The sequence below is a fragment of the Polaromonas sp. LjRoot131 genome (genome assembly GCF_964252805.1).
Taxonomy (GTDB): Bacteria; Pseudomonadota; Gammaproteobacteria; order Burkholderiales; family Burkholderiaceae_C; genus Polaromonas.
Genome location: NZ_CAXUPF020000008.1, coordinates 55,772 through 104,338, shown reverse-complemented (window position 1 = coordinate 104,338; position 48,567 = coordinate 55,772). Strand labels below are relative to the sequence as shown.

The following is a 48,567-nucleotide window of genomic DNA, read 5'->3' as shown; positions in this document are numbered from 1 at the left end:
CTCCGGCACCAATTAAAGCCCCTGTTTCGCAAGGAACTAGGGCTTTTTTCATTCCTTTCTGACCCATTCGTTCCCCGCAAAACTGCGGTGTCGTGACAACAGAAAGTAAGTTCACTTTGTAAATTAGGCGGCTGAAGGCACGTTCTGAGTTACGTCCTGTTACGATGAACGGACACCCTGAACAGGGCCTTACGAGATCTCATTTCCAAGTCATTTGTTCAGCCCAACGGTCCCCGTGGATGAGAACAAATGCGTCGACACCGCTTTATCAAATACCTGGCCCATTGCGGCTTAACCAGCGTGCTTGCCATGGCGGCCGCAACCGCCCTGGCGGCCGACGAGCGTTTCGACATCACACGTTTCCAGGTTGACGGCAATACCCTGCTGCCGGCGGCGGAAGTGGATCGCCTGGTCGGCCCGCTGGCCGGGCCGCAGCGCGGTTTTGCCGATATCCAGCTGGCGATTGAAGCCTTGCAGCAGGCTTATCGCAAGGCCGGTTACAGCACGGTGCTGGTGTCGGTGCCTGAGCAGGAACTGGCGGGCGGCGCGGTGAAGCTGCTGGTGCGGGAAAGCGTGATCTCCTCGATCACCATCAGCGGCAACGAACATTTCGACGAGGCCAATATCCGCGCCAGCCTGGTGCGGCTGCAGGTGGGCGGCGCGCCTCGCCTGGGCGCGATTTCCGAATCCATCCAGCTGGCCAACGAAAGCCCGGCCAAACAGGTCGGCGTGACGCTGGCCGAGGGCGAGAAGCCCGGCACCATAGACGCCAAGGTCCTGGTCACCGACCACAAGCCGCTGCGCTTCATCGCCACGCTGGACAACACGGGCTCGCCGTCCAGCGGACGCTGGCGGACCGGCATTGCCGTGCAGCATGCCAACCTCTTCAACCGCGACCACGTGGGCACGCTGGCCTACACGACCTCGCCCGACAGCCCTTCAGGCGTGAACCTGAATGTCTTTTCCGTGGGCTACCGCGTGCCGCTGTATGCCTTTGGCGACAGCGTCGACTTCATCTACGGCAAGTCGAGCGTCAATTCGCCGGCCAGCTCCCCGGTGCTGGGCGGGCTGCTGGGCTTCACGGGCAAGGGCGACGTGTATGGCCTGCGCTGGAACCATTTCCTGGGCCGCAGCGGCGAAAGCACGGCCAAGCTGGTGCTGGGCCTGGACCACAAATTCGTCGACTCGCGCTGCGAGGTCGGCGGCGTGACGGTGAGCATTGCGCCGCCCACACCGCCGATTGCCTCCTGCGTGCCTTACAAGACCACGCCGCTGAGCATCACCTACAGCAGCCAGACCGAGGCTGTCGACCAGATATCCGGCTACAGCGTGGGCCTGTCGCGCAACATTGCCAGCGGCGAGCGCTACACCAATATTGACGGCCGCACCGACCGCTACTCTTACCTGACGCCGGGCAACCGCGCCACGCGCGACGACTTCATGGCCGCGCGCGGCACGGCTTCCTGGTTCAAGGCCTTGGCCGGCGGCTGGCAGGCGCGGCTGGCCGGCAGCGCGCAATACACCGACACGCCGCTGCTTGCGGGCGAGCAGTTCGGCCTGACCGGGTCGACGACGGTGCGCGGCTTCCAGGAGCGGGCCGTGGCGGCCGACAGCGGCATCGTGGCCAACGCAGAGCTGTATACGCCGGAGCTCGCCGGCAGCGTCGGCCTGCCGGGCCAGCTGCGCGGCGTGTTTTTTGTGGACGCGGGCCACGGCAGCAACAACAAGGTGGGCAGCAGCGGTGTGCCGGGCAGCGTCACGGTGTCCAGCCTGGGCGCCGGCCTGCGTTATGTCTTCAGCCGCGACTTCAGCCTGAGCGTGGACCTGGCGCGCGTGAACAACGCCGGAACCTCCCTCACGGAAAAACGGGGCGACTGGAATGCCCACCTGAGCGCCTCGCTGGCGTTCTGAAAAAGAAGAACACAAGGTCCATCACCATGCCCATGCATTCACATTCCAGCCCCCTTCGCCTCTCGCTGCTGGCCAGCGCCCTGTGGGTGGCCTGCGCCACGCAGGCCTTTGCCCAGGGCTTGCCGGCCGGCACCCTGCCCACGGGCTGGAACGTCACCTCGGGCAACGCGGCCATCACCAAAAACGGTAACACGCTGACCATCAACCAGACCAGCCAGCAGGCGATCGCGAATTTTGCGACCTTCAGCGTAGGCTCCGGTGCGTTGGTCGACATCCACCAGATCAACAGCTCGGCCGCGCTGCTGGCGCGCGTCAACGGCGGCGACCCTTCGCTGATCCAGGGACAGATCAGGGCCGACGGCGCCCTGTGGCTGATCAACCAGGCGGGCATCATGGTGGGGCCGGGCGCGCGCATCGACGTGGCCCGTTTTATCGCGAGTTCGCTGAACGTCAGCGACAGTGATTTCCTGGCCGGCCGCATGAACTTCAAGAGCACGGGCACACCGGGCGAGGTGCGCAACGAGGGCACCATCAACGCGGCCAGCGGCGGCAGCATCTACCTGGTGGGTGCCAACGTCGCCAATACCGGCAGCCTGAACGCACCCCAGGGCGAGGTGCTGCTGGCGGCGGGGCAAACCGTGCAGTTGGTGGACACGGCAACGCCGGGCGTTTCCGTCGCCATCACGGGCACGCCGGGCGAGGTCCGGAACATGGGCCAGATCACGGCCGAAGCCGGCCGCATAGGCCTGGCCGCCGGCCTGGTGAGCAACAGCGGCACGATCAGCGCGTCCAGCGCGGTGCGCGAAGGCGGCAGGATTTTCCTGCGCGCTTCGGGCGACGTCAGGACCTCGGCCACGTCGAGCATCAGCGCCAACGGCACGACGGGCGGCAACGTGGTGCTGATTGCCGAGAACGCGGCTTCCATTGACGGCCAGGTGTCGGCCACGGGCAACGCGGAAAGCGGCGGAAGAGGCGGCTACGTCGATACCTCGGGCAAAATTTCGCTGGACGTGGTGAACGTCCCGACGGTGGGCCCAGGCGGCGAATGGCACATCGACCCCTTCAACATCGAGATCGTGGCGGCCGGGCCGGATGCCGGCGTCATGGGCACCAATGCCATTGTGTCCAACGAGACTGGCGCCCGTATCAACGCGGCGACCATCGTTGCCCAGCTCGATGCCGGCACGAATGTGAGCATCACCACGGGCACGGGCAACCCTGCCCTGGACATGGTGCACGGCGACATCACGGTATCGGCTGCCATCAACAAGACCGCCGGGGGCGATGCGGCACTGACGCTGAACGCCAACAACAACATCATCATCAACGCGCCCATCACCAGCAGTTCGAACAAGCTGGCCCTGAACCTGAACAGCAACTACCTGAACAACTACCCGGCGGACAACCACGCGGTGCAGCTCAATGCCAACCTGGCCCTGAACGGCGGCGCGCTCACGGTGTCGCAAAGCGGGGGCAGTGCCAACGGCACGCTCAATATCGCGGGCGGCACGACGACGCTGGCGGGCGGCTCGGCCGTCAACGCCGCCGCCGTCAATGTGCTCTTGGGCGCCATGCTGGCCGGCAACGGCACCCTGGCGCTGGGCGGTACCGGAACGCTGTCGAACAACGGCACCGTGTCACCAGGCACGGCAGGATCCGTCGGCACGCTGGCCGTCCAGGGCAAGTACACGCAGGGCAGCACCGGGGTGCTCAACATCAAGCTGGCGGGCACCGACAGCTTTGACAGGCTCGCCATCAGCAACACTGCCAGCCTGAACGGCCGGCTCAATGTCCGCGGGCTCAACGGCTTTGTGCCGTTTGCCGGGTCGATTTACAACGTTGTGACGGCAACGGGTTCGGGCAGCGGCAGTTTCAGTACGGTCGATGCACCCAACATCACCGCCGCCGCCGGCACGGCGAACCTGGCCGTCAGCTACCCCGGCACAGGCACCGCTGCCCGCATCACGACAACCGCTTCCTCAGCGAACATCTGCTCGATCTCGCCGAATTCAATGCTCTGCCAGGTGCTGTCGGCCGACATCCCTGTCGCGGTCGCGATCCAGCCCGCCACCACGGCGGCCACCACGGCGTCGAACATCATCCTCAGACCGTCCTCTACCGGCGGAGCGCTGTTTTTTACCGAGAGTGAATCCACCCCCGAGCAGGTCGCCGCCATGCCGGTTTCCATCCCGGCGGCCGGCAGTTCGGGAACCTCATCGGCGTCCGGCAATGACGAGAAAAAGAGCGACAAAAAAGAGGACCAGATGATCATTAAAACCGCTACCAAAAAAGCAGAACCGCCACCGCCAAAAACCTTCTGCAACTGAGGTGCATGACATGAAACTGCCAACATTTTTCACTCCCCTGCTTCCCGCATGTGCGATGGCAATCGCGCTGCTGCTGCTGGCCCCGCTTGCGCAGGCCCAGGTCGTGGGCACCGTCACCAAAGCATCCGGCCTGGTGGTGGCCAAAAGCGCCGAGGGCCGCAGCCGGGTGCTGGCCGAAAACTCGCCGCTGCGCCAGGGCGATAGCGTCACCACCGGGCGCAATGCCTTCGCCCGCCTGGAATTTGTGGACGGCGCGGCCATCGTGCTGCAGCCCGAGTCCGTGCTGGTGCTGACGCGCTACAGCTACGACGCCGGCAAGCCCGGACTCGACAAGGTGGAGCTGGAGTTGACGCAGGGCGGTTTCAGCAGCACGGCCGGCGCCCTGGGCAAACGCAGCCCCGACGCCGCCGTGATCACCACCCCCGCGGGCAATCTGCAGGGCAGCGCCAGCATGGAGGTTTCCCTCAGGCAGCCTTGAGCCGACTGAGCCGCCTCCACAACCCCAACACAGCAGGAAATCCCATGAAAACATTCATTTCAAGTTGCCTGGCCTTGCTGGCCGCACTGGTCTCCACCGCAGCCCTGGCGCAGCCCGCGCCACTGGGCATCCCCCGGTCCTCCCCCTCTCCCGCGCTCGCACCGGGGTTGTATGTGCACGTGATAGACGGCCTGGTCAACCTGAGCAACCAAGGCGGCACCACCAGTTTCGCGCCCGGCCAGTTTGGTTTCACGCCCACGTTCACGACGCCGCCATCCCCTCTACCCAAAGTTCCAGGTATTCTGTTGGTACCCCCGCCGGCGTTCCTCCCCTCAACGGGCAGCAGTGGCGCGAGCGGCGGCAACAAGGCCGCCGCCATCGACTGCGTGGTGCGCTGAACCACGGACGTTGCCCCGCCCCGCCAAAGCCCCTGTTTCGCAAGGAACAGGGGCTTTTTCATGCCAGCGGGAAGCCGCGGCCGCCCACAATGAGTACCTTGGTCGTACCGGGGAAGCCCTGCCCTGGCGGCGTTGCGTATTGAGGGCTTTTCACTAAGAATCAGCTGGACAGGTCCGAACAATGGGGGGTTCTCATGAAGACAGTATTTCTGCTTCGCTCCAGCGCCAGATCAATCCAGCCCCGCTTGCTGCCGGTCGCCGTGGCCCTGCTGGCCGTCGTGATGCCGCAATGGGCCCAGGCCCAGGCCACGCTGGAAAAAATCAAAAGCCGCGGCCAGATCAATGTGGGCTACCGCGCGCTGGCGGCGCCCTTCTCGTATCACCAGACGCCGGAAAAACCGATGGGCTACAGCATCGAGTTCTGCAAACCCATGATCGAGCGCCTGCGCCAGGCCGCCGGCAACAAAAACCTGCCGGTGCGCTACATCGCCACCGAAGTGGACGCCCGCGTTCGCCTGCTGTCCGAAGGCAGCGTGGACCTGCTCTGCGAGAACGTGACCGACACGCCGGAGCGCCGCGCGCGCATGGAATTTTCCACGCCGATTTTTGTGGACGCCATCCAGGTGGCGGTGCGCAACAAGGACATGATCAGCACGCTGGAACAGCTGAAGGGCAAAAGCATCGTCGGCATCGACGGCAGCACGGCGGCCCCGGCGCTGGAGCGCTATGCGCAGTCACACTCGCTGAAGTGGCAACACGCCAAGGCCGTCAACCCCGATGCCGCGCTGGGCCAGTTGCAGCTGGGCTGGGCCGCCGGTTATGCGCGCGACGGCGTGATGCTGGCGGCGCAGCTCGCCAGCCTGCCCGACGCCGGCAACTACACCATCCTGCCGGAGCGCCTGTCGGTGGAAACCATCGCCATCGGCTACCGCAAGGGCGATGCCGCCATGGGCGAGCTGGTGAATGCCGCCATCAAGGAGTCCATGCGCAGCGGCGCCGCCCAGGGCTGGTACGAGCAGTGGTTTTTAAAACCGGCCAAACCCGGCGGCAAGCCGCTGTTCGCGGCCATGCCCCCGGAAATGAAAACGCTTTTTGACACCGCCAAGGCCAACTGAGCGAAACCGGGCAGACGCCGCGCCGGTTGGAAACGCTACGGGTTTTCAGCTTGCCGGTTTCGCCGAAACAATGATGTAATGCGCTCAAAATACGCCGGCCTCCCTTCAGCAAGGTGCCGGCAGCTATCCATAAAAACAGGCCAGGAATGCCGATGCACACGTCCCTCCGGATTCACCCCAGCGCCGCGTGTTAGGCCCGCGAATCCATGCCGCTTTCCGCCACCCCTGATTCCGACGCCCTGGCCTTGCTGCGCCAGGACCCGCTGTTTGCCGACCTGTCGGGCAGCCAGCTGGCGCGCCTTCTGGCCAGCCTGCACTGGGTGGAGTTCGCCGCCGGCGAGACGCTGTATGAACACGGCACGCCGGCCCGCTGCCTGTATCTGCTCCAGGCCGGCGCGCTGCAGCTGACTACGCCGGGCGGCCGCACGCTGGCCCTGGCCGGCATGCGCTGCGGCGAGGAAGCCGCCGGCGACACGGCGAACTACCTGTGCAGCGTGAGCGCCACCGCGCCGGTCAAGGCCTTGCAGCTCACGCGCGAAGCGCTGGCGGAACTCGCCGAAAAATCGCCGTCGCTGCGCAGCCGCGCCCTGTTGGCGCTGATGGGCTATGTGGGCGGCGAGAACTTCCTCAAGCCGGCCAAGCCCGCCGCAAAAAAGCCGGCCAAGCCGATCTCGACGCGCGAACTGGTCGGCTGGCTGGCCGTCATCGGCGTTCCGCCCGCGATCTATTTCCTCTCCGGCATGGCCGGGCTGGTGGTGGAGGCCTCGCTGTTCCTGGCCATCCTGTCGGCCACGGTGCTGATGTGGCTGTTCAACCTGGCCGACGAGTTCGTGCCGCCGCTGGTGGCCATCAGCGCGGTGCTGATCGTGGGCCTGGTGCCTTCCGAGGTCGCGCTGGCCGGCTTCTCGTCGCGCACGCTGACGACGCTGGTCGGGGTGTATGCGCTGGCGGCGGTGATCTCGGCCTCGGGCCTGAGCTACCGCTTCATGCTGTGGCTGCTGATCAAGCTGCCCGACACGCCCTTCTGGCACCAGGCGGCGCTGCTGCTGTCGGGCTACCTGCTCTCGCCCATCATGCCTTCGGGCAACGCCCGGCTGTCGCTGGTGCTGCCTTTTTACCGCGACATGGTCGACGGCCTGAATTTGCCGGCGCAGGGCAAATCGGCGACGGCGCTGATGGCCGCGACCTTCTCGGGCGCCATGCTGTTTTCGCCGATGCTGCTGACCAGCAAGTCCTCCAACCTGACGGCCTTCGGCATGCTGCCTTTGCAGCTGCAGGACCAGTTCCAGGGCCTGTTCTGGCTGGTGGCGGCCGGCGTGGCCGCGCTGACCGTCACCGCCGCGCACCTGCTGGTGATGCGCCTGTGTTTCGGCCGCACGCCGCAGGCCGCGCTTCCCAAGGCAAGGCTACAGCGCCAGCTGGATTTACTGGGCCCCATCAGCCGGCCCGAAAAAGCGGCTTTGACCGGCTTCCTGTTTTTCCTGATCGGGGCCGGCAGCGCCGGCTGGCACCAGATCTCGCCGGCCTGGCTGGCCGCATTTTTGCTGGCCGGGCTGCTGCTGATGGGCTTGCTGAGCAAGAAGGACTTCCAGCAAAAGATCGACTGGCCCATGATTTTTTTCCTGCTCAGCCTGGACGGCCTGAGCCGCGCCATCAGCTACCTGGGCCTGGACACGGCGCTGGCCCACTCAGCCGGCGGCCTGTTCGATTTCGTCGGCGGCAGGATGGCCTGGTTCATCCCCGTGGCGCTGGCGGTCACGCTGCTGCTGCGCCTGGTGCTGCCGATCACGGCGGGCATGATCGTGGCCGCGGTCATCCTGATTCCCATCGGGCAGGCACAGTTCATCAACCCCTGGGTGGTGGTCTTCCTGACCGCCATGTTCAGCGACATCTGGTTCCTGCCTTACCAAAGCTCGCAGTACCTCCAGGTGCAGGGCAGCGGGCTGGACCGCTATTACAAGCACTCGGATTTCCTGCGCTATAACCACTGGATGAACCTCGCGCGCCTGCTGGCGGCCTATCTTTCGATTCCCTATTGGGAATGGCTGGGGCTGGTATGAAGAGCGGGAAGCTGGCCGTCCTCACCGCCGCGGCGCTGCTGGCCGCGCTGCTGCTGCTGGGCCTGTTCAACCTCTCCAAGCCGCGCATCCTGGTGCTGCACAGCTCGGAGCGCAACTCCACCACCGTCGGCAAGATGGACGAAGGCATACGCCAGGTCCTGGACAGGAACCGGCAGCCGATGACGGTGCGCTGGCACTACCTGGGCATAGACGCCCTGCCCGACGAAGACCATCGCCAGGATGCCGCCAAGGAAGGCCTGCGCACCATCGCGCAGTTCGACCCCGACGTCGTGATTGCGGTGGACGACGAAGCCCAGGAATACGTGATGCGCCGCTTCGCCGGCAAGGACCGCCCCAAGCTGGTGTTTGCCGCCATAGACCATGAGCCCGCGGAATACGGCTACGTGGGCGCGGCCAACGTCACCGGCGTGGCCGAAAGCCTGCCGCTGGCGGCCATCCGCGACCTGCTGCACTACGTCAAAAAAGGCCAGCCCGTGCGGCTGGCGGTGCTGAGCGACACCAGCCCCACCGGCAAGGGGCGGGTCAAACAGCTTGAAGCCTTCGACTGGGCGCCGCACAGTGTGGCGAGCGTGCACACGCCGGGCGACTTCGCCGCCTTGCAGGCGGCCGTCAAGGGCATGGAGGGCAAGGCCGACGTGGTGCTGATGCTGTCCCACGGCAACTTGCCGGCCGGGCCCGGCGCGGCCGGCGCCGTGCCGGAGGCCGAACTCATACGCTGGATGGAAGCCCACGCGGCACCGCTGCCGCTGGGCACCGACATCGGCTACGTGCAGCAAGGCGGGGGGCTCAGCGTGGCGCCGTCGGCCAAATCCATGGGAGAAACCGCCGCGGCCGACGCGCTGGGCTGGCTGAAAGCCAAACCCGCCGCCCAGACGCCGCCGGCCAGCCAGGACACACGCTACAGCGTCGCCGTGCGCGCCGCCGCGCTGCGCGCCCGCGACATCAGCCTGCCGTCGATCTACCTGGAAGCGGCGCGGCTGGAGCAGCTTTATTACCCCTGACCCGCAGCCCGCGCATCAAGGTTGCGTGATGGGCTCCAGGCCGGTTTTGCGGATCACGGGCGCGGCCGCCGCGGTGGTGAAAAAGCGGATCAGCGCGCGCGCCGCCTCGGGCTCCGTGGCATCGGCCGCGATGCCGGCTGAAAACACCGTGACGCGCTGCACCTCGGCGGGCAAGGGCCCGACGTAGTCAATGCCCGCAATCGGCAGCAGCTCGCTGACCTGCTGAAAGCCCAGTTCGGCCTCGCCGCGGGCCACCACCGTGCCGACCCGCTCGCTGAGGATGCGGCGGCTTTTGCCGGCGACCTGGTCGGCAATGCCCAGGCGCTGGAACAATTCGGTGGAGATATAGACGCCGCTGGCGCTGGCCGAGTAGGCGATGGACTTTGCCTCCAGCAGGGTGCGCCTGAGCGCATCGACGCTGCCGATGTCGGGCTTGGGCGCGCCGGCGCGCACGGCCATGCCGATCAATGAGCGCACCAGGTCCACCCGGCTGCCGGCCACCACCTTGCCCTCGCCGGCCAGCGCATCCAACGCCGGCGCCGCCAGGATCACGACGTCGGCGCGCTCCTTGCGCGCCAGCCGGCTGGGAATGGCATCGGGCGCGTTGCCCATCGATGCGCCGTAGGACGTGATGACCTTGTGCCCGGTGGCGCGTTCGAAGTCGGGGACCAGTTCGTTATAGGCGGCGGTGAAGCCGCCGGACGTCATGACGTGGATGTCGGCAGCCCACAAGCCGGTGCCCGGCAAAACCAGGGCCGGCAGCAGCACCAGGAGCCTGGCAAGCGCCAGCAGCCGCCGCTTGCCCTGTCGTGACTGTTGTGCGATCGAAGCCATCCGGCCACTATACGCGGGCCAGGCGGCGCAACAAGGCCGGCGGGGTTGTGTGGGCGGCTCAGGGCTTGGCGCCGTCCTGCGGGATGTCGTCGGGCGTGATAAAGGAATCTTCCCAGGGGGCCGCGAACTGGTGGTCGGCCTCGTCGTGCACGATGCCGGAGCCGGTGCTGAGCGGGTCAAAGTTGGTGAAGCGGATCTTGCGGTTGCGCTCCAGCTTGGCCCGCAGGCTGCTGCGGGCGGCGGCCATGGCGGCCATGTCGACGTGCGCCGCCTGTTCCACCTGCTGCGCATCGGCGACCAGGGCGCCGCCGTCGGCCGCGCGCATGGTGTCGGGCACGGTGGCCAGGGCGTCGGCTTCCGCGTCCACCGGCAAGGCCATGGGTGGCTCGCCGAGCACGGCCGGGAAGGACGGTTCGTCGTCCGACAGGTCGATTTCACCGAGGAAGGCGGCGCGCACGTCCTCCAGCGTCGGCAGGTTGCTGGCACGCACCACGGCGTAGGCGACGCCGCATTCAGCGAACAGTTTGCGCTTGAGGTCGCGGTTGCTGGCCTTCAGGCCCTGTGGGCCGGGCACGTCGAGGCAGCCGATGACGGTGCCGTCGGCGGCGCAGACCGTGAAGCTGCAGTACACGTTCTTGAGCAGTTCGTAGGAGCGCTGGCCTTCGGCCTCATTGCGCGGCGAGACAAAACGGATGACGGGGACCTTGACCACCACGTGGTGGTCGAAAAACGCGCGCTGCAGCCAGTGCCAGACTTCCTGCTCGGCATCGAGCAGCAGGGGCCGGGCCTGCAGATGCCATTGCGCGGGAATGCGGCGTTTCTTGCGCGCGGCGCGCGCCAGCCAGCCATGGTGGCAGGCCGCTCCCGTGGCCATACCCGACAAGGTCGTGGCCGTCAGCGCCAACACAAAAACATCAAACATGGGTGCCTTAAACTTTTTTTCAGTTTAAAACAGAGCCCACTCAAGTTACAACCGTTTACGTGTACCGGTGTTGTTGCAGCGTCTCATTGATGAACACCACGGCTTAAAACACGACTTAAGTCACATAACGGCCCCTAAAAGTCTCGGAACCGCCACGAAACGAAGAACAAACAATTACAACTCGGCAGCTTCAGGCGCCGGGCTGGCCAGCACCTTGTCGATGCGCTTGCCGTCCAGGTCCAGCACCTCAAAACGCCAGCCCGCGCATTCGACGGCCTCCGCCGTTTTGAGCAGCCGGCCCGAGACGCTTTGCAGCAGGCCCGCGACCGTGTTGTAGCGGCCCTTGCCTTCTTCGGGCAGTTCCTTGATGTCCAGCCTGGCCTTGAGTTCGGCCACGGGCATGACGCCGTCGATCAGCCAGCTGCCGTCCTCGCGCTCGGTGGCCCAGGCGTCCACCTGGGCGCCGGGCTGCAGTTCGCCGGTGATGGCCTCCAGCATGTCCATGGGCGTCATCAGGCCCTGCACCACGCCGTATTCGTCGACCACAAACACGATGCGGGTGGAACGCGCCCGGAACTGCTCCAGCAGCTCCATGCCGGTCAGCGTTTCCGGCACGAACACCGCCGGCACCGCGTACGCGCCAATGCGGTCGGTCACCGAGGGCACGGCGCCCGGGCTCTGGCCCTTGCCTGGCGCGACGGGCTGGATCTGGCCGCGCAACGCGAGCAGCTTGGCCACGTTGACCACGCCGACCACGTCGTCCAGGCTGCCGCGGCACACCGGGTACCAGGAATGGCCGGTGGCGCCGGCCTTGTCGATGGCCTGGGCCACGGTGTCGGAGGCGTCCAGCCATTCGATGTCGGAGCGCGGCAGCATCAGCGAGGTGAGCAGCCGGTCGTCGAGCAGGAACACGTTCTGCACCATCTGGTGCTCATGCTCTTCAATCAGGCCGGCGTCCACGCCCTCCTCCAGGCTGGCGGCGATTTCCTCCTCGGTCACGGCCCGGCCGGCCGTGTTGTCGATGCGCAGCAGCTTGAGCACCGCCTGCGTGCTGATGGACAGCAGCCGCACAAAGGGCTTGAAGCCGGTGGCCACCCACATCATGGGCCGCGACACCAGGCGCGCGACGGTTTCGGGGTAGAGCTGGCCTATGCGCTTGGGTACCAGCTCGCCGAAGACGATGGTGATGAAGGTGATGATGGTCACCACCAGGGCGGTGGCGGTGATCTCGGAGACACGCGGCCGCACGCCGAAGGTCTGGATCCAGGTCGCCAGGCCGCTGCTGAAGGCCGCCTCGCCAATAATGCCGTTGAGCATGCCGATGGAGGTGATGCCGACCTGCACCGAGGAAAGGAACTGCGTGGGGTTGTCGAGCAGGCCCAGGGCCGCCTGCGCGCCCTTGTCGCCGGATTCCCCCATGGCCGTGAGCCTGGCCTTGCGGCTGGAGGCGAGGGCCATCTCCGACATGGCAAAAACGCCGTTGAGCAGCGTCAAAAAAGCAATCAGCAAAAAGTCCATAGATTAGGAAAGGCCTGGCGCAAAATAAACACATGTCAATGTACTGTATCGGCGACCTGCAGGGTTGCGACGCACCCCTGGGGCGGCTGCTGGACAAGATCGATTTCTCGCCCAGCCGCGACACGCTCTACGTCCTGGGCGACCTCGTCAACCGCGGCCCCGACTCGCTCAAGGTGCTGCGCCGCCTGGCGGCCCTGGGCGACGCGGCGCAGTGCCTGCTGGGCAACCACGACCTGCACCTGCTCGCCCTGTGGCAGGGCGCACGCCCCCCGGGCCGCAAGGACACGGTGCAGGACATCCTGCAGGCCAAAGACAGCGAGACGCTGCTCGACTGGCTGCGCCACCGCGCCATGGCCTTGCACCGCCACGGCTGGCTGATGGTGCACGCGGGCGTGCTGCCGCAGTGGACGGTGGCGCAGACCATGGCACTGGCGGCTGAAGTCGAACAGGTGCTGCGAAGCGGCGACCTCAAGGGCTTCTTCAGCGCCATGTACGGCAACACCCCGGACCACTGGGACGACAGCCTGCAGGGCGCCGACCGGCTGCGCGTGGTGGTGAACGCGCTCACGCGCCTGCGCTTTTGCACGCCCGAAGGGGTGATGGAATTCGGCAGCACCGAAGGCGCCGACGATGCGCCTGCCGGCTACCTGCCGTGGTTTGACGTGCCGGGGCGCCAAACCGCCGGCACACCGCTGGCCTTTGGCCACTGGTCCACGCTGGCCAAGGACGGCGGCGCGCCGCGCTTGCATAAGAACACCCTGCCGCTGGACACCGGTTGTGTCTGGGGCGGCTGCCTTACGGCGGCCAAACTGGGGGTGCGGGCCGGCAGCTTTGAACTGGTCGCCGTGCCCTGCGAACAGGCGCAAAAACCCGGCAAATCAGGCTGAAACCGGCGGCGGCTCACGCGCTTCGTCTGCCCAGGCGCGCGCCACGCTGGCGGACAGCAGCAGCACGGCCGACGAGAAGTAGATCCACATCAGGATCACCACCAGCGAGCCGGCCGCGCCATAAGCCGACACCACGGCGGCGGTCGAGAGGTAAAAAGCCATCAGGTGCTTGCCGACCGCAAACAGGATGGCCCCCGCGGCGGCACCCATCACCAGATAGCGTAAAGAAGGCTTGGGGCCCACGCTGATTCTCATGAGCGCCACAAACAGCAGCACACAAAAACCGAAAGACACGACCTCGTTGAGGACCCAGGCGACTTTTTCGATCGGCAGGTAGCTGCCGGCCCAGCCCGAGAGCAGGCCCAGGAAGGTCGAGATCACCAGCGAGACCAGCAACAGGAAACCAAAGGCCAGGATGTAGGCCACCCCGCGCAGGCGCACCGAAGCACCGTGCCACCACTTCTGCTGCGGCACCTCGCCGCTGCCTTGGCGCCACAGTCGCTCAAACGCGTCCTGCAGTTCCACGAAGACGCCGGTGGCGCCGAACAGCAGCAGCGCAAACGCCAGCAGCGAGGCCGTGATGCCCTCCGAAGGCGCCTGCGCGCTGGACAGCGCCTGCTGCACCACCTGGGCGCCCTGCGCGCCGATGACGCTGCGGATCTGGTCGACGAGGCTGGTCTCAAGGTAGGCGCGGTCCAGCCACCAGCCCAGCACGGCAACCAGCAGGACCAGCAGCGGCGCCAGGCTCAGGATGCCGTAGAAAGACATGGCCGCGCTCATGCGCATGCCGCCGGCGTCAACCCAGTGGTCGACGGCGCGCCTCAAGGGGCGAAAGATTCTCAGGAAGGGGGCGAAAAGCGCGGGAAGCCCCAAGACCGGTAAAGGCGAAGGCTGGGGTGAAGGCTTCAGCTGCGGATCGGGTTTCGCCATCATGCGGACAGCGTAAAAGCCGGGGTGCGCACCCCGCACCGGACAGCCCCGCTATCAGCCGTAGGCGTGAACCGACGGCGCCCGGGGCGGTAGGTATTTAACCGGCGGTTTAGACCGTGGACTGGTTCTTGAACAGCGCCGCGACTTTTTTCTTGGGCTTGATGTTGGCCGACACGCCGCTGCGCGCGGGCGCGGCCTTGGCGGCGGCTTCCCAGGCGGGCTGGGCTTCGGGTGCGGCCGTGGCTTCGTAGGGCTGGTCGAAGAAGGGGTCGCGCTGCGCGGCCGGCTGGCGGTGCGGCGTGTATTCGCGGCGCTCGCGCGGGGGGCGGGCCTCGCGCGGGCTGCCGCCGTCCTCGTTTTCGCGGTACATGCGGCGGCCGTCGTTGATGCGGCCGTCACTGGCACGTGGGCTGTTCTCTTCAAACTCGATGGGCTCGAGTTCTATCTTGGTTTTGATCAGTTTCTCAATGTCGGCCACCAGACGCTGGTCGCTGGGCGCCACAAAGCTCACGGCCAGGCCGGAGGCGCCGGCGCGGCCGGTGCGGCCGATGCGGTGCACATAGTCTTCGGCATTGAAGGGCACGTCGAAGTTGAACACCGCCGGCACGTCCTTGATGTCGAGGCCGCGCGCGGCCACATCGGTGCAGACCAGCAGGTCGACTTCGCCTTTCTTGAAGGCGTCCAGCGCCTTGAGACGCTCGTCCTGGCTTTTGTCGCCGTGCAGCGCGGTGGTCTTGAGGCCCTCGCGCTCCAGCGAGCGGGCCAGGCGTGCGCAGCCCAGTTTGCTGTTGACGAACACGAAGGCCTGCTTCATGCCGCGTTCTTTCAGGATCTGGTGCAGCGCGCGGCGCTTGTCGTCGGCGCCCACGCTGTAGAAGTGCTGCTCGACGGTGGAAGCCGTGGCATTGGAACGCGCCACTTCGATGGTGACCGGGTCCTGCAGGTAGCTGGAGGCCAGGCGCTTGATTTCAGGCGAGAAGGTGGCCGAGAACAGCAAGGTGATGCGCTGCTTGGGCAGGTAGCTCAGGATGCGCTGCAGGTCGGGCAGGAAGCCGATGTCCAGCATGCGGTCGGCCTCGTCGAGCACCACGTATTCGACCTGGTTGAGCACCGCGTTCTTGGCTTCGATGTGGTCCAGCAGGCGGCCGGGCGTGGCCACCAGCACTTCCACGCCTTTTTTGAGCTCGGCCGTCTGCGGCTTCATGTCCATGCCGCCGAACACCACGGTGCTGCGCAGGTTGGTGTATTTGGCGTAGAGCTCGACCTGCTGGGCCACCTGCACCGCGAGTTCGCGCGTGGGCAGCAGCACCAGCGCGCGCACCGGGTGGCGGGCGGGCGAGGTGGAGGGGTTCTCGTGCTTCATCATGCGCTGCAGCAGCGGCAAGGCGAAGGCTGCCGTCTTGCCGGTGCCGGTCTGCGCGGCGCCCATGACGTCTTTACCCTGCAGGACGACCGGGATGGCCTGTTCCTGGATGGGGGTCATGGTTTCGTAGCCCATCTCGGCGACGGCGCGGGCCAGCGGTTCGGCCAGCGAAAGATTGGAAAAAGAGGATGTCATAAGAAAGCTCTGCCTAACACTAGCGGGTAACTGTTGCGGTAGTAGCGCGCGGTCGGGGATGGGATTGCCAAGGCGCGTATTGCAAGCCAACAGCACAGCCATTGGCGGGAAAGGTAACGCCGCAGACCGCCCGGGTCCCGCGCGGTCTGGACCGCGGGGCAAGGCTTTGTGCAGAGCTTCCTCAGCCCGCTATTGTCGCACTTTGGGCGAATTGGCCGGTTTTGCCGGCCCTTGAGGGCGCCATGGCTATTCCGCGCCGGCCGCCGAGGCCGGTTTTGGCCGCCAATCGCTATGAAGTTTATAGCACCACAAGACCACCAGCAAAGGAAAGCACCGTTCAGGCTATAAATTCCGGGCGCTGAAGGTGTCGCAGGCCTTGACGCTGCCGGTCTTAAAGCCGGTGTCGAACCAGCGCTGGCGCTGGGCACTGGTGCCGTGGGTGAAGCTTTCGGGCACCACCGCGCCGCCGCCGGCCCGCTGCAGGGCGTCGTCGCCGATTTTGGCGGCCGCGTTCATGGCTTCCTCGACGTCGCCCTGCTCCAGGATCTGGCGGGCGTTCTGCGCGTTGTGCGCCCAGACGCCGGCAAAGCAGTCGGCCTGCAACTCCAGCCGCACGCTCAGGGCGTTGTACTCGGCCCTGCTGACGCGGCCGCGCATCTGGTCCATCTTGGCGCTGATGCCCAGCAGGTTCTGCACGTGATGGCCCACCTCGTGCGCGATCACGTAGGCCTGGGCGAAGTCGCCGGGCGCGCCCAGGCGGCTGCGCAGGGTTTCGTAAAAACCGAGGTCGATGTAAACCTTCTGGTCACCTGGGCAGTAAAACGGCCCCATGGCGGCCTGGCCCTGGCCGCAGGCGGTCTGCGTGGCGCCGCGGAACAGCACCAGCCGGGGTTTCTGGTAAGTGCCGCCGCCCTTGGCGAAGACCTCGGTCCAGACGTCCTCGGTGTCGGCCAGCACGGTGGAGACAAATTTCGCCATGCGGTCGTCAGCCGGCGGCTTGTGGGCCGGGCCCTGCTGCTGCACCTGGGCCGGCGGCCCGCCGCCGCTGAGCAGCCCCAGGATGGTCAGCGGGTTGATGCCGAAAATCCAGCCGCCGACCAGCGCCACCACGATGGTGCCTATGCCTATGCTGCGGCCGCCGAAGCCAAAACCGCCGCCTCCGCCGCCGCCGTCATCGCGCCGGTCTTCCACGTTGTCGGATTCGCGATTGCCTTCCCATTTCATGCTGTCCCCCTTGTGCCGTGCAATACTTGCCTGACCCTGCCGGCCGAGACCCCATCCCGGGCCCCGGGCGCGTGTCAGCGCATGCGCCGACTTTACTTGAGCGGCGCTGCGCGGCGGAACAAAATTGAACCCTGGTGTATCCACTCCTCATGAACATTTTGACCCACCCCTCGCCCGCAAGCCACGGCCCGCGGCGCAGCGCCGGCGCCGTGTTGTCCGTGTTGTTCCGTTCGCCGCGCCTGGCCCTGGCGCTGCTGCTGGCCATGCTGCTCACGGCCTGCGCCAGCCCCATCACGACGCGCGTCACCAGCTTCAACCAGTGGCCCGCCGACGCGGTGGGCAGCACCTTCAGCTACATCACGCCGGTGGACACCACGCGGCAGCTGGAACAAGCCACCTACGAAGGGTATGTGCAGGCCGAGCTCGAAAAACGCGGCCTCAAGCGCGCGGCTGAAGGCCAGGCCGGGCGGCTGCAGGTCGACGTGGCGGCCAGCAGCCGCAGCGAGGAAAAAACCTGGATGCAGCCGATTTACCAGGACAACATGGTGTTCCTGCCGCCCTACCGCGACGCCGCGGGCCGCCTCTACGGCGGCGGCTGGGTGCCCGACCCCTTCGGGCCGCGCTACGTGGGCGACCGGCCGGTCAGCATGACGGTGTACACCAACAGCCTGCGCCTGCGGCTGCTCGACACCCAGGGCACGCCGCCCGGCAAGCCGCCGCGCACGGTGTTTGAATCACGCGCCGTCTACGAAGGCGGCAGCGGCGACCTGCCGCTGGTGGTGCCCTACCTGGTGCGCGCAGTGTTCGACGACTTCCCCGGCCAGAACGGCCAGGTGCGCGTCGTGAAGTTCGACAGCGAAACCGGCGCCGTGATCAAAAAATAAGGTCCCGGCTATTCGAACCGGACCGCCAGCCCCTTGAGCGCGCCGGCGACCGGCCCGGACGCTTCGATTTCGGTATGCCAGGTCTGCCCTGCCTGCACCGGCCAGGCATCGGTCAGCGTGCCGGTGGTGATGACGTCGCCGGCCCGCAAAGCCGGCGCGTCCGGCGTGGCGCGCAGCTCCCGCACAAAATGCAGCAGCGCCTGCACCGGGCCGTCCAGCACATTGGCACCCACACCCTCGTCCTTGAGCACGCCGTCGCCGTAAAGCCTGAGCTTCAGGCGGGCAAGCGATGCGATCAGCGCCTCGGGCGCCGTGCCGGCCGGCAGCTTCACGGCATGGCCCACCAGCAGCCGGCCGTGCAACCCGCCGTCGGCCACAGCTTGCGCGGCGCTGAACTTCCAGCCCGGGAAATGCGTGTGCACGATTTCATAGCCGTGCGCGACCCAGTCAACGGCCGCCACCAGCTGCTCCGCCGAACAATCGGGCGGCGGCGCTTCGCGCAGGCCGAACACCACCTCGGGTTCTATGCGCGGCTCGCACAGGCCCTTGAGCGACAGCACGCCTTCGTTGGGACCAGCGGCATCGACATGCGCCAGGCTGCTGCGCCATACCGTGCCCCAGATAGGGCCATAGACCTCGTAGCGCGGCCAGATGGTGCGGTTGGTAAAGCCGACCTTGTAGCCGACCGGGCTGTCGCCCTGGGCACTTCGCGCGGCGCGCACGGCCAGCGCGGCGGCATAGGCCAGCGGCACGTCGGCCGGCACGGCGGCGGGCCAGGGCAGCGGCTGGGCTTCAAGGCGCGCGCGCGTCAGGTCGGCGACCAGCGCGGAAAGGTCGGGATCGGATGCGGGGGTATTCATGGGGGCCATGGTAGCCAAAACGCCGCCGCCTTCACAATGGCGCATGCCCGCATCCTCCGCCTCTTCACTTCCCCGGGTCCTGCTGACCGGCTTCGATCCCTTTGGCGATACCGGGCACAGCAGCCAGCCCCTCAACCCCAGCTGGATGGCGGTGAAGGCGCTGGGCGGCAAGCGCATAGGCGGCCACCTCGTGGTGGCGGCGCAACTGCCCACCGTATTTCAGGACTCCATCGCAGAACTCGTGCGGCTGCTTCAGCTGCACAAGCCGGCGCTGGTGATCTGCGTCGGCCAGGCCGGCGGGCGCGGCGCGATCTCGCTGGAGCGCGTCGCCATCAACGTCAACGACGCCCGCATTCCCGACAACGCCGGCGGCCAGCCTGTCGACACGCCGGTGGCGCCGGACGGGCCGGCGGCCTATTTCAGCAGCCTGCCGATCAAGGCCATGCTGCAGGCGCTGCAGGCGGCGGGTGTGGCGGCCGAGGTGTCGCAGACCGCGGGCACCTTTGTCTGCAACCACGTGTTTTATGGGCTCATGCATGCGCTGGCCACGAAGCGCGGTTTCAAGCGCACACGCGGCGGATTCATCCATGTGCCTTATGTGCCCGAACAGGGCGCGCCCAGCCTGCCGCTCGAGGAGACGGTACGCGGGCTGCGGCTCGCCCTGGCAACGGCGCTGTCAACGACGCATGACATCGCCAAAGGCGCGGGAACCGTCAGCTAGCGTCCGGGCCGGTTTTACCGTCGCGCGCGGGCACGGCAGGGTCGTCGCGCAGCAGCCGCCACAGCAAAAAAGTACCAAGGATGGCATTGCCCACGGCGAAGCCGGTGAGCAGCAGCGTGGCCCAGGCGTTCAGCGGACGGTTATGCACCACCCAGGCCAGCAGCGGCGACAGGCTGTTGAGCGTAAGCATCAGCCAGAACAGCGGGTTGCGCGGCTGGTACAGGCGTGAAAGAGGACGTGACGGTTGCATCGTGAGTGAATGCTAACCGCCGAGGCCCTACGCGGGCCTGACAACAGCCAACGCTAGCGGACGGCGAAGGATGCGGCCATAAAGCCCTGCGGCGTACGCACCGGGCGGGCCGGCATCGCGCTGCCCGCGGAGGCGGACGCATCGGCATAGGCCGGCGCCTTGGGCGCGCTGTCGACCGCCGGCTGTGGTGAGGCAGGAACGACGGTGCGGGCCTGCTGGATGCAGTTTTGGCGCGCGACGCCGGCGCTGGTTTCCATGCAATGCGCGATCGCCACGAGTTCCGCCCGCCGCTGCTCGTCGCGCAGCTTGGCTTTGGCGACCTGCGAATCGGCCACAAAGGCCATGGCGGCCAGCTGGCAAAGAATGACAAGACCCGCCGCTATCCCCAGCATCGTCTTGTAAGGCATCTCGTCGATTTTTCGCAAGTGGTCAGAAAACATGGCAACCCTCCCGGTGGTTACACCATCCTAGGGCGGCATTGCAATAGTCCATTCGGCGCCTTGCCCGTCGCGCTGTAGGATAAAAACCTTTCGTGACATTCGGCCGAGGCGCCAGTCCATCCACCACTTTGCGGGCCATCCCGCTTACCATCGCAGGCATGACGCTCCACCCGTATCCCACCTCGCTGGACGCCGGACAGACCGCCGCGCGGCTACCCTACCCGCTGCTGGTCACCGAACTCATACGCCTGCTCAAGGACGAGTCGGTACAGGTGCCGCAGCGGGTGGTGCAGGCCCTGCCCGGCGGCGGAAGCCTCTTCGTGATGCCGGCGCTGGACGCCCGCACCGCGATCGCCAAGCTCATCACCCTGACCCCCGCCAATACCGGCACCGGCCTGCCGGTCATCCAGGGCGACGTGGTGGTGTTCGACGTGGCCAGCGGCCGTCGCCGGCTGATGCTGGACGGCCCCACCGTCACCGCCAGGCGTACCGCCGCCGTCTCGCTGCTGGCCGCCCAGCGGCTGGCGCCCAACACGCGCGGGCCCATGCTGATCGTGGGCGCCGGCGTGCAGGGCGTGGCCCACCTCGAAGCTTTTGCCCAAGGTCTGGGCGTACGCGAATTCCGCATCACCTCGCGCAGCCACGCCAGCGCCCAGGCCCTGGCGCAGCATGCGCAATCGCTGGGCCTGAACGGCCGCGTCGTGCCCGACGCCGACGCGGCGCTGGCCGACTGCCCGCTGGCCGCCACCTGTACGCCCGCCGGCGGCGTGGTGCTCAGCGCCCTGCCGCGCGACGACGGTTTCATCAGCGCCGTCGGCGCCTACACGCCGGCCATGGTGGAACTGAGCGCGGCGCTGTGCCAGTACGTCGCGGCGCAGGGCAGCGTGCTGGTCGACACCCCCGACGCCGTGCATGAGGCCGGCGACCTGCTGCAGGCCGGCCTGGACGTGGCCCGCTTCGCCAGCCTGGGCGAGGTGATACGCCAGGACATGAAAAAACCCGATGGGCCGGTGCTGTTCAAAAGCTGCGGCTGGGCCGGCTGGGACCTGGCCGCCGCGCGCACGGCGCTGGCCTGAGCGGGCCGGGCAAGCAGGCGCTCACCTACACCGCAATGGCGGCGTCGGTGTTACGCTGTCCCGTTCAAACCGGAGATAAAAGCATGAAGATTCTGTTCGCTGCCGATGGCAGCAAGTACACCAAAAAAGCCCTGGCCTTCCTGGTCAACCATGAAGACCTCGCCGGCGCCGAAGGTGAGGTTGTGGTGGTCAACGTGCAGGCGCCGGTCCCCGGCCGAGTCAAAAGCATGCTGGGTGCCGCCAACGTCGCCGCCTACCACGCCGAAGAATCGCAAAAGGTGCTGGCACCCATAGAGCGCTTCCTCAAGCGCCACAAGATGGCGTTCAAGACCGTCGCCGTGGTCGGCTCACCCACCGCCGAAATCCTGCGCGCCGCCAAACGCGAGAAAGCGCACCTGATCGTCATGGGCACGCACGGCCAGGGTTTGCTGAGCCGCGCGCTGATCGGCAGCGTGGCGCAGCGGGTGGTCGCTGAGAGCGATACGCCGGTGTTGCTGGTCAAGTAAGGTGGACTGCGGGGCCGGGGCGAAGGCCGAGTCCGGCCCTCAATTTTTTGAGGCGTCCAGTAGTGCGGCCACCTGCGCGCGCAATTCCGGCAAATCAGCACAAATGGTCTTCCACACCAACTCGTAGTCAACCTTGAAATAGCCATGCGCCACCCGGTTGCGCATGGTGTACATCACGGCCCAGGGTACGTCGGCGTGTTCTTTGGCATAAGCCGGGTGCAGCTTTTCAATATTGTTGGCAGCCTCACCCAAAACTTCGAAGTTGCGCACTACGGCATCTTGCGTCTTTTCATCCGAGAGAAAGGACGACTCCGTCACACCGTCCACATAGCGGTCAATGCGGTCTATGGCTTCCACAATGTGAGCCAGATAGTCCATAGCCCGCAGAGCGTCTGTTTTGCTCACAGTGGCTGAGCCTCGGCAATCACTTGAGAACGGAACTTTGCAGGCAAACCCCTGGGCGTGAGCACATCCACCGCAACGCTGAGTAACTGCCCCAGTTCAAACTGAATTTTGGCAATGTCCATCATGGTGGTCTCTGCCGTCGGCTCTACCAGAATGTCAAGATCACTACCCTCAATGTCATCACCATGCACGACCGAGCCAAACACGCGCACGTTGGTCACCCGATGGCGCAAAGCGATAGCGCGAATGGCTTCACGGTGAGTGTGCAGTGCTGTCGATGGGCGCATAGATTAAATCCTCGCGGCAAGTTGAATCTTTGTATCACATCTCGTCACGCGAAAAACAGGCTTTTTTTCGACCAGAACCCACTCAGGCTCAGGCCTTGGGCAGCGTCACGCCCACCTGTCCCTGGTACTTGCCGCCGCGGTCCTTGTAGCTGACTTCGCAGACGTCGTCCTTGTCGCTCTCGAAGAACAGCACCTGGGCGCAGCCTTCACCGGCGTAAATCTTGGCGGGCAGCGGCGTGGTATTGGAGAACTCCAGCGTCACGTAGCCTTCCCACTCGGGCTCAAAGGGCGTGACGTTGACGATGATGCCGCAGCGGGCGTACGTGCTTTTGCCCAGGCAGATCGTCAGCACGTTGCGCGGGATGCGGAAGTATTCGACGGTGCGGGCCAGCGCGAAGCTGTTGGGCGGGATGATGCAGCTGTCGCCGTGGAAGTCGACGAAACTTTTCTCGTCGAAGTTCTTCGGGTCCACCACGGTGCTGTGGATGTTGGTGAAGACCTTGAACTCGGGCGCGCAGCGGATGTCGTAGCCGTAGCTGCTGGTGCCGTAGCTGATGATCTTCTGGCCGCCGGCGGCGGCGCGTATCTGGCCGGGCTCGAAGGGCTCGATCATGCCGGTGGTTTCCGCCATGCGGCGTATCCATTTGTCGCTCTTGATGCTCATTCGGGGGAACTCCTCACTGTTCCCCGATTGTAGGCAAGCCGGACGGCCGCCCGGATTGGGGTGCCCTCTCGCTATGGATTCAGGAGCAGCCAGCACCCGCCCACCATGAAAAAACACTCAAAACACATGCCCGGTGGCCAGCGCCGCGGCCGCCGCCCGGGTCTCGACGCCGAGCTTTTCAAAGATGTGCTCCAGGTGCTTGTTCACCGTGCGGTGGCTCATGCCCAGGATGTCGCCGATGTCACGGTTGGTTTTGCCCTTGGCCAGCCAGGAGAGCACCTCGGTTTCGCGCGGCGTCAGCGCGGCATTGGCCAGGCGCGAGGGTGAGGCGGCATTCGCGCCGCGCTGCTCGAGCAGCAGCATGGTTTCGCCGATGCCGACACGGCCCATGTTGCGCACCGACAGCTGCACGCCGGCCAGGGCCAGCAGCACCTCGTCGCTGCCGTCCTCCAGTGCGGCATACACCGCGTCGGGCAGGCGCCCGGGCTGCGCCCCGCCCGCGGCGCCTTGCAGCCACAAGGCGGCCTGGGGTGAACGCCAGGCGACGCGCCCGCGCGCATCGACCAGCACCACGCCGAAGCCGGCCACGTCCACGGCCTCGCGCGCCAGCCGCGTCATGCGCGCATTGCGCGTGTGGGTGTGCAGCCGCGCCACCACCTCCTGCGCGCGCAGCGGCTTGACGACGTAATCGACACCGCCGCAGGCAAAACCTTCGAGCACATGCGGTGTCTCCGACAGGCCCGTCATGAAGATCACCGGGATGTGCGCCATCACGGGGTTGGCCTTGATCTGCCGGCAGGTGTCAAAGCCCGAGAGGCCGGGCATGACGGCGTCCAGCAGGATGGCGTCGGGCGCGACCAGCTCCAGGCGCTGCAGGGCCGAATCTCCGTCGCGCGCCACCAGCACGGTGTAGCCCTCGCCTTCCAGCGTGTCGCAGAGCATGCCCAGGCTGCTGGGGGCGTCGTCCACTACCAGCACCACAGGCCGTTGCTCCTCGGTGGACTCAAGCATCGACGCCCTCCGTCAAGTGATCGAGCAACAGCTCCAGCTCGCAGCGGCTCACAAAGCCGCGCAGCCGCGCGCAGCTGGCAGCCAGCGCCGGGTCCTCGGCCGCGACGCGGTCCAGCAGGCGATGCAGGCCGTGCACATGGCCCAGCTTCACCAGACGTATCAGCCCGGCGCGGGCCTCCTCGGGCAGGCCCAGCGAACTCTCGCCCGTCGGGCCGGCCGCCTGCGGCGCGGGCGAAACCACCGAGGTCACCCACTCCAGCCCCAGGTGGCGCTGCAAGGCGTCCATCAGCTCGGATTCGAGCACCGGCTTGCCAACAAAGGCCTGGCAGCCAGCCGCCTTGAGGCGCGAGGCCTGGTTCTCGAACACATTGGCCGACACCACGATGATGGGCACGCCGGCATAACCCCGGCCGCGTATCTGCAGCGCGGTTTCCCAGCCGTCCAGGTCGTCCATGCTGATGTCCAGCAGGATGGCGTCGGGCACGCCGTCCTTGAGGCTGTCTATGCATTCCAGGCCGCTGGCCGCCTCCGTCACGTCAAAACCCAGCGGCGTGAGCATGCCGGCCAGCATCTGTCGCTGCACCGGCTGGTCGTCGACCACCAGCAGCGTGCGGCGCTTGCCGAAGAAGCCGGCGATCTGGTGCGGCGGGTCGGCCATCGGGCCGGGGTCGTCGATCTCGCGCAGGTACAGGCGCACGCTGAAGGTGCTGCCCTTGTCGGGCTCGCTTTGCAGGCTCAGGTCGCCGCCCATCAACGCGGTCAGGAGACCCGTGATGGTCAGGCCCAGGCCGGTGCCCGGCTCGCCGCGGCGGCGGCCCGCGGCGCCGCGCTCAAAGGGCAGGAAGATGCGCTGCTGGTCCTGCGGCGCGATGCCGATGCCGGTGTCCACCACGTCGAAGCGGATCACCTCGCGCCGGCAGTCCACGTGCAGCTTCACGCTGCCCGTGTCGGTGAACATCACCGCATTGCTCAGCAGGTTGATGATGATCTGGCGCAGCCGTTTGGCGTCCGCCTGCACCCAGGCCGGCATGCGGCCGCTGTGGGTGTAGAAAAAATCCACGCCCTTGGCCTCGGCCTGCGGCCGCACCATACTGACCAGGCCTTCGAGGAAGTCGGGCAGCGGCACCGGAATCGGCTCCAGCCGCAGCCGGCCGGCCTCGATGCGCGCCAGGTCCAGCAAGCCGTCGACGAGCTGCAGCAGGTGCTCGCCGCTGCGCTGTATGGTTTGCACGGCTTCGCGCGGCGTGCTGGCCAGCGCCTCGCCCTTGAGCAAAATTTGCGAATAACCCAGGATGCTGTTGAGCGGTGTGCGCAACTCATGCGTCATGCCGGCCACGTAGCGCGTCTTGGCCTGGTTGGCCGATTCGGCCACTTCCTTGGCGGTCTGCAGCGCCGCGTCGGTGCGCTGGTGCGCCTCGATCTCGCGCGACAGCAGCTGGTTCTGCCGGTTGGACTCGTCCTGCGCCATGCGCCGGCTTTCGCTGCCCAGCACCACCCACCAGCTGCAGACCGCAACGATCAGCAGCAGCATGGCGAACACCTTCACAAAGGCCGAGCGCAGCAGGCCCGAGAGATCGCCCGAGGGCGGGAAAGTGGTCTCCTGCATGTAGACCATGCCCATCACCGTGGCCAGCAGCGCGCACAGCGAGAGCATCACCACCATGTAGTGGCCGACGCGAAAGTTGACGCGGCTGGACAGCGCGCTCGGCAGCAGCTTGCTCAAAAACTCCTCGGCCTGCTCGGCGGCGCGCGAGCGCGTCTTGCAGCGGTCATGGCAGCGCGACTCCAGCGTGCAGCACAGAGAGCAGATAGGCGCGCCGTAGGCCGGGCAGCTCGCCATGTCTTCGGCCTCGAAGGCGTTCTCGCAGACGTGGCAGCGCACCCTCTGGCCCGGCACGCCCATGGCCTGCGGTTTGCGCGCGACGTAATAGCGCCCCCTGGTCAGCCAGGCCAGCAGCGGCGACAGCACCAGCGCCATGCCCAGCGCGATAAAGGGCGAAAAAGCCTCGGCCTTGGGGCCCATGGCGCCGGTATAGGCAAACACCGACACCACCGTCGCCAGCAGCATGGAGCCCAGGCCCACAGGATTGATGTCGTACAGATGCGCGCGTTTGAACTCGATACCGGGCGGGCTCAGGCCCAGCGGCTTGTTGATGACGAGGTCGGCCACCAGCGCGCCCACCCAGGCGATCGCCACGTTGCTGTAGAGGCCCAGCACTTTTTCGAGCGCTGAAAAAACATCGAGCGTCATCAAGAGCAGCGCAATCGCCACGTTGAACACCAGCCACACCACGCGCCCCGGGTGGCTGTGCGTGAGGCGCGCGAAGAAGTTGGACCAGGCCAGCGATCCGGCGTAGGCATTGGTCAGGTTGATCTTGAGCTGCGACACCACGACAAAAACCACGGTCGCGGCCAGGATCCAGGCCGGGTCGCTGAAGACGTAGGCGAAGCCGGCCAGGTACATCTGCGTGGGTTCCACCGCTTTGGCGGCCGGCAGCTCGTGCTGCAGCACCAGGAAGGCCAGGAAGGCACCGCCCAGCATTTTCAGCATGCCCAGGACTATCCAGCCCGGCCCGGCCATCAGCACTGCGGCCCACCAGCGCCGGCGATTCGCATGGGTCTTCTCGGGCAGGAAGCGCAGAAAGTCCACCTGCTCGCCGATCTGCACCACAAGCGAGAACGCCACGGTGGCCGCCGCACCAAACATGAGCGGGTCGAACTCGCTGCTGCCCGAGGTGCGGCCGGTGAGGCCCGTGAAGTCGGAAAACGCCTGCGGGTTCTTCCAGAGCACCGCCAGGTAGGGCAAGAGCAGCAGCACGCCCCACAGCGGCTGCGTCCACATCTGCAGGCGCGAGATCAGCGTGATGCCGCGGACCACCATGGGCACGATGACCACGGCGCTGATCACGTAACACCAGGCAATCGGGATGTCGAGGTACATCTGCAGCGCCAGCGCCATGATGGCCGCCTCCAGCGCGAAGAAGATGAAGGTGAAGCTCGCGTAGATCAGCGAGGTGATGGTCGAGCCCAGGTAGCCGAAGCCGGCGCCGCGCGTCAGCAGGTCCATGTCGACGCCGTAACGCGCCGCGTAGTAGCTGATGGGCAGGCCGGTGAAGAAGGTGATCAGCCCCACCACCAGGATGGCCCACAGCGCGTTGGTGAAGCCGTAGTTGAGCGCGATGGCGCCGCCTATGGCCTCCAGCGCCAGGAAGGACATGGCACCGAAGGCCGTGTTGCCGACGCGCCACTCCGACCACTTGCGAAAGCCGCGCGGCGTGTAGCGCAGCGCGTAGTCCTCGATGGATTCGTCGGCCACCCACGCGTTGTACTCGCGTCGAATACGGAAAATTTTCTGGGTGGCGATGGTCAAGGCGGTCTCCGTCAAACGGCCGTAGGGCTGCGGCAACGCACCCAAAGCGTTCCGCAAGAAGTGTGCCCGTTGCACCAAAAAGGGTGGCTACGTTGATTGACGTATAGGGATGCGCGCCCCTTGTGAACATGATTCACCTGACTTCAACGCAAGCCTTCACCTCTTCAACCGTTCACCTTTTCACCAACCGCAGGAGCCCAGCATGTCCAACGACGATCGCGACCCATCTTCCTTCATCAACCGCCGCCGCCTCATGCAGGGCGTCGCCGCGGCCCTGCCGCTGGCCGGCCTGCCCGGCTGGGCGCAAGCCCAGCAATTCCCCACGGCCAAGGTCAACACCACCAAGCTGGCCGTCACCGACACCGAAGTGACCGTGGGCCAGCTGCACTCGGCCACCGGCACCATGGCGATTTCCGAGACCGGCTCCATCCAGGCCGAGCAGCTGGCCATCGACCAGATCAATGCCATGGGCGGCGTACTGGGCCGCAAGATCAAGGTCATCAAGGAAGACGGCGCCTCCGACTGGCCGACCTTCGCTGAAAAATCCAAGAAGCTGCTGGTCAACGACAAGGTCGCGGCCGTGTTCGGCTGCTGGACCTCGGCCTCGCGCAAAGCCGTGCTGCCCATCTTCGAAAAAGAAAACGGCATGCTCTACTACCCGACCTTTTACGAAGGCCTGGAGCAGAGCAAGAACGTGATCTACACGGGCCAGGAAGCCACGCAGCAAATCCTCTACGGCCTGGACTGGGCCTCGAAAGAAAAGAAAGCCAAGACCTTCTTCCTGGTCGGCTCCGACTACATCTGGCCGCGCACCTCGATGAAGATAGGCCGCAAGCACATCGAAGCCCACCTCACCGGCAGCAAGGTCGTCGGTGAAGAGTACTACCCGCTGGGCCACACCAACTTCAACTCGCTGATCAACAAGATCAAGGTCGCCAAACCCGACTGCATCTTCATCGCGGTGGTCGGCGGCTCCAACGTGGCCTTCTACAAGCAGCTGAAAGCAGCAGGCGTCACCGCCGCCAAGCAGTTCCTGCTGACCATCTCGGTGACCGAAGACGAGGTGCTGGGCATAGGCGGCGAGAACATGAACGGCTTCTACGCCTCCATGAAGTACTTCCAGTCGCTGGACAACCCCAACAACAAGGCTTTCGTGACGGCCTTCAAAGCCAAGTACGGCAAGGATGCGGTGATCGGCGACGTGACGCAGGCCGGCTACCTCGGTCCCTGGCTGTGGAAAGCCACGGTCGAAAAGGCCGGCAGCTTCGACGTGGACAAGATCGCCGCGGCTTCCACCGGCATCGAGCTCAAGACCGCGCCCGAAGGCTACGTGAAGCTGCATGAAAACCATCACCTGTGGAGCAAGGCCCGCATCGGTCAGGCCCAAGCCGACGGCCAGTTCAAGGTGGTGGCCGAATCGCCGGCTTTGATCGAACCCAATCCCTTCCCCAAGGGCTACCAGTAAGTGTGAGCGCCCCTACCGGTTCACTCCGCCATGCGGCGGGATGAGCCGGCAGGGGCTTTCTTGACTGAGGTATTGCCTTTTTGATTGACCCGCCGCACCGGAGCTCCGCCATGAACCTTTCCGAAATGCTCAACATCGGCCTGATGCAAGGCTTTGCCGGGCTCAGCCTGTTTTCCGTGCTGCTGCTCATGGGCCTGGGCCTGGCCATCATCTTCGGCCAGATGGGCGTCATCAACATGGCGCACGGCGAGTTCATGACCATAGGCGCTTACACCATCTACCTGTTTTCGCATCTGTCGGAAACCTATGCGCCCGGCTTTGTGCAGGCCTACTTTCCGTTTGCCATCGCCGCCGCCTTTATCTTCGCCTTCGCCGCCGGCTGGCTGGCCGAATGGGCCTTCATACGCCACCTCTACAAACGCCCGCTGGACACGCTGCTGGCCACCTGGGGCCTGTCGCTGGGCATGCAGCAGATCTTCCGCACCACCTTCGGCGCCAAGGAAGTGAGCCCCACGCTGCCCGAATGGCTGATGGGCTCATGGGCGCCGGCGCCCGGCCTGGACATTCCGATCAACGGCCTGTTCGTGATGGCACTCACGCTGGTGGTGACCTGCGGCGTGCTGGTCGCGCTGCACAAGTCGCGCTGGGGCCTGCGCGTGCGCGCCACGGTCGCCAACCGCGTGATGGCCAATGCCACCGGCATCAACACCAAAAAGACCGACCGCCTGACCTTTGCCATCGGCTGCGGCATCGCCGGCGTGGCCGGCGCGGCCTTCACCACGATTGGCTCCACCGGCCCGACCAGCGGCTCGCTTTACATCGTCGATGCCTTCCTGGTCGTCACCTTCGGCGGCGCGGCCAGCCTGCTGGGCACCGTGGTCTCGGCCTTTGGCATCGCGCAGACCCAGTCGATTGCCGAGTTCTTCATGACCGGCTCCATGGCCAAGGTGCTGACCCTGATGACCATCGTGACCATCCTGATGCTGCGCCCGCAGGGGCTGTTCGCTTCCAAGGTACGGCGCTGAGCTTTCGCCCTATTTCCACAGCATTCCTAGACAACCGGAGTTTTTCATGAACAGCCTCAAGCAATGGATAGTGCGCAACGGCCTGGGCAACGTCGCCCTGCTGGCCCTGGTGCTGCTGGTGGCCTTTCCCCTCGCGCTGGATTTGTTCCGCCTCAACCTCGTGGGCAAATACCTGAGTTATGCCTTCGTTGCATTGGGCCTGGTGATGCTGTGGGGCTACGGCGGCGTGCTGAGCCTGGGCCAGGGCGTGTTCTTCGGCCTGGGCGGCTACGGCATGGCGATGTTCCTCAAACTTGAAGCCAGCGACCCCATCACTACCAAGATCCAGTCCACGCCCGGCATTCCCGACTTCATGGACTGGAACCAGATCACCGCGCTGCCGATCTGGTGGAAGCCCTTCCAGTCCTTCCCGCTGACCTTGCTGCTGATCCTGGTCGTGCCCACGCTGCTGGCCTTCATCATCGGCTACGCCATGTTCAAGCGGCGTGTGGGCGGCGTCTACTTCGCCATCATCACGCAGGCCGTGGCGCTGATCCTCACGGTGCTCATCATCGGCCAGCAGGGCTACACCGGCGGCGTCAACGGCATGACCGACCTCAAGACCATCTTGGGCTGGGACACCCGCACCGACAGCGCCAAGTACATCCTCTACTTTGTCACCGTTGGCCTGCTATTGGGTGCCATCGTGCTGTGCACCTGGATCCAGAAGAGCAAGCTGGGCACGCTGCTGCTGGCCATGCGCGACAAGGAAGACCGCGTGCGTTTCTCGGGCTACGACGTGGCCATGTTCCGGGTCTTCGCCTTCTGCTTCGCGGCCATGCTGTCGGCGGTGGGCGGTGCCATGTTCACCCTGCAGGTGGGTTTTATGTCGCCCTCGCTGGTCGGCATCGTGCCCTCCATCGAGATGGTGATCTTTGCCGCCGTCGGTGGGCGCATGTCGCTGGTGGGCGCGGTCTACGGCGCGCTGCTGGTGAACTTCGGCAAGACCTATTTCTCCGAGAGCTTCCCCGACCTCTGGCTGTTCCTGATGGCCGGCATGTTCCTGGGCGTGGTGCTGGCCTTCCCCGATGGCCTGGCCGGCGTCTACACGCAGCGCGTCAAGCCCTGGCTGGCCAGGCGCTTCAGCCGCCGGGAGAAAGTTGCCCCGCCTGCCGCGCCTCCCATGGCGCCCCCGGCAGTGACGACACATGCAACGCCCACGCTGCCCGCCGGCTTGACTGGCCAGCAGACCTGAACTACCCAAGGACGCCACCATGATCGCTCCCGCCATGACCCCCAAGGACTTTGTGCTGTCGGTCGAAGACCTCACGGTGTCCTTCGACGGCTTCAAGGCCATCGACAGCCTGAACCTCTACGTCGACCAGAACGAGCTGCGCGTGATCATAGGCCCCAACGGCGCGGGCAAGACCACGCTGCTGGACCTGATCTGCGGCAAGACACGCGCCAGCCACGGCCGCATCAAGTTCAAGAACGCCGAGATGACCAAGCTGCCCGAATACCAGATCGTGCGCTCCGGCATAGGCCGCAAGTTCCAGACGCCGTCCATCTACGAAAACCTCAGCGTGTTCCAGAATCTGGAAGTGTCCTTCCCGCGCGGGCGCGGCGTGTTCGGCGCGCTGTTCTTCAAGCGCAGCGAGGAAGTCAAGGCCCGCGTGCAGGCCGTGGCGGCCGAGATCGGCCTGGACGGCCAGGTGGACACCGAAGCCGGCCTGCTCTCGCACGGGCAGAAGCAGTGGCTGGAGATAGGCATGCTGCTGATGCAGGACCCGGAACTGCTGATGCTGGACGAACCGATTGCCGGCATGAGCGTGCGTGAACGCGAGCTGACGGCCGAGTTGCTCAAACGCATCTGCAAGGGCCGCGCCATGATCGTCATCGAGCACGACATGGAGTTCGTCAAACGCATCGCCGACAAGGTGACCGTCATGCACCAGGGAAAGATCCTGGCTGAGGGGTCGATGGAAAAAGTGCAGGCCGACCCGCGCGTGATCGACGTGTACCTGGGCCACTAAGGAGAACACCCATGCTCAATGTCAACAACCTCCACGTCAGCTACGGCCAGAGCGAGGCGCTGCACGGCATCAGCTTCTCGGCCAAGAAAAACGAAACCGTGGCCATCATGGGCCGCAACGGCATGGGCAAGACCACGCTGTTCAAGTCGCTGATCGGCATCCTGCCGCTCAAGTCCGGCACGATTGAAGTCGACGGCCTGGACATCTCCAAGGACGAAAGCTACCAGCGCGTGGCCAAAGGCGTGGCCTATGTGCCGCAGGGCCGCATGATCTTCCCGACGCTGACGGTGCAGGAGAACATCCTGACGGGCCTGGAGAACGCCAAACACAAGCAGATCCCGGACGAGATCTACGCACTGTTCCCGGTGCTCTTCGACATGCGCGGCCGCAAGGGCGGCAACCTCTCGGGCGGCCAGCAGCAGCAGCTGGCGATTGCCCGCGCGCTGGTGACCAACCCCAAGGTGCTGCTGCTGGACGAGCCGACCGAGGGCATACAGCCCTCCATCATCAAGGACATCGCGCGCGCGCTCAACGAGATCCGCAAGATGCGCGAAATCACGATCGTCGTGTCGGAGCAGGTGCTGAGCTTCGCGATGGACGTGGCCGACCGGCTGTTTGTCATCGAGGGCGGGCAGCTGGTGCATGAAAGCACCCGCGCCGGCACCGACACGGCGCGCATCAAGCAGTTTCTTTCCGTCTGATTTTTTCTTTCTTTTCCGTTTATTCACCACCACCAGGAGATATGGCATGACCGACACGCTGATCAAGGTTGACCTGACGAAGTCGCCCACCCTCAACGAAAACATCCACAACCGCTGGCACCCGGACATTCCCATGGCCTGCTGGGTCAACCCGGGCGATGATTTCATCCTGGAAACCTTCGACTGGACCGGCGGCTTCATCAAGAACAACGACAGCGCCGACGACGTGCGCGACATCGACCTGAGCACCGTGCACTATCTCTCGGGCCCGGTCGGCGTCAAAGGCGCGGAGCCCGGCGACCTGCTGGTGGTCGACCTGCTGGACATAGGCGCCAAACAGGACAGCCTCTGGGGTTTCAACGGTTTCTTCAGCAAGAAGAACGGCGGCGGATTTTTGACCGACCATTTCCCCGAAGCGCAGAAATCGATCTGGGACTTCAAGGGCATGTTCACGAGTTCGCGCCACGTGCCCGGCGTGAACTTTGCCGGCCTGATCCACCCCGGTCTGATCGGCTGCCTGCCCGACAAGGCCATGCTGGAAATGTGGAACACGCGCGAGCAGGCGCTGATCGACAGCGACCCGACGCGCACGGGTCTCGCCAACCCGCCTTCGGCCGGCACGGCCCACATGGGCAAGATGACGGGCGCGGCGCGCGACAAGGCCGCGGCCGAGGGCGCGCGCACCGTGCCGCCGCGCGAGCACGGCGGCAACTGCGACATCAAGGATTTGTCGCGCGGCTCCAAGGTGTTTTTCCCGGTCTACGTCGACGGCGCGGGCCTGTCGGTGGGTGACCTGCACTTCAGCCAGGGCGACGGCGAGATCACCTTCTGCGGCGCCATCGAGATGGCCGGCTGGGTGCACATGAAGGTCACGCTGATCAAGGGCGGCATGGCCAAGTACGGCATCAAGAACCCTATCTTCAAGCCCAGCGTGATCACGCCGCGCTACGACGACTACCTGATCTTCGAAGGCATCTCGGTCGACGAGGCCGGCAAGCAGTACTACCTGGACGTGAACGTCGCCTACCGCCAGGCCTGCCTGAATGCCATCGAGTACCTGAAGAAATTCGGCTACTCAGGCGCGCAGGCCTATTCCATCCTGGGCACGGCGCCGGTGCAGGGCCACATCAGCGGCGTGGTCGACGTGCCGAACTCCTGCGCCACGCTATGGCTGCCGACCGGCATCTTCGACTTCGACATCAACCCGAATGCGTCGGGGCCGATCAAACACATCGACGGCAAGATCAGCATGCCGCTGTCGCACGACCTGCGTTGAGACACAAGGGAAGCACCATGCCCACCTACGACTACGACTGCCCGCAGTGCGGCAGCTTTGACGCGCTGCGCTCGGTCTCCATGCGCAACCAGGCCGCTGCCTGCCCGGCCTGCGGCGGCCCGGCGGCGCGCATTTTTTCCGTCGCACCCTCGCTGGCGCTGATGGAAGACGGCGCGCGCCGCGCCATGGATACCAACGAGCGCGCGCGCCATGAGCCCAAGCGCTCAGGTGACTACGCGCGGCTCAAGCACCCGGCGGGCTGCGGTTGTTGTTCGAGCAGCAAGCGCGGCGCCACGCTAACGGCGCCCAATGGCAACAAGGCCTTCCCCAGCAAGCGCCCCTGGATGATCAGCCACTGAGGGCGCCCTTCACAAGGAGCACAACATGATTCACGGCGATATTTCCAGCAGCAAGGACACCGTCGGCGTGGCGGTGGTCAACTACAAGATGCCTAGGCTTCATACCAAAGCCGAGGTGGTCGAGAACGCGAACAACATCGCGCGCATGCTCGAAGGCATGAAAAAAGGCCTGCCGGGCCTGGACCTGGTGATCTTCCCCGAGTACAGCACCCACGGCATCATGTACGACAGCAAGGAGATGCACGAGAACGCCGCCACCGTGCCGGGCTTTGAGACCGAAATCTTCGCGGCCGCCTGCCGGCGCGCCAAGGTCTGGGGCGTGTTTTCGCTGACCGGCGAGCGGCACGAGGAGCACCCGCGCAAGGCGCCCTACAACACGCTGATCCTGATGAACGACCAGGGCGAGATCGTGCAGAAGTACCGAAAGATCATGCCCTGGGTGCCGATTGAAGGCTGGTACCCGGGCGACCGCACCTATGTGAGCGACGGGCCCAAGGGCATGAAGATCAGCCTCATCATTTGCGACGACGGCAACTACCCCGAGATCTGGCGCGACTGCGCGATGAAGGGCGCCGAGCTCATCGTGCGCTGCCAGGGTTATATGTACCCGGCCAAGGAGCAGCAGATTTTGATCTCCAAGGCCATGGCCTTTGCCAACAACACTTATGTGGCGGTGGCCAATGCCTCGGGTTTTGACGGCGTGTACTCCTATTTCGGCCATTCGGCGCTGATAGGCTTTGACGGCCGCACGCTGGGCGAATGCGGCGAAGAGGAAATGGGCGTGCAGTACGCGGCGCTGTCCAAGAGCCTGATCCGCGACTTCCGCCGCAACGGCCAGTCGGAAAACCACTTGTTCAAGCTGCTGCACCGCGGCTACACCGGCATGATCAACTCGGGCGACGGCGACAAGGGAACACCCACCTGCCCCTTCAGCTTTTACGCCGACTGGCTGCGCGACCCCGAGGCCGCGCGCCAGCAGGTGGAGTCGTTTACGCGGACCACGATCGGGACGGATGAGGCGCCCATGGAGGGAATTCCGAACCAGAGCAGTGTGACGGCCTGATCCCGTTTATCCCCTCCCCCCGATTTATCCCCTCTCCCTCTGGGAGAGGGTTAGGGTGAGGGCCAGCGGCGCACGAAATACCACCGCGTCATGCACAGGCCGAAGCCCCTCACCCCTGCCCTCTCCCAGAGGGAGAGGGAGCAAGATGGTTCAGCCGCCGCTGGCCTGCGAAATCACCGTGCGCTCAATCACCCGGTCATCCCCCAGCACAATCAGCGCGAACAGCAATTCGCCCAGATTGGCCGCCAGTGCGGTCTTGCGCGCCAGCAGCGGCGTGGCCTGCGGGTTGAGCACCACAAAATCGGCCTCGTAGCCCGGCTGCAGGTTGCCCACCACGCCCTCCAGCCCCAGCGCGCGCGCCGCGCCCGCCGTGTGCTGCCACCACAGCTGCTGGGGCGTGAGCGACAGGCCGGGCTTGGTCTGCCCCTCGCGGCCCACGTAATAGGCCGCGAGCATGGTGTGGAAAGGGCTGAAGGAGGTGCCGCCGCCCACGTCGCTGGCCAGGCCGTAGGGAAAGCCCACGCGCTCGGCGCCTTCATAGTCAAAAAATCCGCTGCCCAGGAACAGGTTGCTGGTCGGGCTGACGGCGGCCGCCGTGCCGGTGGCGCGCATCAGCGCGCGGTCTTCGTCGTCGATGTGGATGCAGTGCGCATAGACGGCGCGCGGGCGCAGCAGGCCGAACTGTTCGTAGACGCTCAAATAGCTGCGCGCTTCTGGATAGAGCCGGCGCACCCAGGCGATTTCGTCCTTGTTCTCGGCGACGTGCGACTGTATCCAGACGTCGGGGTATTTGGCGGCCAGCTCGCCGGCGCCGCGCAATTGCGCCTCGCTGCAACTGGGCACAAAACGCGGCGTGATGGCATAACCGAGCCGGTCCACGCCATGCCAGCGCTGGATCAGGGCCTCGGTGTCGGCCAGGCTTTGCGCGGTGTCGTCACGCACGCCCTCGGGCGAATTCTGGTCCATCAGGCATTTGCCGGTCATCAGGCGCAGGCTGCGATTTTGCGCTTCGGTGAACAGGGCGTTGACGGATTCGGGGTGCGAGGTGGCAAAGGCCAGCGCGGTGGTGACGCCGTTGCGCAGCAGCTCGTCCAGGAAAAAACCGGCGGCCTCTGCGCTGTGCGCGGCGCCCGAGAAGCGGCTTTCCTCGGGGAAGGTGTAGTTCTCCAGCCAGGGCAGCAGGCCGTCGGCCGGTGAGCCGATCACGTCGAGCTGCGGGTAGTGGATGTGCATGTCCACAAAACCCGGGGCGATGATGCGGCCCGGCAGGTGTTCGGTGGGCACCTCGGCAAAGCGCGATGCCAGCGCCTGGTAGCTGCCCACGGCCTGGACCACCTGGCGGCCCTGCGCATCAGGCCCCACCACCAGCAGGCCGTCGGCCTCGTAGGCGGCCTGGGCGGGGCCGGTGAAATACAGGAGGGCGGCGCGGTAGGCTTTCATGGGGGCTAGGTTACCGCAGCGGATGCGCACCGCGATATGTAAAACGCGATAAGGTGTATCGGACGCCGTTGGCCCTCACCCTAACCCTCTCCCAGGGGGAGAGGGAACAAGAGTTCACCGGCTCACGCGACAGCCGTCACCCAGCGAGGCGCGCCAGACGCGCACCGAGGTCAGCCCCGGCAAACGCGCATCGAGCTTGCGGAAGATGAACTGGCAGAGGTTTTCGAGCGTGGGCGGGCCCAGGTCTTTCACGTCGTCGAGCAGGTGGTGGTCCAGTTCCTCGCGCAGCACGGCGATTTCGCGCCGCACCAGGCCCAGGTCCATCACCATGCCGGTGGTGGCGTCAGGCTCGCCGGCCACAAACACCTCGGCGTTGTAGGTGTGGCCGTGCACACGCTTGCTGCCTTCGGCCTCGATGGCGCGCTTGAGCGTGTGGGCCGCGTCAAAGTAAAAAGTCTGGCTGATCTCGCAGCGCATGGGTTCTGGCGTGGGAAGCTTCTTCATCGGATGCCCGTGATCTTGTGGGTCTGCAGGCTGAGCCGCCAGGCCGGGCGCGCCATGCACAGCTGGATGCAGGTTTCAGTGTTCTGCTGGCGCTGGGGGTTGTCCATGGGCTGCAGGTAGCGGTGCGTGAAGTCGGCAGCTTCGAGCTCGGCCAGGTCAAAACTGGGCTGGGGCCAGACCACCTTGAGTTCCTGGCCCGCGCGCTGCACCCAGGGGGCGCCGGCCTTGGGGCTCACGCAAATCCAGTCTATGCCTTCGGGCGCGGCAATCGTGCCGTTGGTCTCGACCGCGATCTGGAAACCGCGCGCATGCAGGGCCGCGATCAGTTTCGCGTCCACCTGCAGCAGCGGCTCGCCGCCTGTCATCACCACAAAGCGGTGCGCGCTGTCGCCGGCCGGCCATTGCGCGGCAATACGGTCGGCCAGCGCGTCGGCATCACGAAACTTGCCGCCCAGCGTGCCGTCGGTACCCACAAAGTCGGTGTCACAGAACTGGCAGACGGCGCTGGCGCGGTCCTGCTCGCGGCCGGACCAGAGGTTGCAGCCGGCAAAGCGGCAGAACACCGCAGGCCGCCCGGCATTGGCGCCCTCGCCCTGCAAAGTGTAGAAAATTTCCTTGACCTGGTAGCTCATGGCGCGGCCTGCGCAGGCACCTGCAGGTGCAAGGTCGAAGGGAAAGAAAGATAAATAAAACAGGCGCCCACACAAGCCGAAAGACCGGGGGTCGCGAGGTTTTTATACATGGTAGTCCTCTACATGGCCCCGGAGATAAGCGGATGCGGGCGCGCCGGGACAGCACGCCGAAGGCCCTGATTTTAGCGGTTCAGGGCTGATGGCGGGTTTTCAGGGGATTTGCGGACGGATTTCGGCCTCAAGGCACAGGCATCTCGCGCGCCTGCGCTTGCAGCCAGTCGCAGAAGCTGTCCAGCCGCGCATGCGGCCCGGCCCGGCGCAGGGCCACGTACTGGTAGGCGCTTTCCTCAAAGCCCAGCGGCGCCACCAGGCGGCCGGCGCGCAGGTCGTCCATCACCAGGTGCCAAGGTGCGATGCAGACACCCAGACCGCCCACCGCGGCTTCCAGCGTGAAGTAATAGTGTTCGAAGGCCGGGCCGCCCGGCCCCGGCAAAGCCACACCCCGTGACTCGCACCATGTCTGCCACGCGTCGGGCCGCGTGCGGGTGTGCAGCAGCGGCAGGCCGGCCAGGTCCTGGGGCTGGTGCACATTCGCTCTCGCCGCCAGCGCGGGCGCCATGACCGGCCCCAGGCGCTCGACAAACAGCGGCAGCAAGGTGGCCGAGGCCTGGGCGCCGCGCTCGGCGACCGTGATGGCGAGGTCGTAGCGGCCGCGATCCAGGTCGGCCGCCTGTTCGGCCGCGCTGAGCCGGATCTCGGTCTCCGGGTGCAGCGCGTTGAAGCCGTACAGGCGCGGAATCAGCCATTTGACGGTGAAGGTGCTGAAGCAGGACACGTCCAGCGTGCCGGCATTGCCGCTACGGACCTCGCGCACGGCGGCTTCCATCTGGTCCAGCGCGGCGGACAGCGCCGGCCGCAGCGAGGCGCCGGCGGCCGTCAGCTGCGGCTTGTTTTTGGCGCCTTCGAACAGCGGCACGCCCAGCGCCTGTTCGAGCTGCCGCACCTGCCGGCTGATGGCGCCGGGCGTGACCGAGAGTTCCTCGGCGGCGGCCGTCATGCGGCCCAGCCGGGCGGCGGCCTCAAAGGCGCGCAAGGCGTTCAGGGGTGGGAGGCGGCGCGTCATGATGTGAGTTTATGGCACATACAGCATGCCAACAAATCGTTTGGCCGGGCCGCGCCTGATTGGCAGAATTCGCGCCAGCTGTTTACTTTAATTGAGGAAAAATCACATGCCTTTTATCCGCACCAACGTCCACCAGAGCACCAGTACCGAACACCGGCAGGGCATTGTCGACGGCATACACCAGGCCCTGGTCGAGAGCATAGGGATGCCGGAAGACGAGCTCTTCAACATGGTGAACAACTACGATGCGCGGCAATTTTTCTTCAACCGGACCTTCAACGGCATGGCGCGCTCGGACAAACCGGTGGTCGTCGAGATCACGCTGCGGCGCGGCCGCAGCGATGCGATGAAACGCGCGCTTTACGCGGCCATCGCGCGCAACCTGAAAGCCAATGCCGGTGTGGCGCCCGACGACGTTTTTATCTTCATGCACGAGAACGACTACTCGGACTGGTCGGTGGGCGGCGGCAAGTTCGCCATGGCGCTGGTGCAGCAGCCCGGCCCGGGTTGAAAAGAAAGCGCCGTGCTTATTTGCCGACCGCGGCAGGGCCGGCCGGCAGCGCCGGCAGCACCGGATAGGCCCTGGCCATCCACAGGTACATCACGGCGCCCACCAGCAGCGAAGCGGCGGCGATCTCCAGCGACAGGGTGAAACCCGCGCTCGCGCTGGGCGTGCGCTTGAGCAGCACCGCGACCAGCGGCGGGCCGAGGATTTGCCCCACGCCGTAGGTGGCGGTCAGCAGGCCCATGAAACTCGCGGCCGTGGCGGGCTTGAGGCGGCGCACTTCCTGCATCGCAAAAAAGGTAATGGCGGTAAACGGCATGCCCAGCATCAGGCTGCCGATGGCAAAGCCCGCGAGGCTGGGGCTCCAGAGGCTGGCCGCGATACCCAGGGCCTGCAAAAAATAGCAGCCCGCCAGCAGCAGGCGGAAATCCTTGCCCGGCGGCAGTCGCGTGGCCAGCAGCGCGCCCAGCATCACGCCCAGGCCGAAGATGGGCCAGAACATGTCCAGCCAGGCCGAGCCCGGCAAGGCCGCGCGCGCGATCACGGGCAGAAAGGTGGCGGTGATGATGTAGCCGAAACCGGCCAGGCCGTAGGCCAGCGTCAGCAGCGTCATCTCGGCATGGCCGTGGTGCTGGGGCGCCGCACCGGGCAAAGCAGCCGCGCGCGGCGCCAGCGCGACCAGGCGTTCGTCGCCGCCGCGCAGGATGTGCCACACCAGGGCCGCCAGCACAAACGACAGCGCGCCGAACAGCATCCAGCCCGTGGCGGCCGTCCAGTGCCAGGCCACCATGCCGGTGGCAAACAGGCCGCTGACCACAATGCCGGCGCCCGGGCCGACGTAGATGATGCCGCCCATCGCAGGTACGCCGCGTTTGGCCAGTTGCGAGAGGCACCAACCCGACGTGAACACAAACACCACCGCACTCGTGACGCCCGCTGCGAATCGCAGCAGCGGCCAGGCAGCGGGGAAGTGCCAGCCCATGGCCAGCGTGAGCACACCCGTGGCGACCAGCCCGGCGCGCACCAGCGAGGAATAGGCCAGCGAGGGCAACCCCTTGAAGCGCGCCCACAGCCAGGGTTGCAGCGTGCAGAGAATGGCGCCCAGCATGTAGCCGAAGTAGTTGGCACTGGCCAGCCAGCTGGCCGTCGGCAGGTCGACCACGCCGTCGCTCAGCATCATGGGCAAGAGCGGCGTGAAGGCAAAACGGCCTATGCCCATGGCGACGGCCAGCGCCACCAGCCCGGCGAGGGCAATGGGCCAGGCGCCGTGCGGCGTGGGGGAAGACTCTTGATGCGGCTGCGATGTGGAGGCCATGCCCGGGGTCCTTGCTTGCTTCAGGGTTCTACCCGGATCATACGTTTGGGTCGCCGCCGAGGCAGGCGCCGACGGAAATAACCCCGCGCGTTCAGCTGAAGCGCTCAAAGCTTTCGTTGAGGCGGTCCACATAACGCGCCTTGGCCGGGGCGTCGATAAAGCTGGCCTCGAAGCTGTTGCGCGCCAGCATGTAGGCGTGACGGGCGTCCATGCCGGTGGCCGCGAAGGTCTGCGTGAAGTTCTCGTTCATGTAGCCGCCGAAGTAGGCCGGGTCGTCCGAGTTGACGGTAGCCGCCAGGCCGGCGTCCAGCAACTCGCGCAGGTTGTGGCTGGCCAGGTCGGGGAACACGCAGAGCTTGAGGTTAGACAGCGGGCACACCGTCAGCGCGATGCGGTCCTGGGCCAGGCGCTGCATCAGCAGCGGGTCGCGGCTGGAACGCACGCCGTGGTCCACGCGCTCGACCTTGAGCACGTCCAGCGCCGTCCAGACGTATTCGGGCGGGCCTTCTTCACCCGCATGGGCGACCAGGTGAAAGCCCAGCTCGCGGCAGCGTGCGAACACACGCGCGAACTTCTCGGGCGGGTTGCCGACCTCGCCGGAATCCAGGCCTATGCCGAGAATCAAGTCGCGGAAAGGCAAGGCCTGCTCCAGCGTCTCAAACGCATCCTCCTCGCTCAGGTGGCGCAGGAAACACAGGATCAGCGAAGCGCTGACGCCCAGCTCGGCCTGCGCGTCCACGCAGGCGCGGTGCAGGCCCTTGACGACGGTCTCCATGCTGACGCCGCGCGCGGTATGCGTCTGCGGGTCGAAGAACATCTCGGTGTGCACCACGTTGTCGGCGGCGGCCTTGCGCAGGTAGGCCTGCGCCATGTCGTAAAAGTCCTGCTCGGTGATCAGCACGCTGGCGCCGGCGTAGTAAATGTCGAGAAAGCTCTGCAGGTTGGTGAAGGCGTAGGCGCTGCGCAGCTCCTCGACGCTGGCGTACGGGATGGCCACGCCATTGCGGCTGGCCAGCGCGAAGATCAGTTCGGGCTCCAGCGAGCCCTCGATGTGCATGTGCAGCTCGGCCTTGGGCATGCGCCTGAGCAGCTCGGGCAGGCGATCCGCTGCGATGGGTTTGACGGAAAAAGTCATGTCGGCTCCCTAAACAAAAAAGCTGCCCGAAGGCAGCGTGTTACTCCTTCCCCCGCTGGGGGAAGGTTGGGATGGGGGCCGGTGCGGTGGCATGCCGCATCGGCTTTGCAATCGCCGCTGGCCCTCACCCCTGCCCTCTCCCAGAGGGAGAGGGAGCAATAGCCCACCCTCCCAAGGGAAAGCGAAGCATCAGTTACCTGGAACCTTGCCTTCAACACCCTTCACATACGTCTTCAGCCCACCCAGGAATTTGTCATCAGCCACCACGTCTTTCGCCAGCAGCTCCTTGCCGGTGTTGTCGGTGATAGGGCCTTTCCAGATCGAGAAGCTGCCGTCCTTCAGGCCGGCCTTGACTTCGTCGATGCGTTTTTTGGTGTCGTCGGGCACGTCCGCGGCAATCGACACGATGTCGATCGCGCCTTCCTTGACACCCCACCAGGCGGCGGTGTTGCCTTTCCATGTGCCGTCCAGCGCCTCACCCACGGCCTTGACGTAGTAAGGGCCCCAGTTGATCACGGCTGAGGCCAGGTGGGCCTTGGGGCCGTAGGCGGTCATGTCGGAGTCCCAGCCGAAGGCGCGCTTGCCCATTTTTTCGGCGGTCTGCAGCACGGCGGAGGAGTCGGTGTTCTGGAACAGCACGTCGGCGCCGCCGTTGATCAGGGCGGTGGCGGCTTCGGTTTCCTTGGGCGGGTTGAACCATTCGTTGACCCACACCACCTTGGTCTTGACCTTGGGGTTGACCGACTGCGCGCCCAGCGTGAAGCTGTTGATGTTGCGCACGACTTCGGGAATCGGCACCGAGCCGACCACGCCCAGCGTGCCGGTCTTGCTCATCTTGCCGGCGATCACGCCGGCCATGTAGGCGCCTTCGTAGGTGCGGCTGTCATAGGTGCGCATGTTGTCGGCCTGCTTGTAGCCGGTGGCGTGCTCGAACTTCACGTCCTTGGTGTCGCCGGCGACCTTGAGCATGGGTTCCATGTAGCCGAAGGTGGTGCCGAAGATCAGCTTGTTGCCCTGGGCCGCCATGTCGCGGATCACGCGCTCGGCGTCGGCCGACTCGGGCACTTTTTCGACAAAACTCGTGATGACCTTGTCGCCGTAGGCCTGCTGCACCGCCTTGCGGCCGTTGTCGTGCGCATAGGTCCAGCCGCCGTCGCCCACCGGGCCGACGTAGGCGAAAGCGATCTTCAGGGGCTCGGCCTTGGCGGCGGGCGCCGAAGCCGCGGGCGCGGCGGCGGGAGCTGCCGGGGCGGCCTCTTCCTTTTTGCCGCAGCCCACCAGGGCCGCCGCAGCCACTGCGGACAGGGCCGCCAGCTTGAGCAGGGAACGTTTTTGCAGGTCAGTCATGTCATCTCGCTTTCGTGGAAGGAAGGTGAAGAAAGTAAAACAGGGTGCGCGGAAAAAATGCAATTATGCGGCGGAAACCCGGGGCAGGCTCTCATGCGCCGGGGTAAAACGGCTTGCCGATGGAACTGGGCATGTTGACGCGAATCCACAGCGGGTTGCGCGAAATCAGCACCAGCACCACGATGGTGGCCAGGTAGGGCAGCATGCTCAAAAACTGCGTGGGCACGTTCACGCCCAGGCTTTGCAGGTGGAACTGCAGCATGGTCACGCCGCCGAACAGGTAAGCGCCAAGCAACACCCGTGCCGGGCGCCAGGTGGCGAAGGTGGTGAGCGCCAGCGCGATCCAGCCCTTGCCGGCGATCATGCCCTCCACCCACAGCGGCGTGTAGGCCACCGACACATAGGCGCCGGCCAGGCCGCACAGCGCGCCGCCGGCCACCACGGCCGCCAGGCGTATGCGCCGCACCGGGTAGCCCAGCGCATGCGCCGATTCAGGGCTTTCGCCGACCGAGCGCAGCACCAGGCCGGCGCGCGTGCGGTACAAAAACCAGATGAGCCCGGCCGTCAGCGCCATCGCGATATAGACCATGGGGTGCTGGCGGAACAGCGCCGGGCCCAGCAGCGGGACGTCGGCCAGGAAGGGAATCGGGTAGTGCGCCTGCTCGGGCAGTTTCTCCTGCACGTACTTGATGCCGGCAAAGGCCGAAAACCCGCCGCCGAACAGGCTCAGCGCCAGGCCGGTCGCGTACTGGTTGGTGTTGAGCCAGATCACCAGCACGCCGAAGATCGCCGCGAGAAAGGCCCCCGCCGCCATGCCGGCCGCAAAGCCCAGCCAGCTGTTGCCGGTGTGCACCACGGTGGCAAAGCCGGCGATGGCGGCGCACAGCATCATGCCCTCGGCGCCCAGGTTGACGATGCCGGCTTTTTCATTGATCAGCAGGCCCAGGGCCGCGATGGCCAGCACGGTGCCGGCGCTCAGCGTCGCGGCGATCAGCAGCGCGGTCGAATCCATCACGCGCCTCCTTTCAGGACTTCGGAAGACGGCGGCGTGGCCACCGGCATGGTGATGGGCTTGGCCAGCCGCAGGCGGTAGGCGATCAGCGTGTCGCAGGCCAGCAGGCTGAACAGCAGCAGGCCCTGGAACACGCCGGTGATGGACTTGGGCAGGCCCAGGCGCGACTGCGCGAGCTCGCCGCCTATGTAGAACATGCTCATCAGGAGGGCCGAGAACACCACGCCCACCGGGTGCAGCCGGCCGACAAAGGCCACGATGATGGCGGCAAAACCGTAGCCCGCCGGCACATAGGGCGTGAGCTGGCCTATGGGGCCGGCCACTTCGAGCGCCCCGGCCAGGCCGGCGGCACCGCCCGAGGTCAGCAAGGCCAGCCACAGCGCGCGGCGCGACGAGAAGCCGGCGTAACGCGCGGCCGCCGGCGCCAGGCCGCTGACCTCATGCCGGAAGCCCGCATAGGTGCGGAACAAAAACAGCCACAGCCCCGCCACGCCCAGCAGGGCGAGGACGATGCCGATGTTCACGCGCGAGCCCTGCATCAGGCGCGGGATCTGCGTCACGGCCTCGAAGGTCTTGGTCTGCGGGAAGTTGTAGCCGTTCGGGTCTTTCCAGGGGCCGAAGACCAGGAAATTGAGCACCATGTCGGCCACGTAGACCAGCATCAGGCTGACCAGGATTTCATTGGCGTTGAAGCGGTCGCGCAGCAGGGCCGTGATGCCGGCCCAGGCCATGCCGCCCAGGATGCCGGCCAGCAGGACCGCGGGAATGATCCATGGGCCGGTGGTTTTTTCCGCCAGCAAGGCGATGCCGCCGGCCGCGACCGCGCCCATGACGAACTGGCCTTCGGCGCCGATGTTCCAGACATTGGAGCGAAAGCACACGGCCAGGCCCAGCGCGATGATGAGCAGCGGCGTGGCCTTGACCAGCAGTTCGCCGATGGCATAGGGCGACTTGATGGGTTCCCAGAAAAACACCTGCAGGCCCTTGACCGGGTCCTTGCCCAGCGCCACGAACAGCGCCACGCCTATCAGCACGGTGATCAGCAAGGCCAGCAGGGGCGAGGCGTAGCTCCAGAAGGCGGACGGCTGGGGGCGGACTTCAAGCTGTGCCATGCGATGCCTCCGTCTGCGTCCACAGGCCGCTCATCCACTGGCCCACGCGCTCCACCGTGGCGTCGGCACGCGGCAGCGAGGGCGAGAGCTGCCCTTTGGCCATCACGTAAAGCCGGTCGCAGATGTCGAACAGCTCTTCCAGTTCTTCGCTGACCACCAGCACGGCGCAGCCGGCGTCGCGCAGCTTGAGCAGTTCGCCGCGTATCTGCGTGGCCGCGCCCACGTCCACGCCCCAGGTCGGCTGCGAGACGATCAGCAGCGCGGGTTTCGCGTCGATCTCGCGGCCCATGATGAATTTCTGCAGATTGCCGCCCGAGAGCGACTTGGCCACCGCCTGCGGCCCGCCCGACTTGACCTTGTAGGCGGCGATGATGCGCTCGGCCTGCGCCTGCAGCGCGCTGCCGTTCAGCCAGCCATTGCCGGCCACGGACTCCTTGCGCGTGAGCAGCAGGTTGCGCGCCAGCGAGAGCGAAGGAACGGCGCCGCGGCCCAGGCGTTCCTCGGGCACACAGTGCAGGCCCAGCGCACGCCGCCGGCCCGGCCCCAGCTTGCCCACGGGCTGGCCCTTGACCACGATCGCATCGGCGGCGGCTCGGGTGTCTTCGCCCGAGAGCGCATACAGCAGCTCCTTCTGGCCGTTGCCCGAGACGCCGGCAATGCCGACGACTTCGCCGGCGCGGACCTGCAGGGCCACCTCGTGCAGGTCCACGCCGAACTGTTCTTCCTTGGGCAAATCGAGTTGCCTGACGTCCAGCACCACGGCGCCGGCGTGCAGCTCGCGGTGCTCCAGCGCGGGCGGCTCGGCGCCTATCATGAGGCGGCTCAGCGAGGCGTTGGATTCCTGGCGCGGGTCGCATTCGCCCGAGACCTTGCCGCCGCGCAGCACCGTGCAGGCGGTGCACAGCGCGCGGATTTCATGCAGCTTGTGGCTGATGTACAAAATGCTGCAGCCCTGGGCGGCCAGCTGGCGCAGGGTGACAAACAGGTTTTCGACCGCCTGCGGCGTCAGCACCGAGGTCGGCTCGTCCAGGATCAGCAGCCGGGGATGCGTGAGCAGCGCGCGCACGATCTCCACGCGCTGGCGTTCACCCACGCTGAGCGTGTGCACCGGCCGCGTCGGGTCCAGCTGCAGGCCGTAGGCCTGCGTGGTCTCGGTGATGCGCTTGGACACCTCGGCCAGGCTTAAATGTTTGTCCAGCCCCAGCCAGACGTTTTCGGCCACCGTGAGCGTGTCGAACAGGCTGAAATGCTGGAACACCATGCTGATACCCAGCGCGCGCGCCTCGTGCGGGTTGCGCACCGTCACGGGCTGGCCGTCCATTTCCACAGTGCCGCCGTCGGGCCTGACGGCGCCGTAGATGATTTTCATCAGGGTGGACTTGCCCGCCCCGTTTTCGCCGAGCACGGCGTGGATCTCGCCCGGCTGCACGGCCAGCGAGACATGGCTGTTGGCCACCACGCCGGGATAACTTTTGCTGATGCCCTCAAGCCGCAGCCGCGGGGGCGGCCCGGAAGGGCTGTCGGTCTGGGGCGGTGTTGCGGTCATTGTCTCGTGGTGTCCCGTTTTTTTCGTCTTCTATTGTCTTATGGCTTTTTGCCTGGCCGGCCCGTGGCCGCTATTCCTTGCGCAGCATGGACGCCACGGACTTGACCCGGTCGCGCAGCCATTTCGCGGCGTTGGAGGCGTGCGTGCGTTCGTGCCAGAGCTGGTAATACATCATGCGGGGGAAGGCGACCGGGCTGGGCAGTATTGTGACCGGCAGGATGCCGGCAAAACGTTCGCAGTACTGGCGGCCGGTGGTCATCACCAGCAAGCTTGATGCCACCATGGACGGCATCAGGCCGAAATGCGGGCAGCGCACCGTGATGTTGCGCGACAGGCCCAGCGTGTCCAGGTGTTCGTCGATCACGCCCTTGGCGCCCGGGTGCAGCGCCGAGGGCGCGATGTGCTCGGCCTCCAGCCAGCTCGCGCTGTCCCAGCCGCGGCGCACCGCCGGGTGGTCCTTGGCCACCAGGCAGACCACCTCGTCGCCGAACAGGCGCGCCATGTGCAGGTCGTCGGGCGGCGCGGCCCAGTTGCCGATCACGATGTCGGCCTGGCCCTGGGCCAGCTGCGCGCGGTAATCGGAGTCGGCCGACAGCGGCTGGATCTCGATGCGGCAGCGCGGCGCCTGCGCCTTCACCTGCGCGACCAGCTGCGGCAGGAACAGGGGATCGAGGTAGTCGCTGGCCGCCAGGCGGAAGGTGGTGTCGGCCGTGGCCGGGTCAAAGCCCCGGGCGTCGCTGAACAGCATGCCGGCCGCGCGCAGGATGCTGGCCGAGGGCTCAATCATGCGCAGCCCGGCGTCGGTGGGCACCATGCCCGCGCCCGAACGCACCAGGATGGGGTCGCCGGCCAGCGCGCGCAGGCGCTTGAGCGCCGCGCTGACGGCGGGCTGGTACATACCCAGGCGGATGGCGGCGCGTGATACGCTGCGTTCAGTAAGCACGGTGTTCAAGACCCTGATGAGATGGAGGTCTATCTTGTCGAAAAGCGCCTGGTCTTTCATACCCTTTCACCCATGCGCCTGATATGGGCTTTGATATGCCGGGCACGGCGCGAGTGTTTAACCTGAAGCATGGCTGTCCCACTTTTTTCCAGACCTATCCGCTTCATCAGGCGGGGCGAGGTTGTTTCCGTCAGCAATGTACCACCCAGCCGTACCCTGCTGGAGCTGCTGCGCGAGGACCTGGCCTGCACCGGCACCAAGGAAGGCTGCGGCGAAGGTGACTGCGGCGCCTGTACTGTGGTGCTGGGCGAGGCCGAGGGCGGGCAGGTCCGCTATCGCGCCATCAACAGCTGCATACGCCTGGCGCATTCGATTGACGGCATGGCTCTATGGA

Annotated in this window: 47 protein-coding genes (1 of these 47 running past the window's edge); 22 read left to right on the top strand and 25 right to left on the bottom strand. The window is 65.9% G+C overall.

The window, feature by feature from the left end:
- Window positions 1–309 precede the first annotated feature (309 nt).
- The 7 genes from ACSQ27_RS24095 to ACSQ27_RS24065 all read left to right on the top strand — a co-directional run bounded on the left by ACSQ27_RS24095 (window position 310) and on the right by ACSQ27_RS24065 (window position 9,311).
- Window positions 310–1,911, top strand: a complete 1,602-nt coding sequence (locus ACSQ27_RS24095) for a ShlB/FhaC/HecB family hemolysin secretion/activation protein (protein WP_436158026.1) — start codon at window positions 310–312, stop codon at window positions 1,909–1,911.
- A 26-nt stretch (window positions 1,912–1,937) separates the two neighbouring features.
- Window positions 1,938–4,238 carry a two-partner secretion domain-containing protein gene (locus ACSQ27_RS24090; protein WP_436158025.1) on the top strand — a complete coding sequence of 767 codons (2,301 nt, stop codon included), beginning with the start codon at window positions 1,938–1,940 and terminating at the stop codon, window positions 4,236–4,238.
- A 55-nt stretch (window positions 4,239–4,293) separates the two neighbouring features.
- Window positions 4,294–4,716, top strand: coding sequence for a hypothetical protein (locus ACSQ27_RS24085; RefSeq protein WP_436158024.1), 423 nt, complete (start codon window positions 4,294–4,296; stop codon window positions 4,714–4,716).
- 44 nt (window positions 4,717–4,760) lie between these two features.
- Window positions 4,761–5,114 carry a hypothetical protein gene (locus ACSQ27_RS24080; protein ID WP_436158023.1) on the top strand — a complete coding sequence of 118 codons (354 nt, stop codon included), beginning with the start codon at window positions 4,761–4,763 and terminating at the stop codon, window positions 5,112–5,114.
- Between the two features lie 194 nt (window positions 5,115–5,308).
- Window positions 5,309–6,229: a transporter substrate-binding domain-containing protein gene (locus ACSQ27_RS24075; protein ID WP_436158022.1), complete on the top strand. Its 921-nt coding sequence runs from the start codon at window positions 5,309–5,311 to the stop codon at window positions 6,227–6,229.
- Between the two features lie 206 nt (window positions 6,230–6,435).
- Window positions 6,436–8,289 (top strand): SLC13 family permease, encoded by a 1,854-nt coding sequence (locus ACSQ27_RS24070; RefSeq protein ID WP_436158021.1) that lies wholly within the window; start codon window positions 6,436–6,438, stop codon window positions 8,287–8,289.
- Window positions 8,286–9,311, top strand: a complete 1,026-nt coding sequence (locus ACSQ27_RS24065; protein ID WP_436158020.1) for an ABC transporter substrate-binding protein — start codon at window positions 8,286–8,288, stop codon at window positions 9,309–9,311. The genes ACSQ27_RS24070 and ACSQ27_RS24065 overlap by 4 nt, the downstream gene beginning before the upstream one ends.
- Before the next feature lie 15 nt (window positions 9,312–9,326).
- On the opposite strand, the gene ACSQ27_RS24060 is transcribed toward ACSQ27_RS24065, so the two are convergent.
- From ACSQ27_RS24060 to ACSQ27_RS24050, 3 genes are all read right to left on the bottom strand, one after another.
- Window positions 9,327–10,145 (bottom strand): substrate-binding domain-containing protein, encoded by an 819-nt coding sequence (locus ACSQ27_RS24060; protein ID WP_436158019.1) that lies wholly within the window; start codon window positions 10,143–10,145, stop codon window positions 9,327–9,329.
- Between the two features lie 58 nt (window positions 10,146–10,203).
- Window positions 10,204–11,067 carry a DUF2726 domain-containing protein gene (locus ACSQ27_RS24055; protein ID WP_436158018.1) on the bottom strand — a complete coding sequence of 288 codons (864 nt, stop codon included), beginning with the start codon at window positions 11,065–11,067 and terminating at the stop codon, window positions 10,204–10,206.
- A gap of 174 nt (window positions 11,068–11,241) precedes the next feature.
- On the bottom strand, window positions 11,242–12,585 hold the full coding sequence (locus ACSQ27_RS24050; protein WP_436158017.1) for a hemolysin family protein: 1,344 nt from the start codon (window positions 12,583–12,585) through the stop codon (window positions 11,242–11,244).
- A 32-nt stretch (window positions 12,586–12,617) separates the two neighbouring features.
- On the opposite strand from ACSQ27_RS24050, the gene ACSQ27_RS24045 reads away from it, so the two are divergent.
- Window positions 12,618–13,472, top strand: coding sequence for a symmetrical bis(5'-nucleosyl)-tetraphosphatase (locus ACSQ27_RS24045; RefSeq protein ID WP_436158016.1), 855 nt, complete (start codon window positions 12,618–12,620; stop codon window positions 13,470–13,472).
- On the opposite strand, the gene ACSQ27_RS24040 is transcribed toward ACSQ27_RS24045, so the two are convergent.
- The 3 genes from ACSQ27_RS24040 to ypfJ all read right to left on the bottom strand — a co-directional run bounded on the left by ACSQ27_RS24040 (window position 13,464) and on the right by ypfJ (window position 17,184).
- Entirely contained in the window at window positions 13,464–14,402 is a 939-nt protein-coding gene (locus ACSQ27_RS24040) for a YihY/virulence factor BrkB family protein (protein WP_436158031.1), read from the bottom strand. The two genes, ACSQ27_RS24045 and ACSQ27_RS24040, sit on opposite strands and share 9 nt — an antisense overlap.
- A gap of 109 nt (window positions 14,403–14,511) precedes the next feature.
- Window positions 14,512–15,960 carry a DEAD/DEAH box helicase gene (locus tag ACSQ27_RS24035; RefSeq protein ID WP_436158015.1) on the bottom strand — a complete coding sequence of 483 codons (1,449 nt, stop codon included), beginning with the start codon at window positions 15,958–15,960 and terminating at the stop codon, window positions 14,512–14,514.
- Window positions 15,961–16,302: 342 nt separating this feature from the next.
- Window positions 16,303–17,184, bottom strand: a complete 882-nt coding sequence (gene ypfJ / locus ACSQ27_RS24030; RefSeq protein WP_436158014.1) for a KPN_02809 family neutral zinc metallopeptidase — start codon at window positions 17,182–17,184, stop codon at window positions 16,303–16,305.
- Between the two features lie 149 nt (window positions 17,185–17,333).
- On the opposite strand from ypfJ, the gene ACSQ27_RS24025 reads away from it, so the two are divergent.
- Window positions 17,334–18,068, top strand: a complete 735-nt coding sequence (locus ACSQ27_RS24025) for a DUF4136 domain-containing protein (RefSeq protein WP_436158013.1) — start codon at window positions 17,334–17,336, stop codon at window positions 18,066–18,068.
- Between the two features lie 8 nt (window positions 18,069–18,076).
- On the opposite strand, the gene ACSQ27_RS24020 is transcribed toward ACSQ27_RS24025, so the two are convergent.
- Window positions 18,077–18,928 (bottom strand): 2-keto-4-pentenoate hydratase, encoded by an 852-nt coding sequence (locus ACSQ27_RS24020; protein WP_436158012.1) that lies wholly within the window; start codon window positions 18,926–18,928, stop codon window positions 18,077–18,079.
- A 43-nt stretch (window positions 18,929–18,971) separates the two neighbouring features.
- On the opposite strand from ACSQ27_RS24020, the gene pcp reads away from it, so the two are divergent.
- Entirely contained in the window at window positions 18,972–19,649 is a 678-nt protein-coding gene (gene pcp / locus ACSQ27_RS24015) for a pyroglutamyl-peptidase I (RefSeq protein WP_436158011.1), read from the top strand.
- Here pcp and ACSQ27_RS24010 read toward each other — a convergent pair.
- Together ACSQ27_RS24010 and ACSQ27_RS24005 are read right to left on the bottom strand one after the other, a co-directional pair.
- Complete coding sequence (locus ACSQ27_RS24010; RefSeq protein WP_436158010.1) at window positions 19,642–19,899, bottom strand: hypothetical protein; 258 nt, start codon at window positions 19,897–19,899, stop codon at window positions 19,642–19,644. The genes pcp and ACSQ27_RS24010 overlap by 8 nt on opposite strands.
- Window positions 19,900–19,952: 53 nt before the next feature.
- Complete coding sequence (locus ACSQ27_RS24005; protein ID WP_436158009.1) at window positions 19,953–20,339, bottom strand: hypothetical protein; 387 nt, start codon at window positions 20,337–20,339, stop codon at window positions 19,953–19,955.
- A 158-nt stretch (window positions 20,340–20,497) separates the two neighbouring features.
- On the opposite strand from ACSQ27_RS24005, the gene ACSQ27_RS24000 reads away from it, so the two are divergent.
- On the top strand, window positions 20,498–21,415 hold the full coding sequence (locus ACSQ27_RS24000) for a delta(1)-pyrroline-2-carboxylate reductase family protein (RefSeq protein ID WP_436158008.1): 918 nt from the start codon (window positions 20,498–20,500) through the stop codon (window positions 21,413–21,415).
- Window positions 21,416–21,498: 83 nt separating this feature from the next.
- A complete protein-coding gene (locus ACSQ27_RS23995) occupies window positions 21,499–21,921 on the top strand; it encodes a universal stress protein (protein WP_436158007.1) in 423 nt (140 codons plus the stop codon).
- Window positions 21,922–21,960: 39 nt separating this feature from the next.
- Here the strand turns inward: ACSQ27_RS23995 and ACSQ27_RS23990 are convergent, their stop codons facing one another.
- From ACSQ27_RS23990 to ACSQ27_RS23970, 5 genes are all read right to left on the bottom strand, one after another.
- The gene (locus ACSQ27_RS23990) at window positions 21,961–22,326 is read right to left on the bottom strand and encodes a HepT-like ribonuclease domain-containing protein (RefSeq protein WP_436158006.1); all 366 of its coding nucleotides are present in this window, start codon (window positions 22,324–22,326) and stop codon (window positions 21,961–21,963) included.
- Window positions 22,323–22,613: a nucleotidyltransferase family protein gene (locus ACSQ27_RS23985; protein WP_436158005.1), complete on the bottom strand. Its 291-nt coding sequence runs from the start codon at window positions 22,611–22,613 to the stop codon at window positions 22,323–22,325. The genes ACSQ27_RS23990 and ACSQ27_RS23985 overlap by 4 nt, the downstream gene beginning before the upstream one ends.
- An 88-nt stretch (window positions 22,614–22,701) precedes the next feature.
- Window positions 22,702–23,277, bottom strand: coding sequence for a dCTP deaminase (dcd, locus tag ACSQ27_RS23980; protein WP_436158004.1), 576 nt, complete (start codon window positions 23,275–23,277; stop codon window positions 22,702–22,704).
- A gap of 117 nt (window positions 23,278–23,394) precedes the next feature.
- Complete coding sequence (locus tag ACSQ27_RS23975) at window positions 23,395–24,288, bottom strand: response regulator (protein WP_436158003.1); 894 nt, start codon at window positions 24,286–24,288, stop codon at window positions 23,395–23,397.
- Entirely contained in the window at window positions 24,281–27,658 is a 3,378-nt protein-coding gene (locus ACSQ27_RS23970) for a hybrid sensor histidine kinase/response regulator (protein ID WP_436158002.1), read from the bottom strand. Before ACSQ27_RS23970 ends, ACSQ27_RS23975 begins: the two co-directional genes overlap by 8 nt.
- Before the next feature lie 202 nt (window positions 27,659–27,860).
- On the opposite strand from ACSQ27_RS23970, the gene urtA reads away from it, so the two are divergent.
- From urtA to ACSQ27_RS23930, 8 genes are all read left to right on the top strand, one after another.
- Window positions 27,861–29,123 (top strand): urea ABC transporter substrate-binding protein, encoded by a 1,263-nt coding sequence (urtA, locus tag ACSQ27_RS23965; RefSeq protein WP_436158001.1) that lies wholly within the window; start codon window positions 27,861–27,863, stop codon window positions 29,121–29,123.
- A 110-nt stretch (window positions 29,124–29,233) separates the two neighbouring features.
- Window positions 29,234–30,148: an urea ABC transporter permease subunit UrtB gene (urtB, locus tag ACSQ27_RS23960; RefSeq protein WP_436158000.1), complete on the top strand. Its 915-nt coding sequence runs from the start codon at window positions 29,234–29,236 to the stop codon at window positions 30,146–30,148.
- A 46-nt stretch (window positions 30,149–30,194) separates the two neighbouring features.
- Window positions 30,195–31,382 carry an urea ABC transporter permease subunit UrtC gene (gene urtC, locus ACSQ27_RS23955; RefSeq protein ID WP_436157999.1) on the top strand — a complete coding sequence of 396 codons (1,188 nt, stop codon included), beginning with the start codon at window positions 30,195–30,197 and terminating at the stop codon, window positions 31,380–31,382.
- 34 nt (window positions 31,383–31,416) lie between these two features.
- Entirely contained in the window at window positions 31,417–32,160 is a 744-nt protein-coding gene (gene urtD, locus ACSQ27_RS23950) for an urea ABC transporter ATP-binding protein UrtD (protein ID WP_436158030.1), read from the top strand.
- Window positions 32,161–32,171: 11 nt separating this feature from the next.
- Window positions 32,172–32,861, top strand: a complete 690-nt coding sequence (gene urtE / locus ACSQ27_RS23945; RefSeq protein ID WP_436157998.1) for an urea ABC transporter ATP-binding subunit UrtE — start codon at window positions 32,172–32,174, stop codon at window positions 32,859–32,861.
- Between the two features lie 46 nt (window positions 32,862–32,907).
- A complete protein-coding gene (gene fmdA, locus ACSQ27_RS23940; protein WP_436157997.1) occupies window positions 32,908–34,137 on the top strand; it encodes a formamidase in 1,230 nt (409 codons plus the stop codon).
- A gap of 17 nt (window positions 34,138–34,154) precedes the next feature.
- The gene (locus ACSQ27_RS23935) at window positions 34,155–34,496 is read left to right on the top strand and encodes a zinc ribbon domain-containing protein (RefSeq protein WP_436157996.1); all 342 of its coding nucleotides are present in this window, start codon (window positions 34,155–34,157) and stop codon (window positions 34,494–34,496) included.
- A 25-nt stretch (window positions 34,497–34,521) separates the two neighbouring features.
- Entirely contained in the window at window positions 34,522–35,559 is a 1,038-nt protein-coding gene (locus tag ACSQ27_RS23930; RefSeq protein WP_436157995.1) for an aliphatic amidase, read from the top strand.
- A gap of 150 nt (window positions 35,560–35,709) precedes the next feature.
- On the opposite strand, the gene guaD is transcribed toward ACSQ27_RS23930, so the two are convergent.
- The 4 genes from guaD to ACSQ27_RS23910 all read right to left on the bottom strand — a co-directional run bounded on the left by guaD (window position 35,710) and on the right by ACSQ27_RS23910 (window position 39,258).
- Complete coding sequence (gene guaD / locus ACSQ27_RS23925; RefSeq protein ID WP_436157994.1) at window positions 35,710–36,999, bottom strand: guanine deaminase; 1,290 nt, start codon at window positions 36,997–36,999, stop codon at window positions 35,710–35,712.
- A 114-nt stretch (window positions 37,000–37,113) separates the two neighbouring features.
- The gene (locus ACSQ27_RS23920; protein WP_436158029.1) at window positions 37,114–37,476 is read right to left on the bottom strand and encodes a 6-pyruvoyl trahydropterin synthase family protein; all 363 of its coding nucleotides are present in this window, start codon (window positions 37,474–37,476) and stop codon (window positions 37,114–37,116) included.
- A gap of 23 nt (window positions 37,477–37,499) precedes the next feature.
- Window positions 37,500–38,135, bottom strand: coding sequence for a 7-carboxy-7-deazaguanine synthase (queE, locus tag ACSQ27_RS23915; protein ID WP_436157993.1), 636 nt, complete (start codon window positions 38,133–38,135; stop codon window positions 37,500–37,502).
- A gap of 238 nt (window positions 38,136–38,373) precedes the next feature.
- On the bottom strand, window positions 38,374–39,258 hold the full coding sequence (locus ACSQ27_RS23910; protein ID WP_436157992.1) for a LysR substrate-binding domain-containing protein: 885 nt from the start codon (window positions 39,256–39,258) through the stop codon (window positions 38,374–38,376).
- A gap of 106 nt (window positions 39,259–39,364) precedes the next feature.
- Between ACSQ27_RS23910 and ACSQ27_RS23905 the strand changes: the two genes are divergently transcribed.
- Window positions 39,365–39,769, top strand: coding sequence for a tautomerase family protein (locus ACSQ27_RS23905; protein WP_436157991.1), 405 nt, complete (start codon window positions 39,365–39,367; stop codon window positions 39,767–39,769).
- Between the two features lie 16 nt (window positions 39,770–39,785).
- Here ACSQ27_RS23905 and ACSQ27_RS23900 read toward each other — a convergent pair whose 3' ends face one another.
- From ACSQ27_RS23900 to ACSQ27_RS23870, 7 genes are all read right to left on the bottom strand, one after another.
- Window positions 39,786–41,078 carry a YbfB/YjiJ family MFS transporter gene (locus tag ACSQ27_RS23900; RefSeq protein ID WP_436157990.1) on the bottom strand — a complete coding sequence of 431 codons (1,293 nt, stop codon included), beginning with the start codon at window positions 41,076–41,078 and terminating at the stop codon, window positions 39,786–39,788.
- 91 nt (window positions 41,079–41,169) lie between these two features.
- A complete protein-coding gene (locus ACSQ27_RS23895; RefSeq protein WP_436157989.1) occupies window positions 41,170–42,213 on the bottom strand; it encodes an adenosine deaminase in 1,044 nt (347 codons plus the stop codon).
- 189 nt (window positions 42,214–42,402) lie between these two features.
- Window positions 42,403–43,560: a BMP family ABC transporter substrate-binding protein gene (locus ACSQ27_RS23890; protein ID WP_436157988.1), complete on the bottom strand. Its 1,158-nt coding sequence runs from the start codon at window positions 43,558–43,560 to the stop codon at window positions 42,403–42,405.
- A gap of 91 nt (window positions 43,561–43,651) precedes the next feature.
- Window positions 43,652–44,572, bottom strand: coding sequence for an ABC transporter permease (locus ACSQ27_RS23885; protein ID WP_436157987.1), 921 nt, complete (start codon window positions 44,570–44,572; stop codon window positions 43,652–43,654).
- Complete coding sequence (locus tag ACSQ27_RS23880; protein ID WP_436157986.1) at window positions 44,572–45,684, bottom strand: ABC transporter permease; 1,113 nt, start codon at window positions 45,682–45,684, stop codon at window positions 44,572–44,574. Before ACSQ27_RS23880 ends, ACSQ27_RS23885 begins: the two co-directional genes overlap by 1 nt.
- A complete protein-coding gene (locus tag ACSQ27_RS23875) occupies window positions 45,671–47,230 on the bottom strand; it encodes an ABC transporter ATP-binding protein (RefSeq protein ID WP_436157985.1) in 1,560 nt (519 codons plus the stop codon). Before ACSQ27_RS23875 ends, ACSQ27_RS23880 begins: the two co-directional genes overlap by 14 nt.
- 70 nt (window positions 47,231–47,300) lie before the next feature.
- Window positions 47,301–48,233 carry a LysR family transcriptional regulator gene (locus ACSQ27_RS23870; protein WP_436157984.1) on the bottom strand — a complete coding sequence of 311 codons (933 nt, stop codon included), beginning with the start codon at window positions 48,231–48,233 and terminating at the stop codon, window positions 47,301–47,303.
- Window positions 48,234–48,302: 69 nt separating this feature from the next.
- Between ACSQ27_RS23870 and ACSQ27_RS23865 the strand changes: the two genes are divergently transcribed.
- On the top strand, window positions 48,303–48,567 hold the beginning of the coding sequence (locus tag ACSQ27_RS23865) for a xanthine dehydrogenase small subunit (RefSeq protein WP_436157983.1). 1,295 nt of this gene lie beyond the right edge of the window; only the first 265 of its 1,560 coding nucleotides appear in the window; it begins with the start codon at window positions 48,303–48,305; its stop codon lies beyond the right edge, outside the window.

Excerpts from the sequence above, each read along its gene's own strand:
- ACSQ27_RS24095 (WP_436158026.1), top strand. The coding sequence starts at position 310 with ATGGCGGCCGCAACCGCCCTGGCGGCCGACGAGCGTTTCGACATCACA.
- ACSQ27_RS24090 (WP_436158025.1), top strand. The coding sequence starts at position 1,938 with ATGCCCATGCATTCACATTCCAGCCCCCTTCGCCTCTCGCTGCTGGCC.
- ACSQ27_RS24085 (WP_436158024.1), top strand. The coding sequence starts at position 4,294 with ATGGCAATCGCGCTGCTGCTGCTGGCCCCGCTTGCGCAGGCCCAGGTC.
- ACSQ27_RS24080 (WP_436158023.1), top strand. The coding sequence starts at position 4,761 with ATGAAAACATTCATTTCAAGTTGCCTGGCCTTGCTGGCCGCACTGGTC.
- ACSQ27_RS24075 (WP_436158022.1), top strand. The coding sequence starts at position 5,309 with ATGAAGACAGTATTTCTGCTTCGCTCCAGCGCCAGATCAATCCAGCCC.
- ACSQ27_RS24070 (WP_436158021.1), top strand. The coding sequence starts at position 6,436 with ATGCCGCTTTCCGCCACCCCTGATTCCGACGCCCTGGCCTTGCTGCGC.
- ACSQ27_RS24065 (WP_436158020.1), top strand. The coding sequence starts at position 8,286 with ATGAAGAGCGGGAAGCTGGCCGTCCTCACCGCCGCGGCGCTGCTGGCC.
- ACSQ27_RS24060 (WP_436158019.1), bottom strand. The coding sequence starts at position 10,145 with ATGGCTTCGATCGCACAACAGTCACGACAGGGCAAGCGGCGGCTGCTG.
- ACSQ27_RS24055 (WP_436158018.1), bottom strand. The coding sequence starts at position 11,067 with ATGTTTGATGTTTTTGTGTTGGCGCTGACGGCCACGACCTTGTCGGGT.
- ACSQ27_RS24050 (WP_436158017.1), bottom strand. The coding sequence starts at position 12,585 with ATGGACTTTTTGCTGATTGCTTTTTTGACGCTGCTCAACGGCGTTTTT.
- ACSQ27_RS24045 (WP_436158016.1), top strand. The coding sequence starts at position 12,618 with ATGTCAATGTACTGTATCGGCGACCTGCAGGGTTGCGACGCACCCCTG.
- ACSQ27_RS24040 (WP_436158031.1), bottom strand. The coding sequence starts at position 14,402 with ATGGCGAAACCCGATCCGCAGCTGAAGCCTTCACCCCAGCCTTCGCCT.
- ACSQ27_RS24035 (WP_436158015.1), bottom strand. The coding sequence starts at position 15,960 with ATGACATCCTCTTTTTCCAATCTTTCGCTGGCCGAACCGCTGGCCCGC.
- ypfJ (WP_436158014.1), bottom strand. The coding sequence starts at position 17,184 with ATGAAATGGGAAGGCAATCGCGAATCCGACAACGTGGAAGACCGGCGC.
- ACSQ27_RS24025 (WP_436158013.1), top strand. The coding sequence starts at position 17,334 with ATGAACATTTTGACCCACCCCTCGCCCGCAAGCCACGGCCCGCGGCGC.
- ACSQ27_RS24020 (WP_436158012.1), bottom strand. The coding sequence starts at position 18,928 with ATGAATACCCCCGCATCCGATCCCGACCTTTCCGCGCTGGTCGCCGAC.
- pcp (WP_436158011.1), top strand. The coding sequence starts at position 18,972 with ATGCCCGCATCCTCCGCCTCTTCACTTCCCCGGGTCCTGCTGACCGGC.
- ACSQ27_RS24010 (WP_436158010.1), bottom strand. The coding sequence starts at position 19,899 with ATGCAACCGTCACGTCCTCTTTCACGCCTGTACCAGCCGCGCAACCCG.
- ACSQ27_RS24005 (WP_436158009.1), bottom strand. The coding sequence starts at position 20,339 with ATGTTTTCTGACCACTTGCGAAAAATCGACGAGATGCCTTACAAGACG.
- ACSQ27_RS24000 (WP_436158008.1), top strand. The coding sequence starts at position 20,498 with ATGACGCTCCACCCGTATCCCACCTCGCTGGACGCCGGACAGACCGCC.
- ACSQ27_RS23995 (WP_436158007.1), top strand. The coding sequence starts at position 21,499 with ATGAAGATTCTGTTCGCTGCCGATGGCAGCAAGTACACCAAAAAAGCC.
- ACSQ27_RS23985 (WP_436158005.1), bottom strand. The coding sequence starts at position 22,613 with ATGCGCCCATCGACAGCACTGCACACTCACCGTGAAGCCATTCGCGCT.
- dcd (WP_436158004.1), bottom strand. The coding sequence starts at position 23,277 with ATGAGCATCAAGAGCGACAAATGGATACGCCGCATGGCGGAAACCACC.
- ACSQ27_RS23975 (WP_436158003.1), bottom strand. The coding sequence starts at position 24,288 with ATGCTTGAGTCCACCGAGGAGCAACGGCCTGTGGTGCTGGTAGTGGAC.
- urtA (WP_436158001.1), top strand. The coding sequence starts at position 27,861 with ATGTCCAACGACGATCGCGACCCATCTTCCTTCATCAACCGCCGCCGC.
- urtB (WP_436158000.1), top strand. The coding sequence starts at position 29,234 with ATGAACCTTTCCGAAATGCTCAACATCGGCCTGATGCAAGGCTTTGCC.
- urtC (WP_436157999.1), top strand. The coding sequence starts at position 30,195 with ATGAACAGCCTCAAGCAATGGATAGTGCGCAACGGCCTGGGCAACGTC.
- urtD (WP_436158030.1), top strand. The coding sequence starts at position 31,417 with ATGACCCCCAAGGACTTTGTGCTGTCGGTCGAAGACCTCACGGTGTCC.
- urtE (WP_436157998.1), top strand. The coding sequence starts at position 32,172 with ATGCTCAATGTCAACAACCTCCACGTCAGCTACGGCCAGAGCGAGGCG.
- fmdA (WP_436157997.1), top strand. The coding sequence starts at position 32,908 with ATGACCGACACGCTGATCAAGGTTGACCTGACGAAGTCGCCCACCCTC.
- ACSQ27_RS23935 (WP_436157996.1), top strand. The coding sequence starts at position 34,155 with ATGCCCACCTACGACTACGACTGCCCGCAGTGCGGCAGCTTTGACGCG.
- ACSQ27_RS23930 (WP_436157995.1), top strand. The coding sequence starts at position 34,522 with ATGATTCACGGCGATATTTCCAGCAGCAAGGACACCGTCGGCGTGGCG.
- guaD (WP_436157994.1), bottom strand. The coding sequence starts at position 36,999 with ATGAAAGCCTACCGCGCCGCCCTCCTGTATTTCACCGGCCCCGCCCAG.
- ACSQ27_RS23920 (WP_436158029.1), bottom strand. The coding sequence starts at position 37,476 with ATGCGCTGCGAGATCAGCCAGACTTTTTACTTTGACGCGGCCCACACG.
- queE (WP_436157993.1), bottom strand. The coding sequence starts at position 38,135 with ATGAGCTACCAGGTCAAGGAAATTTTCTACACTTTGCAGGGCGAGGGC.
- ACSQ27_RS23910 (WP_436157992.1), bottom strand. The coding sequence starts at position 39,258 with ATGACGCGCCGCCTCCCACCCCTGAACGCCTTGCGCGCCTTTGAGGCC.
- ACSQ27_RS23905 (WP_436157991.1), top strand. The coding sequence starts at position 39,365 with ATGCCTTTTATCCGCACCAACGTCCACCAGAGCACCAGTACCGAACAC.
- ACSQ27_RS23900 (WP_436157990.1), bottom strand. The coding sequence starts at position 41,078 with ATGGCCTCCACATCGCAGCCGCATCAAGAGTCTTCCCCCACGCCGCAC.
- ACSQ27_RS23895 (WP_436157989.1), bottom strand. The coding sequence starts at position 42,213 with ATGACTTTTTCCGTCAAACCCATCGCAGCGGATCGCCTGCCCGAGCTG.
- ACSQ27_RS23890 (WP_436157988.1), bottom strand. The coding sequence starts at position 43,560 with ATGACTGACCTGCAAAAACGTTCCCTGCTCAAGCTGGCGGCCCTGTCC.
- ACSQ27_RS23885 (WP_436157987.1), bottom strand. The coding sequence starts at position 44,572 with ATGGATTCGACCGCGCTGCTGATCGCCGCGACGCTGAGCGCCGGCACC.
- ACSQ27_RS23880 (WP_436157986.1), bottom strand. The coding sequence starts at position 45,684 with ATGGCACAGCTTGAAGTCCGCCCCCAGCCGTCCGCCTTCTGGAGCTAC.
- ACSQ27_RS23875 (WP_436157985.1), bottom strand. The coding sequence starts at position 47,230 with ATGACCGCAACACCGCCCCAGACCGACAGCCCTTCCGGGCCGCCCCCG.
- ACSQ27_RS23870 (WP_436157984.1), bottom strand. The coding sequence starts at position 48,233 with ATGAAAGACCAGGCGCTTTTCGACAAGATAGACCTCCATCTCATCAGG.